The organism is Micromonospora sp. NPDC049497, assembly GCF_044465805.1.
GTDB lineage: Bacteria > Actinomycetota > Actinomycetes > Mycobacteriales > Micromonosporaceae > Micromonospora.
Genome location: NZ_JBITMC010000004.1, coordinates 297,424 through 353,683 on the forward strand (window position 1 = coordinate 297,424; position 56,260 = coordinate 353,683).

Here is a 56,260-nt window from a genome sequence, read left to right on the forward strand (position 1 = left end):
CCGCCGCCTCCGCGCCGAACCCTCGGCGTGCGGGTCGCGGAAACCGTCGAGGCGCTGCCCGGCGCGCGCCGGCTGCGCGAGCGCTGGTGGGCCTGGCAGCAGCGGCAGAAGCTCTACCAGCGCTACCCCAACACCGTGAAGATCGTGGCCTTCTTCGTCTGCTGGGCGATCGCGCTGTTCCTCGTGCTCGCCGTCTACGGGCTCCAGCAGATGGCCTGACCGGTGCCGGCGGCGGGCGGTCTCCGGTCAGGCGCGGACCGCGCCGACCACCGCCCAGCCGCCGGAGCGGAGCCGCAGCAGCAACGCGACCAGGCGGATCACCACGAAGAGCGTGAGCCCGGCCCAGATGCCGCCGAGCCCCAGGCCGAGCCCGTACGCCAGCCAGATCGCCGGCAGGAACCCGCCCAGGGCCGCGACGATCGTGAGGTTACGCAGGTAGCGCACGTCCCCGGCGCCGATCAGCACCCCGTCGAGGGCGAAGACCACACCGGCCAGCGGGAGCATCCCGACGAACCACGGCCACGCCACCATGGCCTGCTCGCGTACCTGCGGATCGGAGCTGAACCAACCGGGGACGACACCGGCGCCCGCGGCGACGAGGAGGGCGAACGCGGTGCCGCAGACGCCACCGAGCAGGCCGATCCGGCGGGCCAGGGCGCGCGCCCCGATGTCGTCGCCGGCGCCCAGCGCGGCGCCGACCAGCGCCTGGGCGGCGATGGCGAGAGCGTCGAGCACCAGGGCGGCGAAGAAGAACAGTTGCACGGCGATCTGGTGGGCGCCGACCGCGGCGGCGCCGAAGCGCGCGGCGACGGCGGTGGCGGAGAGGAAGCTGGCCTGGAAGGCGACGCCGCGGATCAGCAGGTCGCGGCTGAGCACGAGCTGCTGCCGGATCACCGTCGGGCGGGGGCGCAGGGCGACCCGCTCGGCGGCCAGCGCGCTGACGAAGAGCACGCCGGAGAGCGTCTGGGCGGTCACGTTGGCCACGGCCGAACCGACCAGGCCGAGCCCGGCCGGGTAGACCAGCAGCGGGCAGAGCAGCGCGGAGAGCAGGTTGGGCCCGAGGACGTACCACAGGGGCCGCCGCGTGTCCTGGACGCCGCGCAGCCAGCCGTTGCCGGCGGCGGCGAGCAGCAGCCCGGGGGCGCCCAGCGCCGCGACGCGCAGCCACTGCGCGGCGGCGTCGGCCACCGCACCGCCCTCTCCGGCGAGGGTACGCGCCAGCGCGCCACCGCCGAGCTGCATCCCCACCGCGACCAGCACCCCGATGCCGAGTGCCAGCCAGGACGCCTGGACGCCCTCGGCCACCGCCGCGGCCCGGTCACCGGCACCGAAGCGGCGGGCCGACCGCCCCGTGGTGCCGTACGCGACGATCGCGCCGAGCCACGCGACGAGGGTCAGCACCGTGCCACCGACGGCGAGCGCGGCGAGGGGAACCTGGCCGAGGTGGCCGACGACGGCCGTGTCGACCAGGACGTAGAGCGGCTCAGCGGCCAGCACCACGAGGGCCGGCAGGGCGAGTGCGGCGATCCGGCGCGGCGACGCGGGCCGGGTGGCGACGACGGTGGGCTGACTCATCGCCGCCGATCCTGGCACGCGCCAGGTAAGGGACGCAACAACTCGCAGTGCTTACCGGGTGGTGTCTCCCGGTGTGGGTCGCCGGACACGGTCGACGCCCGGCTCCGACGGCGTACGGGCCGTCCGGCCGGGCGTCAGCCGATCGACGTCAGCGTCACTGACGGGTGTCCATCGAGGTCTGCAGCGCGCGGCGCATCTGCTCGCGGGCCTCGTCGGTGCTCTCGGGCTTGGGCTTGCTCGGCATGGTGGTGATCCCTTCCAGGGTGTGGGTCACCGAACGGCGACACGCACGGAGTCGTCCTGCTGCTGTGCGCCCGCAGCGGTCCGGGATCACCGGAGCGGCCGATGGGCGGCGCTAGCCGGGGTCGGTCCGACCCTGGAGGGAGGCGACGCCGGGTGCGGCCCCACCGCCCGTGACCAGGCGCCACCAGGGGCGCCGGCCAGTTCCCAAGCTATCGTTCAGGTCCACATGCTTCGCCGTGCTTCCCGCCATTCGGACAGCCGGAACGCCGGCTCACCGGGCCAGGAAGTGCCAGCCCAGCCACCACCAGAAGCCCAGGAGTCCGATCCGGCCCACCGGCACCGAACCCACCTCGTAGCGCGTCACGTACGCACACACGTCGCCGAGGGTCGGGATCCGGGAGCCCTCCCGGCGCGCCGCCCACTCCACCGCGGCGAAGAGCACCAGCGACGCCAGGAAGCCGCCGATCGCCAGGGCCCGCATCATCGCCGCACCAGGCCCCAGAACGCGGACAGCCAGCCCAGCCAGGCCGCGGACCGGACCAGCCGGTCCTCCAGCAGGGGGTCGGCCAGCCGGGAGAAGGTGGGGAAGTCGTCCCCCGCCGCCATCACGAAGGTGGCGCCCTCAAAGACCACGAAGACCACCACCGGCAGGGCCCACCAGGCCGCTCCGGCCCCGAGCCGGTGCGGTGCGGGACGGCGCGGCACCCGATTGCTCAGACCGAGCCAGATCAGTACGCCCCCGGTGCCGAGCGTGTAGAGATTGGCTTCGGTCGAGAAGGACGCGAACCGGCCGCCGACCAACGAGAGGCAGACGAGCACCGGCACGGCCACGGCCGGCCGGTCCCAGGCGCGGGGCGCCTCGACGGTGAGGTCGTGGGGTTGCTCCATCCCATGATTCTCCCCGCGTTCACACACGGCGGGAAGGTGGACACCCCCCGGAGCTGTCCCTGATCTTCGGAGGGCTCAGGCGGGGCCGGGCGTGACGAGAGCGGCGCCGAGTTCGGCACGGATGCTCCCGACGACCTCCTCGACGGTGCCGTGCCCCGTGAAGCCGGCGGCGAACCGGTGGCCGCCACCGCCCAACGCGACCGCCACCCGGGACACGTCGACGGCGCCCTTGCTGCGCATGGACACCGCCCACCCGTCCGGCCCGGTCTGCTTGACCACGCAACTCACGTCCGCCTCGGCGGTGCACCGCACCGAGTCGATCAACGCCTCCAGCACGTACGGGCGCTGGTCGTGCCGGGTCAGGTCGTCGAGGGTCGCGTACGTCCAGACGAGACCGTGCCCACCGGCGGCGTCGGGCTCCAGCCGAGCCCGGCCCAGCACCTCGCCGAAGAGGCGGACGGCGCCGAACGGCCGGGTGTCGAAGATCCGTCGGGAGATGTCGCCGGGGCGGATGCCGGTGGCGAGCAGCCGCGCCGCCATCGCGTGGACCGCCGGGGTGGTCGCCTCGAAGCGGAAGGAACCGGTGTCGGTGCTGAGCGCCACGTACAGGCACTCCGCGATGCCGGCGTCCAGCGGCACCCCGAGGCGGGTGAGCAGCTCCTCGACGACCACCGATGTGGCCGCGGCGTGCGGGTCCACCAGGTTGACGCCGCCGAAGCGGGTGTTCGACGCGTGGTGGTCGAGCACCAGCGCGGTGCCGGCGGTCTCCAGCCGGTCGACCAGCTCACCGAGGCGCGACTCGCTCGCCGCGTCGAAGCAGACCACGAGGTCCGGATCGGGGTACGCCTCGGTCGCCGGCACCAGCAGGTCCAGACCGGGCAGGCCACGGAACGGCTCCGGCACCTCGGGCGGGCCGGGGAACGTCGCCCGCAGCTGCCGGACACCCCGGTGGCGCAGCCCCAGGCCGAAGGCGAGCATGCTGCCCAGCGCGTCCCCGTCGGGGTTCACGTGGCAGATCAACTGCACCCGGGCGTCCGGCGGCAGGTCCCGGACAGCGGCGACCGCGGCGGCCCACTCGGCCTCCGTCGGACCGGCCCCGGGCGGAATCGCCCCCGCCGGGGCCCGGTCGACCGTGAGGCCGGTCGAGCCGGCCGCGGAGCTGGTCACCGCCCGGTCCGGGGCGAGGTGTCGTCCTCGGCGTTCTCGTCGGTGTCCTCGGCGTCGGTGTCCTCGTCGACCTTGTACGGCTGGGGCTCGCCCGCGTACTCGGCCCGGGCGGCCAGCCGCTGCACCTCGGCGTCGGCGTTACGCGCCTGCGCGAGCAGATCGTCGATGTGCTTGACCTGGTCCTGCACGTCGTCCAGGACGAAGGTCAGGGTCGGCGAGTGCCGAAGCCCGAGCGCCTTGCCGACGGTGCTGCGCAGCATGCCCTTCGCGCTCTCCAGGGCCGCCGCCGTGCCCGCCTGGGCCGCCGCGTCGCCGAGCACCGTGTAGAAGACGGTGGCGTCGCGCAGGTCGGCGGTGATCCGGGCGTCGGTGATGGTGATCATGCCGAGCCGCGGATCCTTGATCTGGCTCCGCACCACCGACGCGACCAGTTCCCGCACCCGCTCCGCGTGCCGGCGTACCTTGGCCGGATCCGACATCTCGCCACCTCCACGGCGTCCCGCTCCCGGCCGCCGGACGACGCGGAACGTCACCGGCCGACCGGCCAACATCTCGAACACTACCTTCGCCGCCCGCGCCCCCGGACGTCACCGTCGGTGTCGCGGACCACGCCCCTACCAGTGACCACACGCCTCCGCAGCCGGTCGCGCCGTCACGCCCGGTGACGCCGGTCGGGACCGGCCCGGCCGGGGCGGCCCCGAGCGGCTAGTCGTCCTCGCCGTAGAGGCGCCGTCGCACCGAGAGCAGCTCGGCCTCGGGCCGACCGGCCACCAGGCGCTCACAGGAGTCGAGCACCTCGCGGACGTGCGCCGCCTCGGCGGCCACCGCCGCCACGGCGATCTCCGCCCGACCGTGCAGGTCGAGCGCACCCACCTCGGCGGCCGACACCTCGAAGCGACGCAGCGCCGCGACGATCGGCCGTACATATGATCTCTTGGCCTTGAGCGACCGGGAGTCGCCCGGCAGAAGCAGGTCGAAGACCGCGGTTCCGGTGAACATCACTCAGGACGTTACGGACAACGCCGGACATGATCAAGGGGTTTACGCCAGACCGGCGTAAACCCCTCGACCACTGTCGTCAGCCGCGGATCAGGCGCGAACCTTCTCCCGCATCTCGAAGGTCTCGATGATGTCGCCGACCTGGACGTTGTTGTAACCACCCAGGGTCAGACCACACTCGAAGCCCTCGCGGACCTCCGTGGCGTCGTCCTTGAACCGCTTGAGCGAGCTGACGGTGAGGTTGTCCGCCACCACCGCCCCGTCGCGCAGCAGGCGCGCCTTGGCGTTGCGCCGGATGACACCCGACCGGACGATGCAGCCGGAGATGTTGCCGATCTTGGACGAGCGGAACACGTCGCGGATCTCCGCGGTGCCCAGCTCGACCTCCTCGTACTCCGGCTTGAGCAGGCCCTTGAGCGCCGCCTCGATCTCCTCGATGGCCTGGTAGATGACCGTGTAGTACCGGATCTCCACGCCCTCGCGGTCGGCCATCTCGCGGACCTTGTTGGAGGCCCGCACGTTGAAGCCGATGATCGTGACCGGCTCCGACGAGGCGCTGGCGAGCATGACGTTGCTCTCCGTGATCGCGCCGACACCCCGGTCGAGGACCTTGAGCTGGACCTCCTCGGGAATGTCGAGGTTGAACAGCGCGTCCTCGAGCGCCTCCACGGAACCGGAGACGTCGCCCTTGAGCACCAGGTTGAGCGAGGTCTTCTCGCCCTCCTTGAGCTGCTCCATGAGCGTCTCGAGAGTCGCCCGGCCACGGGAGTTGGCGAATGCCGCCGCCCGCCGCCGCGCCTGCCGCTGCTCGGCGATCTGCCGCACCGTGCGGTCGTCCGCCGCGGCGAGGAAGGTGTCGCCGGCGCTCGGCACCGCGGTCAGACCCAGGACGAGGACCGGACGTGCCGGACCCGCCTCGGCGACCTGGTTGCCGTTCTCGTCGAGCATCGCCCGAACCCGGCCGTGCGCCCCACCGGCGACGATCGAGTCGCCCGCCCGCAGGGTGCCCTTCTGCACCAGCACCGTCGCCACCGCACCGCGGCCCTTGTCCAGGTGCGCCTCGATGGCCACACCCTGCGCCGGCCCGTCGATCGGAGCGGTCAGCTCCAGCGACGCGTCGGCGGTCAGCAGGACGGCCTCGAGAAGCTCCTCGATGCCGATGCCCGGCTTGGCTGCCACGTTGACGAACATGGTCTCGCCGCCGTACTCCTCGGCGACCAGGCCGTACTCGGTCAGTTGCTGGCGGACCTTGTCCGGGTTGGCCTCCGGCTTGTCGACCTTGTTGACCGCCACCACGATCGGCACGTCGGCCGCCTTGGCGTGGTTCAGCGCCTCGATCGTCTGCGGCATGACGCCGTCGTCCGCCGCGACCACCAGGATCACGACGTCCGTCACCTGGGCACCACGGGCACGCATGGCGGTGAACGCCTCGTGACCCGGGGTGTCGATGAAGGTCACCGCGCGGTCGTTGCCCTCGTGCGGGACGTGGACCTGGTAGGCACCGATGTGCTGGGTGATGCCACCCGCCTCGCCGGCCACGACGTTCGCCTTACGGATCGCGTCGAGCAGCTTGGTCTTACCGTGGTCGACGTGACCCATGACGGTCACGACCGGCGCACGGGTGACCAGGCGCTCCTCGGCGACCTCGGCGTCGAGGTCGATGTTGAACTGCGCGAGCAGCTCGCGGTCCTCGTCCTCCGGGCTGACGATCTGCACGTCGAAACCGAGGTGCTCACCCAGCAGCAGCAGGGTGTCGTCGGAGCACGACTGGGTCGCCGTCACCATCTCGCCCAGGTTGAACATCTCCTGGACCAGCGAACCCGGGTTGGCGTTGATCTTGTCGGCGAAGTCCGACAGCGAGGCGCCACGGGAGAGCCGGACGACCTGACCCTGACCCCGGGGAGCACCCGAGCTCATGGTCGGGGCCGACAGGTTGTCGAACTCCTGTCTGCGCTGCTTCTTGGACTTGCGACCGCGGGTCGGCCGGCCACCCGGACGCCCGAAGGCACCCGCGGCGCCGCCGCCACGGCCACGACCGCCGCCACCTGGACGACCACCGCCACCGGCCGGGGCACCCGGACGGAAACCGCCACCGGGAGCGCCGCCACCGCCGCCGCCACCGGGACCGCCACGGTAGCCACCGCCACCGCCGCCGCCACCGGGACCGCCGCGGAAGCCACCGCCACCACCAGCGCCCCCGCCACCGGGACCGCCGCGGAAGCCACCGCCGCCGCCGGCGGGACGACCAGCGCCGCCACCGGGACCGCCACGACCGCCACCGGGACCGCCGGGGCGACCCGTGGTCGGACGCTGGCTCGGCATGGAGGCCGGGCTGGGCCGCGGGGGCATGGAGGCCGGGCTCGGCCGCGGCGGCATGCCCGCCGGGCTGGGCCGGGGGCCACCGGCACCGGCGGCCGGCGGCCGCTGCTGGCCGCCCTGGATACCGAACGGGTTGTTACCGGCGCCGCGCGCCGGCGGACGACCGCCCGGGCGGGCACCCGGACCCGGGGTCGGCGCGCCGGGACGACCGGCGGCCGGCGTACCGGGACGCGAAGGAGCCGCGTTCGGGCCCGGACGCGGACCCGGACGGGGGCCACCCTCGGTGGGGGGCTCCCGACGGACGTTCTCACGCTGCTGCTGGCGAGCGGCCTGCGCGGCCTTGACCGCGGCCTCCTGCTCGGCCTTCAGCGCGGCGGCACGCGCCTCCGCGGCCGCCACCTCGATGTCGTGTGCGCTCGCCGGCTTGGCGACCGGGGCCGCCGGCTGCGGCGGGCCGGGAACCGGGCCCTTGGGCTTCGGACCGGGTGCCGGCGCGGCCGGCCGCCGCGGCGGCATCGGCTTGGCCGAGACCCGGGGTGCGCCCGGGGTCGGGGACGGGGACGGCGTCGGGGTCGGTGCCGGGCTCGAGGCCGCCGCCGGCGTGGCGGTCGGCGCCGAGGAACCACCGGCGGACGCGACGAAGGCGCCACGCAGCCGTCGGGCGACAGGCGCCTCGACGGTGCTGGACGCGGACTTGACGAACTCGCCCATCTCCTTGAGTTTGGCGAGAACGGTCTTGCTTTCGACCCCGAGCTCCTTGGCTAGCTCGTGTACGCGGGCCTTACCTGCCACTGCACTCCTCACTCCGAGGTCGTGCGGGCAGCACCCGCAGCGACCTCACTCCTGCACTTGAAGCCTGGTCATTTCAGGGACTTCATCGTGTGCTCATGTCGGTCGTCCTACCTTGCTAGCGACCCTCGTCCGCTCGGGTTGACCGGACGTAGTGGTTGGCGCTTCGACGTGCTCCGCCAGCTCCCGGTGGTCAGGGACCCCGGTCACGCGCAGCGCCCGCCCGAAGGCGCGCCGCCGCACTGCCTGCGCGAAGCAGGCCGGATCCGGGTGCATGTTCGCTCCCCGACCCGGCAGTATGCGGGCCGGATCAGGTCGGAGGCTGTGTCCAGCCTCGTCACCAACCGCGACTATCCGCAACAACTCGCTGGCCGGCGCACGTCGCCGGCAACCCACACAGGTGCGCACCGGCGCCACGCGTCGTACCACTGGGGGAAGTCTACCCCTAGCTGCCCGAGATCGCGCCGCCCGGCTCCGGGACGTGATCAGCTCCGCCCCGGTTGGCCGCACCCGCCTGCTCCGCGTCGGACCGGATGTCGATCCGCCAACCGGTCAGACGGGCGGCAAGGCGGGCATTCTGCCCCTCCCGGCCGATCGCCAGCGACAGCTGGAAGTCCGGAACGGTCACCCGTGCGGCCCGGCCGGCCAGGTCGACCACCTCGACCCGCAGGGCCTTGGCCGGCGAGAGCGCGTTGCCGACGAACGTCGCCGGGTCGTCCGACCAGTCGATAATGTCGATCTTCTCACCGTGCAGCTCGCTCATCACCGCCCGCACCCGCTGCCCCATGGGGCCGATGCAGGCGCCCTTGGCGTTCACACCGGGGGTGGTGGACCGGACCGCGATCTTCGTCCGGTGACCTGCCTCACGTGCGATGGCGCCGATCTCGACCGTTCCGTCGGCGATCTCCGGCACCTCCAGGGCGAAGAGCTTCTTCACCAGCGCCGGGTGCGACCGGGACAGCGTGATCTGCGGCCCGCGCATTCCCTTGGCGACGTGCACCACGACGCAGCGGATCCGCTCGCCGTGGGCGTACCGCTCGCCGGGCACCTGCTCCGACTGCGGCAGGACGCCCTCCAGCTTGCCCAGGTCGACGCTGACGATGCCCTTCTCCGCCCGCGCCTCGTGCGCCTGCACGACGCCGGTCACCAGGTCGCCGTCGCGGCCCACGTACTCGCCGAAGTGCACCTCGTCGGTGGCCTCCCGCAGACGCTGGAGGATCACCTGCTTGGCGGTCATGGCGGCGATCCGGCCGAAGTCGTGCGGGGTGTCGTCCCACTCCCGCACCACGGTGCCGTCGTCGTCCATCTCCTGCGCGTACACCAGGGCCGCGCCGGACTTACGGTCGATCTCCACCCGGGCGTGGGACTCCGCGCCCTCGGTGTGCCGGTAGGCGGTCAGCAACGCGGTCTCGATCGCCGCGAGGATCGTGTCGAACGGGATCTCCCGCTCGCGCTCCAGTGCGCGCAGCGCCGCGAGGTCGATGTTCACCTCTCCTCGTCCTCCACATCATCGTCGTCGTCAAAGTCGTCGGTGTCGCCGGCGTCGTCGGCCTCGTCCACCGCCTCGTCGAGGCGGGTGAACTCCACCTGCACCCGGCCGGGGCCGAGGTCGGAGTACGTGAACTCCGCGGGGCCGGCCTCGGTCTCCAGCGTCACCCGCTCGTCGTCGGCGGCCAGAATGCGGCCGGTGACCTGCCGGTCGGCGCCCTCCGCGGCGCGGGCGGTCACCTTGACCAGCCGGCCGGCGTTGCGCCGCCAGTGGCGGGGCAGGGTCAGCGGCCGATCCACGCCCGGCGAGCTGACCTCGAGCTGGTACTCGCCGGCCACGATGTCGCCGCCGGCCTCCTCGGCCTCGTCCAGCGCGGCGGAGACGGCCCGCGAGACGTCGGCGACCGCGTCCAGGTTGACGCCGCCGTCCGCGTCCACGATCACCCGCACCACGTGCCGGCGACCGGCCCGGGAGACGGAAAGGTCCTCGAGGTCGTACCCGGCCGCGGTGACCACGGGCTCGATGACCTCGCGCAGGCGGGCGCGCCGGGCGGCGAGGTCACCGCGCGGCGCGCGCTCCCCGCCGCGGGGACCCTCGGGACGCCGCGGTCGCCCGGTCGGCCCCGTCGGCCTGGTGGCCCGGCCACGCTGCGTCATCTGGCGCACCCTTCTCCTGCTCGCGGCGTCCGGTCGGGCGCCATGCCGGCACGCCACCGGAGCGATCGCGCCGGTGGCGTGCAGAGCGTAACGCGCCGGTCCGGCACCGGCCCGGGCGGCGCACCGACGCCGATGACCCCGGGACCGGCCAGGATGGTGTTGACTTGTCCGGTGGCGACGGGAAGAACGACAGAGCGCGACGGTGCAACCGGACATTCGCGGCGTAACCTGCTGCGAGCCGGTGCCCTGCTGGCACTCGGCGGCGCGACGACGTCGCTGACCGGCTGTGATCCTTTCGACCGCGACGGAGACGCGGCACCGGCGCCCGACCCCCTCGCGCCGCTGGTCGAGGAGGCGCTCGCGCTCGCCGCGGCCCACACCGACGCCGCCGCCGCGCACCCCACGCTGGCCGGCCGGCTCACCCCGATCGCCGAGGCGCACCGCGCGCACGCCGCCGAACTGGCGCGGCTGTCCCGCACCGCGCCGCCCTCGGCGTCCGCCCCGGCGTCGCCCGCGACCGAGGGTGCCCCGGCCGCCGCGCTGGCCGCCCTGCGGGATCGCGAGCGCGCCGGCCGGGAGAACGCGACGAAGGCCTGCGCGGAGGCACCGGCGGACCGCGCGGCACTGCTCGCGTCGATCGTCGCCGCCCGCGCCACGCACGTGGAGGTGCTGCGATGACCGCGCCGTCCGGTCCCGCCGAGGCGCTCGGTGCCGCGCTGGCCGCCGAGTACGCGGCCATCTGGGCCTACGGCCCGATCGGCGTACGCCTCACCGACGCTGCCCGGACCGCGGCGCGGGAGGCGGAGGCCGCGCACCGGCGTCGCCGTGACGCGCTGGTGGTGCAGCTCAGCACCTCCGGCGGCACCGTCCCGGCGGACCGCGCCGGGTACGCGCTGCCGTACCCGGTGACGGACCGGGCGAGCGCGCTGCGCCTGGCGGTGGAGGTGGAGGAGCGCACCGCCGCGTTCTGGCGGGCGGCGGTCGCGGCGACCACCGGCCCGGACCGGGACCGCGCCCTCGCCGCCCTGGTGGACTACGCGGTCCGGGCGACCCGGTGGCGGCGGATCGCGGGGGTCACCCCGTCGACCGTGGCGTTCCCCGGCCGTCCTACCTGAGGTCGCGTCACCCCCGGGCTGAGCGCTCCGGTTGCGGTCCGCATACCAGGTATGCATACTCCGTGAGGTGTCCATCCGTCACGGCCTGCTCGCCCTGCTCGAACGTGGCCAGATGTACGGCTACCAGCTGCGCGCCGCGTTCGAGGAGTCGACCGGATCCACCTGGCCGCTGAACATCGGGCAGGTCTACACCACCCTCGCCCGGCTGGAACGCGACGGGCTGGTCCGCTCGCTGCCGGAGAGCGAGGCGGGGCAGCGCCCGTACGAGATCACCGACGCCGGCCGGGCCGACCTGACCCTGTGGTTCGCCACCCCGATCAGCCGCACCGACCGTCCCCGGGACGAGCTGGCCATCAAGCTCGCGCTCGCCCTGACCACCCCCGGCGTCGACGTGCGGTCGGTGGTGCAGACCCAGCGCAGCGCCACCATGCGGACGCTCCAGGAGTTCACCCGACTGAAGTACGCCAGCGACCGGCCGGAGGACCTGCCCTGGCGTCTGGTGCTGGACGCGATGGTGTTCCAGGCCGAGGCGGAGGTCCGCTGGCTGGACCACTGCGAGAGCAGCCTGGTGCGGTACCGGCCGACCACGACCGGCTCCCCGGGCCCGCCCGGAACGGTCCGGGCGGCCGGAACCTCCGGGGCGGTGGAGCGGACGGACCAGGAGGCGCGCCGGTGACCACGGCCGACGACGCGGTCCTCGACGTCCGCGACGTGCACCGCACCCACGGCGCCGGTCCGGCGGCCGTGCACGCGCTGCGCGGGGTCAGCCTCACCGTCGCGCCCGGCGAGCTGGTCGCCGTCATGGGCCCCTCCGGATCGGGCAAGTCGACCCTGCTGGCCCTGGCCGGCGGCCTGGACAGCCCGAGCGCCGGCCAGGTGGTCGTGGACGGCCAGGTGCTCGGCGACCTGGACCGGCGCCGTCTCGCCCGGCTGCGCCGCCGTCGGGTCGGCTACATCTTCCAGGACCTCAACCTGATCGCCAGCCTCACCGCCGTGGAGAACGTCGCGCTCCCCCTCGAACTGGACGGGACCGGCGTACGACCGGCCCGCCGCCTCGCCCTGGACGCGCTGGCCGAGGTGGGCCTGCCCGACCTGGGCGACCGCTTCCCGGACCAGCTCTCCGGCGGCCAGCAGCAGCGGGTCGCCATCGCCCGGGCCCTGGTCGGCGAGCGCCGCCTGGTCCTCGCCGACGAGCCGACCGGTGCGCTGGACTCGCAGACCGGCGAGGCCGTGCTGCACCTGCTGCGCCGACGGGTCGACGCCGGGGCGGCCGGGGTGCTGGTCACCCACGAGGCCCGGCACGCCGCGTGGGCGGACCGGGTGGTGTTCCTGCGGGACGGGGTGCTGGTCGACTCGACCGCGCCCCTGGGCGACGTGGCGCAACTGCTCACCGGCAGCGGTCGGTGAGGCCGGACCGGCTCACCGGCACGGCCGGATCGTGGCGGGTCGCGCTCCGGGTGGCCCGGCGGGAGGCGCGGCGGGCGCGCGGGCGTACGGCGTTGATCCTGGTGATGATCGTCCTGCCGGTGCTGGGCCTGTCGTTCACCGCGGCGACCTGGGACATGTCGGAACTCACCCGGGCGGAACGGATCGACCGCCAACTCGGCGCCGCCGACGTGGAACTGCTGCCGGCCATGGCGGAGCCGATCGTGCAGACCGGGTGGGGTGACGGGTGGGGCCCCCGCGACGGCGAGAGCGCGGTGGCCGGCCCGGTCGATCCCGCGACGGCCGCCGGACTGCTCCCGGCCGGGTCCCGGGTGCTGCCCGTGCAGCGACAGACCTACTTCGAGGCCCTGGTCGGCGACCGTGTCGACGACACCGTGGCGGCCCGGGCCGTCGACCTGACCGACCCGCTCGGACGCGGGCTGGCCCGGTCCCTGCGCGGCCGGGCTCCGGTGGGCTCCGACGAGATCGCGGTCAACGACGTCGCGTCGGACCGGTTGAAGGTCCGCCTCGGGGGTCGGGTGACGTCCGGGGACGGCTCGCGCACCTGGACGGTCGTCGGGGTGGTCGAGTTCCCGGACCATCTGGGCCCGGTCGTGGCGCTGCCGCCGGAGGCACCGGCACGACCGGGAGGCGCCGAGACCACCCTGCTGGTCGACCTGCCCGGCGCCGTCGACGCCGACCTGGTCCGGCGGCTCAACGACCACGGCTTCGTGGTGCAGGCCCGGATTCCCGTGCCAGGTCCGCCGCCCGGGACGGAGGCCCGGTACGGGAACTTCCCCTCGGCGGTGGACCTGGAGGGCATGAGCACCGCCGTGCTCGTCGGCGGGCTCGGGCTGCTGGAGGTCGTGCTGCTCGTCGGGCCCGCCTTCGCGGTGGGCGTACGCCGGCGGCGTCGGGACCTGGCGCTGGTCGCGGTGGCCGGTGGGGACGCCGTCCACCTGCGCCGGATCGTCCTGGCCGACGGGCTGGTGCTGGGTGCGGTCGGCGCCGCCGTGGGCGTGCTGCTCGGCGTCGCCACGGCCGTGGCGTTCCGTCCGCTGAGCGAGCGGTACCTGTTCCAGGCGCGCTTCGGCGGGTACCGCTTCATGCCGGAGGCGCTGCTGCTGATCGCCGCCGTCGCGGTCCTGGCCGGCGTGCTCGCCGCGCTGGTGCCGGCGTGGACGGCCGCCCGGCAGGACGTGGTGGCGGGACTGGCCGGGCGGCGCACCCCGGCGGCGTACCGGCATCGGTGGCCGGTGCTCGGCGCGGCGCTCGTCGCGGTCGGTGCCGGCATCGCCGCCGTCGGCGCGAACCGGACGTCGCCGACGGTGGTCCTCGCCGGCCTGGTCCTCGGTGAACTCGGACTGGTCTGCGCCACCCCGGCGCTGGTGGGGCTGATCGCCCGCCTCGGCCACGCCCTGCCGGTGGCGCTCCGGATCGCCCTGCGCGACGCCAGCCGCAACCGGTCCTCGGCCGCCCCGGCCATCTCGGCGGTGATGGCGGCGGTGGCCGCGAGCGTCGCCCTCGGCGCCTACATCGCCAGCGAGGACGCCCGCGACGCGCGGATGTACGAACCGAGCCTGCCGGCCGGGAGCGTGCTCGTGGGCCGGACGGACCCGAGGGACCCGACCGGCCCGCCCGACCACGACCGGGTCGTCGAGGCGGCCCGGCAACACCTCGGCAGCGCGGTGACTCCCGTACCTGTGGTGGAGGCCAGGTGCGCGACCGGCGCGGCGTGCCAGGTGCTGCCGGTCCTGCCGCCGGACCGGGTCTGCCCGTGGTTTCCGGGGGCCGAGCTGAGCGAGGGCGACCGCCGACGGGCCCGGGCGGACGAGCGCTGCCGGGGCGGCCCGGACGACGTCTACGGGGCCTACTTCGAGGTGACCGTGGACGACGGCGGATCCCTGCCGATCCTCGTCGGAGCGGATCCGTCCGCGACGGCGGCCGCCACGGCCGTGCTGCGGGCCGGAGGGGCGGTGGTGACCGATCCGCGCTACGTGGTCGACGGTCGGTTGACGGTCGGCGTGGACCGCACGGCCGACCCCGAGGTGACGACCACCGACACCACCACCGTCACCGGGTACGCGTTGGACGTGGACCTCGTGGTGCCACGCCTCGTGCTCTCCCGTCCGGCCGCCGACCAGCTGGGCCTGACCCCGCGGCACACGGGGTGGGCGTTCACCGCCGACGGCGTGACCGACCCGGAGCGACGGAACCGGTTCGCCACCGCGCTCCGGCCGGTCGGCGGGGTGCATGTGACGGTCGAGGGCGGCGACCCGCAGACCCCCGTCCGCCCCTTCCTGCTCCTGCTGGCCGTGGCGGCCGGGGTGATCGCCGTGGGCGCCACCGGCGCGGCCACCGGCCTCGCGGCGGCCGAGGGCCGCGCCGACCTGTCCACCCTCGCGGCGGTCGGTGCCGGACCGGGCGTACGCCGGGTCCTCTCCCTCTGCCAGGCCGGGGTGATCGCCGTGGTCGGCTCGCTGCTCGGGGTCCTCGCCGGCCTGGGAACGGCCCTGATCATCCTGACCGCCGTCAACCGCCACCACGCCGGCACCTGGCCGGTCGAGCCCGCGTTCCCGCTGGTGGTCCCGTGGAGCACGCTCGGCGTCCTGGTCGTGGTGCCGCTGGTCGCCATGTTCGGCGCCGGCCTGTTCACCCGTTCCCGGCTGCCGGTCGAGCGCCGTCTCGACTGAGGTCGGGAGATGACCGGTCCGGGGGTGCCGCGCGGGGCGGCCAGCCGGCACACTGACTCCGTGTCCGTACTGGGAACCCTCACCCGCCGCGTCGGTCACCACCGCTGGTTCGGTGCCGCCGCCCGCCTGCTCGTCCCCGCCGACCGGATGGTCGGCCGGCTCACCCGGGGTCGGGTGGTCGCCCTGGGGCTCATTCCCTCGCTGGTCATCACGACGGCCGGCCGCCGCTCCGGGCTGCCGCGCAGCAACCCCCTGCTGTACGTGCCGGACGGCGACGCGTACGTGGTGATCGGCTCGAACTGGGGCCAGACGCACCAGCCCGGGTGGGCCATGAACCTGCTCGCCGACCCGACCGCCGAGGTGGACGTCAAGGGGCGCCGGCTCCCGGTACGCGCCGAGGTGGCCACCGGCGCCGAACGGGAACGGCTGTGGCAGCTCCTGGTCAGCGAGTGGCCCGCCTACCGCACGTACGTCGAGCGGGCCGGCGGCCGGGAGATCCGCATCTTCCGGCTGGTGCCGACCGGGCGCGGCGTGCCGGCCGGACCGGACGGCCGCGGCTAGGGTCTGTGTCGAAGTCCTCGGTCGAGCCGGCGTGAGGTGAGCGGCGTGGACGTGCGGGACGGGGCCGACGAGGCGTACCTCGACGATCCACGGTGGACGGTGGCGGAACGGGTCGCCAACGCCGCACAGCGGCGTTTCCCCGCCGACGTGCTGGCCGTGGCGGTGCACGGCCCGCTGGCCCACGGCGACGACGACGGCGGTGGCGACGGTGAGGTCGGGCTGCTGGTGGTGACCTACCGGCCGGGCGGCGGACCGCCCGCGTCGACCCGGCGGGTCGACGGTGTCCTGGTCGACCTGACCGTGACGGCCGCGGACGACTACCTCCGGCAGGCACAGGTGATCACGGCACTGTGGCCGCTGACCGCCGACCGGTACGTCACCACCCGGGCCCTGCACGACCCGACCGGCTGGCTGCGGACGCTGCGTGACGAGCACCTCGGCCGGCTGGCCCGGGCGCGACCGGCCGAGTTCAGCACCGCCGCCCGCCGGGCCTGGTACCGGGGCAGCGCGGCGCACGCCCGGGCCGCCCGGCTGGCCGAGTGGTACGAGACGGACCAGGCGCTGCTGATGCTCGGCGAGGCACGGCTGGCCGCGGCGACGGTGCACGGCCTGCTCAGCCGCACCTACTTCCGCGACCCCGGTGACGCGGTACGGCGTACCGGGCTGGCCGGCGCGGACATGACCGAGGTGGGCGCGGTGCTGGCCCGCCAGGCCGAGGAGCTGGCCGCCCGGGGCCGCCCGGTGGACGGCACCGTCGACGACCTGCTCGACGGCTGACCGGCGCCTACAGCCCGCCCTGGACGCCGATCAGGGCGCCGATCCCGTACGTGGCGGCGGCGGCCAGCGCGCCGAGCAGCAGCTGACGCAGGCCGCCGAGCAGCCAGGACCGGGCGGTGAAGCGGGCGACGACGGCACCGGCGACGAACAGGCCCACCCCGCCGACGGCCAGCGCCAGCCACAGGCTGGTCGCGCCGAACAGGTACGTCAGCAGCGGCACCAGGGCACCGACGGAGAAGAACAGGAACGACGAGATCGCGGCCGCCCACGGGCTGGGCTGGTCGTCGGGGTCGACGCCCAGTTCCTCCCGGACGTGGACCCGCAGGGCCTCCTCCGGGTTGCGCCGCACCGCCTGGGCGACCTGCATGGCGAGGTCCTGCGGGAGGCCCCGTGCCACCCACGCCTCGGCCAGCTCACGCGCCTCCGCCTCCGGGTGCCGCTCCAGCTCCCGCCGCTCCTTGGCCACCTCGGCGGCGACCTGCTCGTTGGCCGACCGGACGCTCGTGTACTCCCCCAGGCCCATCGAGATCGCGCCGGCCACCAGGCCCGCGGTGCCGGTGAGCACGATGCTGCGGGGCGAGACACCGCCGCCGCCCACGCCCGCGATCAGGGCGATGTTGGTGACCAGACCGTCCATCGCGCCGAACACCGCCGGACGCAGCCAGCCCCCGGACACGTCCGCGTGGTGCGCCTCCCGCAGCGCCGCCGGGGTGTCGGTCACGGCAGGGTCAGAATCTCGTGGCCGTCCTCGGTCACCACGATCGTGTGCTCGAACTGCGCGGTCCACTTCCGGTCCTTGGTCACCACGGTCCACCCGTCGTCCCACATGTCGTACTGGTAGGTGCCGAGGGTGATCATCGGCTCGATGGTGAACGTCATGCCCGGTTCCATGACGTCGGTGGGCCGCGGGCTGTCGTAGTGCGGCACGAAGAGCCCGCTGTGGAAGGCCTCCCCGATGCCGTGCCCGGTGAAGTCCCGGACCACGCCGTAGCCGAAGCGCTTCGCGTACGACTCGATCACGCGGCCGATCACGTTGATCTGGCGACCGGGCGCGACCGCCCGGATGCCGCGCATCATCGCCTCGTGGGTGCGCTCGACCAGCAGCCGCGCCTCCTCGCTCACCTCGCCCACGCAGAAGGTGGCGTCGGTGTCGCCGTGCACCCCGTCGAGGTAGGCCGTGACGTCCACGTTGATGATGTCGCCGTCCTGCAGCACGGTGGAGTCCGGGATGCCGTGGCAGATCACCTCGTTGAGGCTGGTGCAGCAGGACTTGGGGAAGCCCTTGTAGCCCAGCGTCGACGGGTACGCGCCGTGGTCGCAGAGGAACTCGTGCACCACCCGGTCGATCTCGTCGGTGGTCACACCCGGCTTGCAGTACTCCCCGGCGAGCTGGGTGGCGCGCGCCGCGAGCCGCCCCGCCACGCGCATCTTCTCGATGGTCTCCGCCGTCTGCACGTGCGAGCCACGCCACTCACGGGGACGTGACTTGCCCACGTACTCCGGTCGCGGGATGTGGGCGGGCACAGGCCGCAACGGGGAGAGCGTGCCTGGGGTCAGCGGCGCACGGACGGTCATGACACAAGCCTATCGCCGGCCATCCGGGTGACCGGCGCCACCGCCCGCCGCCGGCGGTTGTTGCCCCGCCAGGTCCGCTGTGCCATGGTGTCTCCGTGGATCAAGGGGGCGCACCTCCCGTCTTCTCCGCCAGCGCGGAGCTCGACGGCGATCACCTCCGTGTCGTGGTGACCGGCGAGGTGGACATGGCCACCGCCGACACGATGTTGCAGACCGCCCTGCGGGAGCCGGCCCGGCGGGTCACGCTCGACCTGCGCGCGGTCACCTTCTTCGACTCGGCCGCCATCCACGCCGTCGTACGGCTCGCCCAGCAGTTCCCCGGCACGCTCGACGTGCTGCCGTCACGCCAGGTCGGTCGGGTGCTGGAGATCTCCGGCCTGGGCGACCAGGCCTGGCTCCGCGCCGTCTGACCGGTCCGCGCGCGCCGGCCCGGCCGACCGCCGCCGGGGTCCGGCTCAGTCGCGCAGCCGCCGGCGCAACGTCACGTCCGTCCCCTGCTCGGTGCGACGGACCGACAGTTCCCCCAACGCCCGGATCAGCGAGAGCCCGCGCCCCCGGAAGCCGGTGCCGGTGGACTCCCGCCACCGGCCGGTGTCCCGCACCGTGGCCACCACGGTCCGGTCCTCGATGGTCACCTCGACGGTGATCGTCGGCTCGACCGGGTCGACCGGGTGCTCGATGGCGTTGGCGGCGGCCTCGGAGACCGCCACGGTGAGGTCGAACAGGTCGGTCTCGCCGACGGCGTGCGCCACGAGGAAGCCCTCCAGCCGCTTGCGCAGCACGCTCAGCCGGGTCGGGTCGGCGGGCAGCCGCAGCGCGAACCGGTTGAGTTCGGCGGCCTCCAGGGCGAGCACCGCCACGTCGTCGCGCAGGGGCCGCCCGGCGACGCGTTCCACGACCGCGTCGACCAGATCCGCCACGTGGTCGCCGTAGCCCGCCGCGTCGGACCGCAACTGCGCCAGCGCCTCGTCGATGCCCTGCTGCCGGTCCTCGATCAGGCCGTCGGTGAAGAGCAACAGCCGGCTTCCCGGTGTCAGCTCCCCCTCGACCGTCCGGTAGGTGGCGTCCGGGATCGCCCCGACCGGCGGGCCGAGGGCTCGGTCGTGCAGGAACGCCACGTCGTCTCCTCGGATCAGAAGTGGGGACGGGTGGCCGGCGCTGGCATACCGCAGCCGGCCGGTACGGGGGCTGAAGCAGAGGCACACGACCGTGGCGAAGGACCGACCCTCGGTGGACCCGACGAGCCGGTTGAGCCGGGTCAGTGACGCGCCGGGGTCGAAGCCCTCCAGGATGTACGCCCGCAGCGCGTTGCGGAGCTGACCCATCGCGGCGGCGGCCCGGACGCCCTTGCCGACCACGTCGCCGATCACCAGCACCAGCTCGTCGTCGGCGAGCGCCACGACGTCGTACCAGTCGCCGCCCACCTCCACGTCGGCACTGCCCGGCAGGTAGCGGCTGGCCACCACCGCGCCGGGCAGCTGCGGCAGCGAGCGGGGCAGCAGGCTGTGCTGGAGCGTGGTGGCGATGCGGTGCTCGGCCTCATAGAGCTGGGCGTTCTCCAGCCGTACGCCGACCAGTCGGGCCAGTTGGGTGAGGGCCGCCTCGTCGGTGTCCGCGCCGTCACACTCCGATCGCCAGACCCGCAGCTCGCCGAGCTGCTCCCCGGCGGTGCCGGTCAGCGGCAGCACCAGAGACGGCTCGATGGAGGTGATCCCGCCGCCGTCGGCCTCGTACCGCGCTCCGGTGGAGTCGACCACGACCCGGGCCGCCTCGGCCAGGTTCAGCGCGTGCCGCGCGGCGACCTGGAGCACGTCGGCGGTGGAGCGGGCGGTGTTGACCGCGACCGCCGCGTCGGCCAGCGCGCGCAGCCGGCGGATGATCTGGCCACGCAGCTGGCCCAGCTCGACGTTCGCGCGGACCCGGGCGATCAGCTCCTGGCCGGAGAAGGGCTTGGTGAGGTAGTCGTCCGCGCCCGCGGAGAGGCCGGCGACCGCCTCGGCCGAGCCGGCCCGGGCGGAGAGCAGCACGATCGGCACGTGCCGGGTCCGCGGGTCCGTGCGCAGCGCCGCGACCAGGCCGAATCCGTCCAGCCGGGGCATCATCACGTCGGTCAGCACCAGGTCGAAGGGGCTCTCGACGGCGAGCCGCAGCGCCTCCAGCCCGTCGGCGGCCGTCACGACCTCCCAGGACGGGGCGAGCAGCCGGGTGACGTGCGCGCGCAGGTCGACGTTGTCGTCGGCGACGAGGATCCGCCCGGACGGGGCGGACGTCGCACCGAGGGTCTCGGGACGTCCGGCGCCGTCGGCTCCGGCGGCCCCTTCGGCACCGGCGTCGGTCCGCTCGTCGTCGGTCCAGAACGCGGTCTCCGCGACGTACAGGTCGGCCTGCGCCAGCTCGTGCCCGCCCGCGGAGGAGACGTCGCTCACCCGGTCGGCCGGCAGGTGCGCGGAGCCGAACGGCAGGGTCACCGTGAAGGTGCTGCCCTCGTCGACCCGGCTGGTCACGTCGGCCCGACCGCCGTGCATCTCGACCAGCTCCCGCACCAACGCCAGGCCGATCCCGGTGCCCTCGTGCGTCCGCGAGCGCACCCCGGGCACCCGGTGGAAGCGTTCGAAGACGTGCGGCAGCTCCTCCGCGACGATGCCCACGCCGGTGTCGGTGACCTCCAGCCGGGCCAACCCGTCGATCACCCGCACGCGCACCCGGATCTCCCCGTCGAAGGTGAACTTCACCGCGTTCGACACCAGGTTGAGGACGATCTTCTCCCACATGTCGCGGTCCACGTGGACCGGCGCGGGCAGCGGCGGGCAGTCCACCGTCAGTCGCAGGCCGGCCCGCTCGATGGCGGACCGGAACGTGCTGGCCAGCCGGGCGGTGTAGCCGGCCAGGTCGGTCGGCTGGTAACGGGCGGCGAGCCGGCCGGACTCCAGGCGGGAGAAGTCGAGGACCGTGTTGACCAGCTTCAGCAGCCGCAGCGCGTTGCGGTGCATCATGGTCAGCCGATCCGTGTACGCCATGGGCAGCACCGGATCGGCGAGCAGGTCCTCCAGCGGGCCGAGCACCAGGGTCAGCGGGGTCCGGAACTCGTGGCTGATGTTGGCGAAGAAGTTGGTCTTCGCCCGGTCCAGCGCGGCCAGTTCCGCGGCCCGGGCCCGCTCCTGCTCGTACGCCAACTGCTTGCCGACGGCCCGGGAGAGCTGCGCGGCGGCCAGGTCGAAGAAGTTGCGGTAGTCGTCGGTGAGCGCGAGCCGGCGGGAGACACCCATCACCAGCGTGCCCACCGTCTCGTTGGCGGCCGTGATCGGCAGCACGAGGGCCCGCTCGTCGGCGTCCGGGGGGACGGCGTCGACCAGGTCGGTCGCGGCGACGGTGGCGGTCGCGCCGTCGACCGCGATCTCGGTGAGCAGCACCGGCGACGGCACGACGACGGTGCCCGGGCCGAGGCCGCTGGAACCGGCGAGGCCGAAGCCGCCGTCGGCGTCCCGCAGGTAGATCAACGCGAAGGGCACGTCCGCCCGGTGCCGGTCGAACACCTGCGCCGCGGACCGGCCCAGCTCGGCGGTGCTGCCCACCTCCGCGAGCTCGCCGCCCAGCTCGGCCAGGGCGCGCAGCCGGCGCTCGCCGAGCACCCGCCCGGTGGTCTCGGAGACGATGCAGAAGACGCCGTTGACGCTGCCGTCGAGGTCCCGGACGGGGTCGTACGAGACGTCGAAGTAGACGTCCTCGAGGAAGCCGTACCGGTCGATGACGAACGGGTGGTCCTCGCCGTGGTACGGCTCCCCGGTGCGGCGGACACCCTCCAGTACCGGCCCCAGCACGTCCCAGGTCTCCACCCAGTGCTCCCGCGCGGGCTGCCCGATCACCGCGGGATGCTTGGTGCCGATCGTGGGGAGGTAGGCGTCGTTGTAGAAGGTGAGATGGTCCGGGCCCCAGAACATCGCGATCTGCGACCGCGAGGCGAGCATCGTGCTGATTGCGTGGCACAGCGCCGAGGGCCAGGAGTCCGGGGTGCCGAGCGAGGTGGTCGACCAGTCGAAGGCCCGCAGCCGCCCGCCCATCTCGCCGCCACCGGCGAAGGCCGCGGCGAGCAGCGGCGGCAGATCCCGGTCACCGGCGCCGAGAGAGGGTCCTCCCCGCTCCGCGCCCTGCTGGGCCGAGCTCATGCAGCCTCCCGCTCCGGCCATGTCCACCCCGGCTCGATCGTCACCCGGGCACGTCCCGCCGAGATCGATCGGGCGTGACCGCCTTCTACCCGGACGGACCAGCAACGTAACGCATATGGCGCGGGATGCGCTGCTTACCTCCGCCTCATCGGGACGTCACCCACCCGCAACCTGCCGGCCGGTCGACCACCCCGGCGTCTGTGCGGACCGGATACGCGCGATCGACCGGATGACAGTGTGATGTGGAGCACAGGGCCCTGCTGGGGCCTACGCCCGCCCCACCTCCGACCGGTGACCGGCCGGTCGCCGGTCGGTCCACTCCCGGGCGGCGTCCACCAGGGCCGCGATCGGCCTCGGGTCCGGCTCGTTCTCCGGGTGCCACTGCACCCCGAGGAGGAAGGGCCGGTCCGGGTCCTCCAGCGCCTCCACCACCCCGTCGTCGGACCAGCCGGTCACGGTGAACCGGCCGGGGTCGGCGATCGCCTGGTGGTGGTACGAGTTGACCCGGTCCGCCCCGGCCATCACCCGCCCCGCCAGGCTGCCCGCGGCGAAGCGCACCGGGTGCTCCCCGTACTCGCCAGGGGCCGGGCGGTGCCGGTCGTGCCCGACCAGGTCGGGCAGGTGCTGGTGCAGGGCGCCGCCGGTGGCGACCGCGAGCAGCTGCATCCCCCGGCAGACGCCGAGCACCGGCAGGTCGGTGGCGAGAGCACCGGTGACCAGCGTCAGCTCACCGGCGTCCCGGACCGGGCGGCTCTCGGTGCGGGGGGCGGGAAGCTGGCCGTACCGTGCAGGGTCGACGTCGGCGCCGCCGGCCAGCAACAGCCCGTCGACGACCTCCAGCACGCCGGGGTCCCGGTCGTCGGGCGGCAGCACCACGGCCCGCCCGCCCGCCGCGGTCACCGCCCGGACGTACGCCTCCGGAACCAGCACCGCCGGCACGTCCCGCCACGCCGCCCAGCTTGCCGGCTCGACGTACGCGGTGATGCCGATGACCGGCCTTTTCATAGCGCTGGCACCGTTCGCGACTGCGGGGCTCGCAGGCCCGGCTCACTCCTCGCGCTCATAGGGGCGTGACGTACGCGCCGGTGATGCCCCCATCCACCACGAACTGCGCGGCCGTCATGAACGACGAGTCGTCGCTGGCCAGGAAGGCGACCGCGGCGGCGATCTCCTCCGGCTCCCCGAACCGCCCCATCGGCACGTGCACCAGCCGGCGCGCGGCCCGCTCCGGATCGGCCGCGAAGAGTTCCAGCAGCAGGGGCGTGGCGACCGGGCCGGGGCAGAGCGCGTTGACCCGGATGCCCTCCCGGGCGAACTGCACCCCCAGCTCCCGGGTCATCGCCAGCACCCCGCCCTTGCTGGCGGTGTACGCGATCTGCGAGGTTGCCGCCCCCATCAGGGCCACGAACGACGCGGTGTTGATGATCGAGCCCCTCCCCTGCCGCCGCATGTGCGGGATGACGTACTTGCAGCAGAGGTAGACGCTGGTGGTGTTGACCCGCAGGACGCGCTCCCAGGCGTCCAGGCCCGTCTCCAGGATGGAGTCGTCGTCGGGGGGCGAGATGCCGGCGTTGTTGAAGGCGACATCCACCCGCCCGTGCCGGGCGACGACCCCGTCGAAGAGGTCCCGCACGGCCGCCTCGTCGGCGACGTCGGTCGCGACGAACTCGCCGCCCACCTCGTCGGCGGCCCGCCTGCCCGCCCCGGTGTCGATGTCGACGCAGACCACCCGCGCCCCCTCGGCCGCGAACCGCCGTACGGTCGCCAGCCCGATCCCGCTGCCCGCACCGGTCACCACGGCGACCCGGTCCTCCAGACGTCCCTGCACGATGCTCACTCCTCCGTGGCGATGAAGACGTTCTTGACGTCGGTGAAGGCGTGCAGCGCGTCCGGCCCCAGTTCGCGGCCGAGCCCGGAGCGCTTCATCCCGCCGAACGGAGTCCAGTACCGCACCGAGGAGTGCGAGTTGACGCTGAGGTTGCCGGACTCGACCGCCCGCGCCACCCGGATCGCCCGGCCCACGTCCCGGGTCCAGATCGAGCCGGACAGCCCGTACTCCGTGTCGTTGGCGAGCCGGACCGCCTCGGCCTCGTCGTCGAACGGCAGCACCGAGACGACCGGGCCGAAGACCTCCTCCCGCCAGTGCCGGTCCGCGGGCGAGTCGGCGAGGAGGACCGTCGGGGCGTACCAGAAGCCGGAGCCGTCCGGGCAGGAGCCGGTGAACGCGACGGTCGCGTCGTCGACGTAGCCGGCGACCCGGTCGCGCTGGCCCGCCGAGATCAGCGGGCCCATCTCGGCGGTCTCGGCGGCCGGGTCCTCCACCCGCAGGGCGCGCACGGCCGGTTCGAGCAGCTCCAGGAAGCGGTCGTACACCGGTCGCTGGACCAGGATCCGGGAGCGGGCGCAGCAGTCCTGGCCGGCGTTGTCGAACACGGCGTACGGCGCGGTGGCCGCCGCCTTCGCCAGGTCCGCGTCGGCGAAGACGAGGTTGGCGCTCTTGCCGCCCAGCTCCAGCGTCACCCGCTTGACCTGTGCGGCGCAGCCGGCCATGATCCGGGTGCCGACCTCGGTGGAACCGGTGAAGCACACCTTGCGGACGGCGGGATGGGTGACGAACCGCTCGCCCACCACACTTCCCGCGCCGGGCAGCACGGTGAACACGTCCTCCGGGAGGCCGGCCTCGCGGGCCAGCTCGGCCAGCCGCAGGGCGGTGAGCGGAGTCAGCTCGGCGGGCTTGAGCACGACCGTGTTGCCCGCCGCCAGGGCGGGAGCGAAGCCCCAGGCCGCGATCGGCATCGGGAAGTTCCACGGCACGATCACCCCGACCACGCCGAGCGGCTCGTGGAAGGTGACGTCGAGGCCCCCCGGCACAGGGATCTGCCGGCCGGTCAGCCGCTCCGGCGCACCCGCGTAGTAGTCGAGCACGTCGCGGACGTTGCCCGCCTCCCAGCGCGCGTTGCCGACGGTGTGCCCGGAGTTGCGCACCTCCAGCGCCGCCAACTCCTCGACGTGGTCGTCGACCACGGCCGCGAACCGCCGCAGCAACCGGGCCCGGTCCCCCGGCGCGACGTTCCGCCACGACTCGTACGCCCGCGCCGCCCGCGCGATGGCCGCGTCGGTCTCCCCGAGCGAGGTCGCCGCAACGCGCGCGACAACCTCCCCCGTGGCCGGGTTCACCACGTCCGTCACGCGCGGGGGGTTAGAGGCGTTCGAAGCCACGGAAGAGTTCCCAGTCGGTCACGGCCGCGTCGAAGGCGGCGAGTTCCACGCGGGCGGCGTTGGCGTAGTGGGCGGCCACCTCGGGGCCGAACGCCTCCTGCGCCACCTGAGAGGACTCCCAGAGGGTGAGGGCGTCGCGGAGGGTTCCCGGGACCCGCTCGGCCGTGGCGTCGTCGTACGCGTTGCCGGTGCACTCGTCGCCCAGCTCCAGCTCCCGCTCGACGCCGTGCACCGCCCCCGCGACCAGGCCCGCGATGGCCAGGTACGGGTTGACGTCGGCGCCGGGCACCCGGTTCTCCACCCGCATACCCTGCCCGTGACCGACCAGCCGCAGCGCGCAGGTGCGGTTGTCGGTGCCCCAGCGCAGCGCGGTCGGGGCGAACGAGCCCGGCTGGTACCGCTTGTAGGAGTTGACGTTCGGGGCGAAGAGCAGGCTGAACTCGCGCATCGTGGCGAGCAGCCCGGCCAGCACCCGCTGCCCGGTCACGCTCAGGTGCGCCGGCCCGTCGCCGAGCATCGCCGAGGAGCCGGCGGCGTCCCGCAGCGAGAAGTGGATGTGGCAGGAGTTGCCCTCCCGCGCGTTCGGCTTGGCCATGAAGGTGATGGACACGCCCTCCTGGGCGGCGATCTCCTTCGACCCGTTCTTGTAGATGACGTGGTGGTCGGCGCAGGTCACCGCCTCGTCGTACCGGAAGGCGATCTCGTGCTGGCCGAGATTGCACTCCCCCTTGGCGCTCTCCGGCGTCAGCCCGGCACCGGCCATCTCGGTGCGGATCCGGCGCAGCAGCGGCTCGACCCGGGCGGTGCCCAGCAGCGAGTAGTCCACGTTGTACTGGTTGGCCGGGGTCAGGTCCCGGTAGCCACTGCGCCAGGCGTCCTCGTACGAGTCGCGGAAGAGCACGAACTCCAGCTCGGTGCCCGCGTACGCGGTCAGGCCGTGCGCGGCGAGCCGGTCCAGCTGGCGGCGGAGGACCTGCCGGGGCGAGGCGACCACCGGACCGGAGCCGTCCAGCCACTCCAGGTCGGCCAGGAGCAGGGCCGTGCCCGGCTGCCACGGCACCCGGCGCAGCGTGCCGAGGTCCGGCACCATCGCGAAGTCGCCGTAGCCGCGTTCCCAACTCGACATGTCGTACCCGTCGACCGTGTTCATGTCGACGTCGACGGCGAGCAGGTAGTTGCAGCCCTCGCTGCCGTGGGCGACGACCTGATCCAGGAAGTAGGGGGCGTGGAAGCGTTTGCCCTGCATCCGCCCCTGCATGTCGACCAGGGCGAGCACCACGGTGTCGATCTCGCCCTCGGCGACGGCGACCCGCAACTGTTCCAGCGTCAACGGCGTTCTGCTCATCAGCGGGTCTCCATCACCAAGGTCTACTCGCTCCCGCGATCACCGTCAATGCCCGTCACCGGTCGTCCCCCACGGAGGAGTTCCCATGCGCCGACACGCCGTCCTCGCCGTCGTCACCGCCCTCGCGCTCGGCCTGGGCACCGCCCACGCCCAGGCGACCGACCGACCACCCACGCCGGCCCGGGTGGACGCGCAGCCACCGCCCGCGCCGGGTCGCGTCGCCCCGGCGGAGGCCGGCGGGTACGACTTCGGCCGGCCGCAGGTCGTCGCCACCGGTCTGGAGGTGCCCTGGGGGCTGGACTTCCTACCGGACGGCAGCGCGCTGGTCGCCGAGCGGAACCAGGGCAGCGTCCTGCGGATCCGGCCCGGCCGCCCGCCCCGCGAGGTGGCCCGGATCCCCGGTGTCGTCGCCGGCGGGGAGGCCGGTCTGCTGGGCCTGGCCGTCTCCCCCACCTTCGGTCGGGACAGACTGGTCTACGTCTGCTTCACCACCACCTCGGACCTGCGGGTCGTCCGGTTCCGGCTGGGCCGGCCGTCGTCCGCCCAGGTGATCCTCAGCGGCGTCACCCGGGCCACCGCCCACGACGGGGGTCGCCTCGCGTTCGGCCCCGACGGCATGCTCTACGTCGGCACCGGTGACGCCCTGGTGCCGGGTCTGGCACAGGACCTGACCAGCCGCAACGGCAAGATCCTGCGGATCCGCCCGGACGGTGGCGTGCCGGCGGACAACCCGTTCCCCGGGTCGCCGGTCTACAGCTACGGCCACCGCAACGTGCAGGGGCTCGCCTGGGACGCGCGGGGCCGGTTGTTCGCCACCGAGCTGGGGGCGGGCCGGTGGGACGAGGTGAACCGGATCGTCCCCGGCGGCAACTACGGCTGGCCGGTCGTGGAGGGGATCGGCACCGACCCCCGTTTCCGGAACCCGGTGGTGGTCTGGTCGCCGGCCGAGGCGTCCCCGAGTGGCGCGACCTTCGCCGCCGGCATCCTCTACGTCGCCGCCCTGCGGGGCACCCGGCTGTGGGCCGTACCCGTCGACGACGCCGGTCGGGTGGGCGTACCGACCGCCGAGCTGGTCGGGGCGTTCGGCCGGCTCCGGACGGTCGAGCTGGCACCGGACGGATCGCTGTGGGTGGCCACCAGCAACCGCGACGGCCGCACCCCGCCGGGGCCGGACGACGACCGTGTCCTGCGCTTCACGCCCGGCGGGCGGACGCCGCAGCCTCCGGTGTTGCCGGCGCCCGCCGCACGCTGAGCCCGGCCGCCGGCCCCGCGCGGTGCGGGGCCGGCGGCGGGCGCGGGTCAGGCCGGCTCGTCGGCGCGCGCGGCCTCCGCCGAGCGGGGGCTCGGCAGGTCGACGGTACGCACCGGCCCGGTGAACCACTTCCGCGCCGACAGCCACCACCACAGCCCCACGCCGAGCAGCACCCCGCCCACCGCGATCGGCGCGTAGTTGACCGCCGACCACGTGAAGTCCGGGTTGCCGGGCACCCCGGCGGGGACGATCGGCAGGACGAAGTAGACCGAGATCACCGCGATCTCGATCACCGCGATCCAGCCGAGCAGCTTGTACCGGCGGCCCAGCGTCCACGGCCCCGGCTCGAAGCGGTCGCCGATCCGCGGCCGCAGCGCGATCGGGATGAAGAACGACAGGTACAGGCCGATCACCGCCACGGAGACCACCGCGTAGAAGGCGACCGGGATGCCGGCCGCGTTCGGGAAGAGCGCCGGCAGGGTGAGCACCAGCCCGGCGACGGTGGCGCCGATGATCGCGTTGACCGGCGTGCCGTTGCGGTCCACCTTCGACCACAGCCGCCAGCCGGGCACCGCCCGGTCCCGACTGAAGGCGTACGCCATGCGCGACATCGACGTCACGCAGCTAATTGCATTGCCGGGCAAAGCCCTGCGGCCGCATCCTTGACCTCGTGACCAGGCCCGATCGCGACGGGCCACCGGCCGGGCGCTCGGCAACGCCCGGCACCGCGGCGGCGCGGGGCACGTCACCTCTCTCTCACCCGAATCCGACGGGTCCCCGCGCCGCCACACCTCGCAGGGCTCAGGCGAACAGCAGGCCCAGCACCCACACGCCGGCGATGACCGCGCCGGCGAAGAACTCGACCAGCATGGCCAGGCCGGCGGCGGCGACCGCCTGCTTCGTGGCCGGCCAGGCCAGCCGGGAGTCACCGAGACGCAGGCGCTCCGCCGCCCACACCCCGGCGACGAAGCCGAGCACCAGCCCCACCACCGGGACGACGAAGAACCCGACCAGCCCCAGCAGCCCGCCGGCCAGGAGCGACGAGGTGGGGACCCCCGTGCGCTTGAGGTTCCGCCCCGGCCAGGCGTACTTGACGACGGTGCCGCCGGCGGCGACCACGGTGGCGGCGGCGAGCACCGCCCAGCGGCCGGGGCCCGCGCCGCCGAAGACCGCCCAGACCAGCACCCCGCCCCAGCAGAGCGGAAGCGCGGGCAGGCCGGGGACCACCACACCGGCCAGCCCGGCGAGGATGGCCAGCGCGGCGACCACCGAGACCACCGCCTGCGAATCGGTCACGCTCATCCCGGTGCCTCCGCCGCGCGCAGTCGGGCCGTGATGTCGGCGGCCGGGGCCGGCGCACCGAACCAGCGCCCCTGGCCGGTGTCGCAGCGCAACGCGCGCAGCCGCTCCGCCTGTGTCCCCGTCTCCACCGCCTCGGCGGTGACCCACAGCTCCAGCGCGTGCGCCAGCCGGACCAACGCGTCCACGATCCGCTCGTCCCGGTGGTCGGTGGACGGATCCGGACCGTCACCGCGGATCCCCTCCACGAACGGCCCGGCCAGCTTCAGGCAGTGGATCGGCAACCGGCGCAGGTACGCCAGGTTCGAGTAGCCGGTGCCGAAGTCGTCGATCGCCAGCCGTACGCCGAGCGCGGCCAGCCGGTGCAGCGACCGCAGCGGTTCCCCGGCGGTGCCCATCACGGCGCTCTCGGTCAGCTCCAGCTGCAGCAGGTCGGCGGGGAGGCCACTGCACTCCAGCGCGTCGGCGACGACGTCCACGATGGCCGGGTCGTCGGCCTGGCGGGCGGCGAGGTTGACGCTGACGACCAGGCGGGCCTGCGGGAACTGCCGCCGCCACTCCTCGGCGTCGTGGCAGGCCCGCCGCAGCACCCACTCGCCGAGCCGGACGATGAGCCCGGTCTCCTCGGCCAGCCCGATGAACCGGTCCGGGCCGATCAGCCCCAGCTCGGGGTGCTGCCAGCGGACCAGCGCCTCGACGGCGAGCATGGTGCCGCCCAGCAAGGACACGATGGGCTGGTAGTGCAGCACGAACTCGCCCCGGTCCAGGGCCGCCGGGAGCCCGGCGACCAACGCCGACCGGGCGATGTCGCGGGCGCTGCGTTCCGGGTCGTACACCGCCCACCGGCCGCGGCCCTCCGCCTTGGCCCAGTAGAGGGTGGTGTCGGCGGCCTTCATCAGGTCGGAGGCGCTGGTCTCGCTCACCGGGCACTCGACGACGCCGACGCTGGCCGAGACGGTGAGCTGCTTGTCGCCGACCCGCACCGGGGCGGACACCGCGGCGAGGGCCGCCTCCGCGACGGCCACCACGTCGTCGATGCCCGCGCCGTCGTCGACCAGGATGACGAACTCGTCGCCGCCCATCCGCGCCACCAGGTGGCCGCTGGCGGCCACGCACTCGGCGAGCCGCTGGGCGATGACGACCAGCAGCCGGTCACCGAGGTCGTGGCCGAGGCTGTCGTTGACCGCCTTGAACCCGTCCAGGTCCAGGAAGCAGACCCCGACCCGGCGTGCGGGGCCGGCGGTGTCGAGGACCAGGCCCAGGGTCTCGAAGAACAGGGTGCGGTTGGGCAGCCCGGTGAGCGGGTCGTGCAGCGCCTGGAAGCGCAACCGCTGCTGGAGTTCGTACCGCTCGGTGATGTCCTCGATCATCGCCACCGTGAAGCGGGGCCGGCCGTCGTCGTAACGGACCAGCGACACCGCCAGGTCGGTCCAGACGACGGTGCCGTCCTTGCGGTAGTAGCGCTTCTCGACCCGCGCGCTGTCGTGCTTGCCCTCGATCAGCTCCTGGTACAGCTCCCACATGCCGAGCGCGTCGTCCGGGTGGAACAGGGCGGCGACGTTGATCCGGCGCAACTCCTCCATGGTGTAGCCGAGCATGTCGGCGAACGCCTGGTTGACGTCGATGACCTGCCCGTCGATGCCGGCGATGCCGATGCCGATGGCCGCGCCGCTGAAGACCGCCCGGAAGCGGGCCTCGCTGTCCCGCAGCGCCTGCTCGACCTCGTCCCGCGCCTGCCACGCCGACCGCGCGATGCGTTCCTGCTGCGCGAAGGTGCGGTCTCGCAGGGCACGGGCGTAGCCGGCGGCGAGACCGCCCTGCAGCGCCGCCACCCGCTCCGCCAGGGCGTCGTCGTGCACGCGGTCGGGCAGGACCCGGGTGAGGAAGCCGTCGCCGAGCGCGCACACCGACCAGTCCAGCATGGCGGGGTCGGTCAGGTGCGCCTGCACCAGGGCACGGCCGACCTCCTCCGCCGGCCCCGCCGAGAACGGCTCGGCGAGGAGCGCCCGGGCCAACCGGACGGTGTGCAGGTGCAGCAGCCGCTCGGTCTCGACCGCGCCGAGCGGCACGAAACCGAGTCGGCGTACGGCGCGGGCCCACTCGGCCGCGTACCCCTGGACGCCCGCCCGGCTGACCTCGTTTCCGCCGGGATCGGGGAGGGCGGCCATGGGATCAGCCGGCGGACTCGTCGTACCGGGCGACGCCGCCGAACGCGCCGAACCGCTCCGGGTTGTCGTCCACGTCCGACGGGGAGTCGGGACGCCACAGCGGCATGTGCACCACACCGGGCTCCAGGATCGTCCAGTCGCCGAAGAAGCTGGTGATCTCGGCCCGGGACCGCAGGGTGATCTCGGTGTCGGTACGCGCGGAGAGCCGCTGCGCGTCCAGCATCTCCTGCGGCTGGTCCTCGAAGGTGGAGTGCGAGACGACCAGGTAGCTGCCGGGCGCGGCGGCGGCCCGCAGGGTCGCCAGGATGTCGCCGGGCCGGTCCGCCGCCGGGATGAAGTGCACGACACCGGCGAGGAGGATGCCCATGGGCCGGTTGAAGTCGAGCAGGCCCAGCTGGCGGGCCTCGGCCAGGATGCGCTCGGGCTCCCGCAGGTCGGCGTGGATCACGCCGGTCAGGTCGTTGCCCGCCAGCAGCTCCCGGCTGTGGGCCACCGCCACCGGATCGATGTCGACGTAGATCACCCGCGCCTTGGGGTTGGCGTTCTGCGCGACCTCGTGGACGTTGCCGACGGTCGGGATGCCGGAGCCGATGTCGAGGAACTGGTCGATGCCGTCTTCCAGCAGCACCCGCACGGCCCGGCGCAGGAACTCGCGACCGGCCCGCATGGTGGCCGCCAGGTTCGGGGTCATGCCGGCGATCTGCTCGGCGAGCTGCCGGTCGATCTCGAAGTTGTGCGCACCGCCGAGGAAGTAGTCGTACACCCGGGCCGCGCTGGGCCGGGAGAGATCGATCTCGGCGGGAAGTCCGTCCGGCATCTGCACTTCTTTACCCCATGTCTCGCCGCGGTGCGGGAGGGAACCGGCGACGGCGCGTGCGGGCACGCGACGACCGACCGGCCGACCCGCGGATCGTGTGGTGGTCACCACTCTAGGCCCGCCGCGCAGCGCTGCGGGAGATCCCCTTCCTCCACTTTCCTACCCCCGCGGGCGGACGATGACACTCCGAGACCGGGCCGTCACCCATCGATGACGGCCCGCGGCGTTGGGTCGGCACACGGCGGTCGTCAGGAGGCGCTCTCCAACAGCAGCGAGATGCCCTGGCCGACCCCGACGCACATGGTCGCGAGGGCCCGCCGGCCACCGCGCCGGCGCAGCTCCAGCGCGGCGGTCAGCGCCAGCCGGGCGCCGCTCGCGCCGAGCGGGTGCCCCAGCGCGATCGCGCCGCCGTTGGCGTTGACGTGCTCCGCGTCCTCCGGCAGGCCCAGCTCGCGCAGCACCGCGACGGCCTGCGCCGCGAACGCCTCGTTCAGCTCGACCACGTCGACGTCGGCGACCGAGAGACCGCGCCGGTCGAGCAGCTTCCGGGTGGCCGGCACCGGTCCCATCCCCATGACCCGCGGGGGCACACCGGCCGCCGCCGCACCGCCGATCCGGGCCAGCGGCGTCAGGCCGTACCGCGCGACGGCCGCCTCGGAGGCGACCAGCAGCGCGACCGCGCCGTCGTTGACGCCGGAGGAGTTGCCGGCGGTCACCGTGCCCCCGGCGCGGAACGGGGTGGGCAGCGCGGCGAGCTTCTCCAGCGAGGTCTCCCGGGGGTGCTCGTCGACCTCGACGAGCGCCGTCCCGCGCCGCCCGGCCGGCACGGTCACCGGCACGATCTCCTCGGCGAGGCGGCCGTCGGCCTGTGCCTTCGCCGCGCGCTGCTGCGACCGGTACGCGAACCCGTCCTGCTCGGCCCGGCCGACGCCGTACTCGGCGGCGACGTTCTCGGCGGTCTCCGGCATCGAGTCGATGCCCCACCCCTTCTCCATGAGCGGGTTGACCAGCCGCCAGCCGATGGTGGTGTCGTACATCTCGGCGGCGCGGGAGAACGCGGTCGTCGCCTTGGGCACCACGAACGGCGCCCGGCTCATGCTCTCCACGCCACCGGCCACCATCAGGTCGGCCTCGCCGGCCACGATGGACCGGGCGGCGGAGGCGAGGGCGTCCAGGCCGGAGCCGCAGAGCCGGTTGACCGTGCTGCCCGGAACCTCCTCGGGCAGGCCACCGAGCAGCGCCGCCATGCGGGCGACGTTGCGGTTGTCCTCGCCGGCCTGGTTGGCGCAGCCCAGCACCACGTCGTCCACCCGGGCCCAGTCCACCGAGGGGTGGCGGGCGATCAGCTCACGGATCACGTGGGCGGCCAGGTCGTCGGGGCGTACGCCGGCCAGGGCGCCGCCGTACCGGCCGAACGGGGTGCGGACACCGGCCACCAGGTATGCCACGGTCATCGTCAGGTCCTTCGCGGGGGGTGGGAAGGGTGGGGTCGGAAGCGGCCACCGGGTCGCGGGGGACGCCCGGCCGCCAGGATATCCGCGCCGGCAGCCGATAGGTTGGCCACATGGCCGGGGCCCAGTTCAGCGCAGAGACCAGCGGCGGCGGAGCGTTCGTGCGACAACCCAACCGGTTCACCGGTCGGGTCACCCCGCACTCGACCTCCCCGCCCGGGGGCGGACCGGACGACGAGGGGCGCTGGCCGCTGGAGGCGGGCCGCTACCGGCTGATCTGGTGCCGGGCGTGCCCGTGGGCGCACCGGGCACGGATCGTGCGCACCCTGCTCGGCCTGGAGGACGTGATCTCGCTGGGCACCGTCGACCCGATCCGGGACGAGCGGGGCTGGCGGTTCAGCCTCGATCCGGACGCGTTCGACCCGGTGCTCGGCATCGGCTACCTCTCCGAGGCGTACCTGGCGACGGATCCCGACTACACCGGCCGGGTCACCGTGCCGGCACTTGTCGACACGGTCACCGGCCGGGTGGTCACGAACGACTACCCGCAGCTCACCCTCGACCTGTCCACCGAGTGGCGGCGGTTCCACTCCCCCGACGCGCCGGACCTCTACCCGGTCGAGCTGCGCCCGGAGATGGACGCGCTGATGACCGAGATCCACCGCGACGTCAACAACGGCGGCTACCGGTGCGGCTTCGCCACCTCCCAGGAGGCGTACGACGAGGCGTTCCGGGCGCTGTTCGCCCGGCTGGACGCGCTGTCCGAGCGGCTGTCCGGCCGCCGCTACCTGATGGGGGACACGATCACCGAGGCCGACGTCCGGCTCTTCACCACCCTGGTCCGCTTCGACGTGGCGTACCACGGGCACTTCAAGTGCAACCGGCACAAGCTGACCGAGCTGCCGGTGCTGTGGGCGTACGCGCGGGACCTGTTCCAGACGCCGGGGTTCGGGGAGACCGTCGACTTCGACCACATCAAGCGGCACTACTACGGCACGCACACAGAGATCAACCCGACCGGCGTCGTGCCGCTCGGCCCGGACCTGTCCGGCTGGACCACGCCGCACGGGCGTGGCTGACCGGCGCCGGTCAGCCACGACCACCACGCCACCGGCCGGCACGGGCGCGCCCCGGGTCGCCGCCGCGTCGGCCGCCGCCGGCAGCACCCTGGCCGGCGCGGTGGCGGTGACGGTCGCGGTGGTCGCCGGTCCGGGGCCGGGTCTGACCGGGTACGTGAGCGAGGCGGGCGTCACCGACAGCCCGTATGCGGCCGCGTACCGGATCGGGGTCTTCGCCCTGGCCGCCGGGGTGCTGCTGCTGGCCGCGGCCCTGCCCCCGGTGCTGCGGGTGGTGGCGGGGCTGCTCGCCGCCGGCAGCGTCCTCGCGCTGGTCTCCGGCGCCGTGGCATGCAGCGCGGGGTGTCCGCTGCCGCCCTACGAGCAGGCCACGACCGCGGACCTGGTGCACGGCGGGGCGAGCATCGCGGCGGTGGCCGCGCTCGTGCTCGCGATGGTGGGGATCGTCCTCACGCCCGGCGCTCCGGCGGCGCTGCGGCGGATCGCCGCCGTGGGGGCCGGTGTGGCGTTGCCGCTGTCCGCCGCCACAGCCCTGGCCCTGCTGGCCGTCGGCCGGGGCGGCCTGACCGCCGCCCTGGAGCGGCTGCTGCTCCTGGTCTGCGTGCTCTGGGGCGTCGCCACCGCCACAGCCGTCGCCCTCCGCCGGTAAGGAAGGGCCCCCGCTTAACGCCTGCGGTAGAGGAAGGGCCCCCGCTTAACACCGCCTGTAAGGAGCGTCACGACCGGCGCTCCTTCCACCTCTCCGGTCGCGAGGAGTAGTTTCGGTCGGCGATGACCAATGTCTGGCACCTCACCGTGCGCCTGTACGTCGACCTTCGACTGCAGGCCAGCGGCGTCTGTCCGGCGCAGCCGCTCTCCTGACGCTGCCCCGTTCCGACCCCCAGACACTGGACACGCTCTCATGCCTTCCGCCCTGCGCAAGATCCCCTTCTCCGTGCAAATCCTGCTCGGCCTCGTCCTCGGTGTGGCGCTCGGCTTCCTGGCCCGCGCCAACGACCTCAGCTGGCTGACCAGCACCCTCGACACCGTCGGTGGCCTCTTCGTCCAACTGCTCAAGCTGGCCGTGCCGCCGCTGGTCTTCACCGCGATCGTGGTCAGCGTGGTGAGCCTGCGCGGCGTCGCCAACGCCGCCCGGCTCGCGCTCAAGACCCTGGTGTGGTTCGGCGTCACCGCGCTGATCGCGGTGAGCATCGGCATCGGCCTCGGCCTGCTCACCGACCCGGGCCGGGGCGTCACCCTGGACACCGCCGGCGCCACCGCCCCGCAGAAGACCGGCTCCTGGACCGACTTCCTCACCGGCATCGTCCCGACCAACCCGGTCGGCGCGTTCGTCGAGGGCAACGTCCTCCAGATCGTCTTCCTCGCCCTGGTGGTCGGCGCCGCCGCGCTGCTGGTCGGGGAGGCCGCCGAGCCGTTCGTCGCGTTCAACCGCTCGGTTCTCGCCATCGTGCAGAAGGCGCTGTGGTGGGTGATCCGGCTCGCCCCGATCGGCACGCTCGGCCTGATCGGCAACGCCGTCGCCTCGTACGGCTGGGACCTGGTGGCCCCGCTCGCGAAGTTCACCACCGCCGTGTACGTCGGCTGCGCGATCGTGCTGTTCGTCGTCTACCCGCTGCTGCTCGTGCTGGCCGGCCGGCTCAACCCGCTGCGCTTCTTCGCCGGTGCCTGGCCGGCCATCGAGCTGGCGTTCGTCTCCCGCTCCTCGGTGGGCACCATGCCGGTGACCCAGCGCTCCGTCGAGCGCCTCGGCGTCCCCCGCGAGTACGCCTCCTTCGCGGTGCCGTTCGGCGCCACCACGAAGATGGACGGCTGCGCCGCCATCTACCCGGCCCTCGCCGCGATCTTCGTGGCGCAGGTCTTCGGGGTCGACCTGGGCGTCACCGACTACCTGCTCATCGCCTTCGTCTCGGTGGTCGGCTCGGCCGCCACCGCCGGCCTGACCGGGGCGATCGTCATGCTCACCCTGACCCTGAGCACGCTGGGTCTCCCGCTGGCCGGCGCCGGCCTGCTGCTGGCCATCGACCCGATCCTGGACATGGTCCGCACCGCCACGAACGTGGCCGGGCAGGCGCTCGTCCCGACCCTGGTCGCCGCCCGGGAGGGCACCCTCGACCGGGAGGCGTACGACGCGGCCGGCCGGCGGGACGTCACCGAACCCGTCCCGACCGACCGTCGGCCGAGCCGTGACGAGGACCTCGCCCCCGTACCGGCCTGACGATCCACGGCTGCGGCGGGGCCGGTGGGTCCCGCCGCGGCCGTGTCGAGAGGATGACGAGATGAGCACCCTGTTCACCCCCCTCGCGCTGCGCACCGTGACGCTGCCGAACCGCGTCGCCCTGGCCCCGATGTGCCAGTACTCGGCCGGGCCGGACGGACTGCCCACCGACTGGCACCTGGTGCACCTCGGCACCCGCGCCGTCGGCGGCGCCGGGCTGGTCCTGACCGAGGCGACCGCCGTCGTGCCCGAGGGACGGATCACCCCCCAGGACACCGGCCTGTGGTCCGACGCGCACGTGGACGCCTGGCGACCGGTGACCGCGTTCGTCGCCGCCCACGGGGCGGTGCCGGCGGTGCAGTTGGCGCACGCCGGGTTCAAGGCTTCGACGTACCGACCGTGGGCGCCCCGCCGGGGCGGCGTGCCCGACACCGAGGGCGGCTGGACGCCCGTCGGCCCCGGTGCCGCGCCGTTCGTGCCCGACTACCGCGTGCCGGCCGCCCTCGACGAGGCCGGCATCGCCGGCGTGGTGGAGTCGTTCGGTACGGCGGCCGCCCGGGCGGTCGACGCCGGCTTCGCGGCGGTGGAGATCCACGCCGCGCACGGCTACCTGCTGCACGAGTTCCTGTCCCCGCTGACCAACCACCGCGACGACGCCTGGGGCGGCGACCGGGCCGGACGCATGCGGCTCACCCTGGAGGTCGCCCGGGCGGTACGCGCGGCGGTCGGCGAGGACGTCCCGGTGCTGGCCCGGATCTCCGCCACCGACTGGGTCGACGGCGGCTGGACGGTGGAGGACAGCGTCGCGCTCGCCGCCGAGTTGGCCGGTGCCGGCGTGGACCTGGTGGACTGCTCCTCGGGCGGCGCGTCGGCAACGGCGAGTGTCCCCGTCGGCCCCGGCTACCAGGTGCCGCTCGCCGCCCGCGTACGCCGGGAGGCCGGCGTGGCCACCGGCGCGGTCGGCCTGATCGTGGAGCCGGAGCAGGCCGAGGCGATCGTCGCCGCCGGCGAGGCCGACCTGGTGCTGCTCGGCCGCGAACTGCTCCGCGACCCGTACTGGCCGCACCGCGCCGCCGCGAAGCTCGGTGCCGCCGCCACCTGGCCCGCCCCGTACACCCGGGCCCTGTGAGGCCGCTCGGCTCCCGCGTTAAGAAGGGCCCCCCGTACAACGCCAGGCGTTAACGGGGGGCCCTTCCTTACACGCATCAGCCGGCGAGGTGGGACCAGCTTCCCTCCAGGTCGCGCCAGGGGCCCTGGGCGGCGACGCGGCCGGACTGGAGCACCACCACGTGGTCGGCGCGGACCAGCGCCGCCCGTTTCGAGGTGGAGCCGACCACCGTCACCCCGTGCTCGCGCAGCGCCTGCCACAGCGCCAGCTCGGTGGTCACGTCCAGCGCCGAGGACACGTCGTCGGCGACCAGCAGCTCGGTACGCGGGGCGAGGGCCCGGGCCAGCGCCAGGCGCTGCAACTGACCGCCGGAGAGCCGGGTGCCCTTGTGCCCGATGAGCAGCCCGAGCCCGCCCCCGGTGGCCGCCAGGTCGTGGTCGAGCTGGGCGGTCGACACCGCCGCCGCCGCGTCCACCTGGTGGCCGAGGGTGACGTTGTCGGCGACCGTCCCGGAGAGCACCCGGGGCAGCTGCCCGACGTACCCCACCTGCTGCGGGCGCAGGAACAGCTCCGGCTCGGTGACCGGCTCGCCGTTCCAGGTGAGCAGGCCGGTGTGCGGGGCGATGCCGGCCAGGGCGCGCAGCAGCGACGACTTGCCCGACCCGACCGGCCCGACCACCAGCACCAACTGCCCCCGGGTCACCGTCAGGTCGACGTCCCGGACGGCCGTCATGCCGTCGGTGTGCCGTACGCCGAAGCCGGTCAGCTCCAGCCGCCGCAGCGGGTGCCGGGGCGGCACGGCCGGCGCGGGCGCGGTCCCGGCGCCGAGGTCCACGTCGGGCACCGCCGCCGAGTAGGCCGTCCTGCCGGTCATCGCGGCCGTGCGGTGGGTCCACACCCGGGCCGACGGGACCTGCGAGATCAGCGACGCCGTCGTCCACGCGAACCAGCGCGCCGCGGCCAGGGTGGCGACCGCGACCAGCGTGGCGCCGGCGGAGAGCCCACCGGAGAGCAGGAGCGCCCACGCGCCGATCGGGAGCAGGCCGCTGACCACCGACGGCGTGGATCGGGACCACACCTGGACGGAGATCTCCCGCCGCTGCCGGTCGCTGCGGACCACGTCGAGGGCCGCGAGGTGCGCCAGCACCGGTCGGGTGGCACCGGCCAGCTTGACGGTGCGGGCCGCGGACAGCGCGGAGACCAGGGCGGTGGCGAACGCGGCGCGGGCGGTGACGGTGGCCCGGGCGGAGCGTTCCAACCGTGGGCCGAACAGGGTCGCCACCAGGCCGGAGACCACCATCGTCCCGGCGAAGAACAGCGCCGGGACGATGCTGCCGGTGACCGCCGTCATCGCCACCGCCAGGAGGACCGCCGCGAACTGGTCCAGCACGTTGTCGGCGAGCTGCACCACCCGTTCGGTGTCGCCGCCCTGGGCCACGACCTCGGCCGGCGTGTACCGGCCGACCCGGCGCGGGCCGGTCTGCCCGTGCACCAGACGCAGGCTGATCCGCAGCATCTGCCGCACCCACCACTGGGGGAACCAGATGCTCGTGTACCAGGGCAGCGGCAGCGTGACCAGCAACCCGGCGACGATCCCGGCCGCCGGCAGCCACGGCTCGCCGACCCCGTCGACCAGGTCGGCCCACAACCAGGGCAGCAGCGGACCGTCCAGGCCGACGAGGACCATGACGAGGAACAGCGCGAGCGCGCACAGCCCGTACCGCGGGTCGTTGAAGACCAGCCGCGCGATCTCCCGCAGCGTCCGGCCGAGCGTCGCGGTCGGCGGCGGGCCGTCGTCGGTCCGGTCGGTCGCCGGCCCGGCCGGCGCGGCGTCCGCGACCGGCCCGGCCGGCGTCGCCACGTCGGGCTCACCGTCGGACGATCCCGGTACGGACGACCAGGGGTCGTGCAGAAGGTCCACGCCCACCACGGACCGGCCCGGTGCACCGGCGCCGGCCAGCGCGCCGGCGTGGCTGGTGGCCAGCAGCTCGGCGAACCGCTCCGACTCGCGCAGCGGCCCCGCCTCGACCACCGCGCCGTCGGCCATCACCACGACCTCGTCACAGTGCCGCACCGAGGAGAGACGGTGGGCGATGACGATGCCGATCCGGTCGCGCAGCAGGCGTTCGGTGGCCCGCTGCACCCGTGCCTCGGTCACCGGGTCGAGCCGCGCGGTGGCCTCGTCGAGGATCACCACGCGCGGGTCACGCACGAGGATCCGGGCGAACGCGACGAGCTGCTCCTGGCCCGCCGACAGCGCGTGCCCACCCTCGCCGAGCCGGGTCCGCAGACCGTCGGGCAGCTCGTCGACCCAGACGGTCAGGCCCAACTCGTCGAGAGCCCGGGCGGCGTGGTCGAGCAGGTCCGGGTCGAACAGCGCGACGTTCTCGGCGAGCGTGCCGGCGAGGATCTCGGTGCGTTGGGGCACCACGGCGATCCAGCGGCGCAGCTCCTCCACGTCGAGGTCGAGCAGGTCCCGCCCGGCGAGGAACACCGTCCCGCGGGGCAGGTCGACGGCCCGGGTGAGCACCTTGGTCAGGGTCGACTTGCCGGATCCGGTCCGGCCGACCAGCGCGTACGACAGCCCGCGGCGGAACGTCAGGTCGACGTCGCGCAGCGCGGCCCGCCGCACGCCGTCGGTGCTCGGGTAGTGGAAGGTCAACCCCCGCACCACCAGGTCGCCGTCGCTGGGCGGGACGCCGCCGGTGGGCTCCTGCGGCGAGTCCTGGAGCAGCTGCACCCGCCCCCAGGCGCCGAGCGCGTACTGGAGTTCGGGCACCATCCGGCTCACGTGCTCGACGGTCGCGCCGAACGCGAGCGCGAGCAGCCACACCGCGGTCAGCCGCGCGCCGTCGATGCGGCCGGCGGCCAGCGCCCACGCGCCGCCGAGCACGACCACCGCGATGCCGCCGCGGTTGACCGCGCCGGCGATCGTGGTCACCTTCGCCGACATCCGCCACACCACCAGGCCGCGGGAGAGCACGGCCGCCGCGCGTCGGGCGTAGAGGCGCAGGACGTACGGGCGGGCCAGGCTGGTGCGGACGTCGTCCTGGCCGTGGATCGCCTCCTCCATCACCGCGGCCAGGTCGGACCAGGCCTCCTCCTCGGCCATCCGGGCCGGGACGATGCGGGCGGTGGGCCGGCGCAGGCCGATCGCGAGCGTCACCGCGAGCACCAGCATCGCGACGCCCGCCGGCCACCAGACGGCGAGGGCGACGAAGACCGACAGCACACCGACCGCCAGCATCTGCGCGATGCGTACGCCCTGGGCGCGCACCGCCGACGCCACCTGGTAGACGTCGCCGTCGATGCGGTCGAGCAGCTCGCCGACCGGGGTGGTCTCCAGCGTCGGCAGGTCCTGGCCGAAGGCGACCCGGCACAGCCGTCGGCGGACGTCGGCGGACCAGTCGGCGGTCACCCCGGCCATGACCAGGCTGACCACGAGGTCGGTGGCCACGGCGGCGACCAGCGCCACCGCGAGCAGCGTGAAGAAGCCCACCGACCGGTGTACGAGGACCGGCCCGGCCAGCGCGGACGCCGCCGCCTGTCCTGCCCCGCCGAGCACGATCAGGCAGGCCACGAGGGTCATCCGGCGGGGCGAGGTGGCCCACATGTCACGGAGCAGACGCATGGTGACCCCTTACGGCACGACGGTGGCGGAACAACCAGCCTCGCCGTCACGGCCCGGCCGCTCAACGTATTTACGCGTCGATGCGACGCCTGTCGACGTGCTCCTCCACCCGCGACTCAGGTGCGGGCCGCCCGGCGGACGATGCCGAGCAGCGCCTCCTCCACGTCCGCGATGGGCCGGTCCGGCTGGAACACGAGCCAATCCACCACCACCCCCGTTGATCGACTCGGGTTCTGTGAAGTCGGGGTGTCCGGGTGCGATCGATGCCCCGGTTTCAGTGAAGTCGAGTGGATCTCCGCCCGGCTCCCTGGTCTCGGCGTCCGTTATCGGACCGGGTGTCCGTTCTGGGGTGTGACCGGGGGCATCCTGGCGGCGGAATCGTGGCCGGTCGGGGGTCGTTACATTGGTGGACGATCGAGCAGGACGCGCAGCCCTCGGGCGTGGGTCGCCCGGCCCGGGAATGATGGTGGCCGGCCGGTCGTTGAATCCCCTCGACGAACACGGGACCGCCGACATGCGGGTCCCCGGCCCCCCGGGAATGACGGCGGGTAGCCGGTCGTTACATCCCCCTGGCACCGCGGACGAGCAACCCCCTGCTCGACGAGCGTGTGCCGATCCCCCGACATCTTCTGAGCGCCGGATGGTGCCTCGCACCCCGTACGGCCGATCCCCCTCGGCCCAGGGTGCTGACCCCCGAAGGAGCTTCCCCATGAACACGATCATGCGTAAGAGCGTTCTCGGTATCGCTGGTATCGCCTTCGCCGGTGGCATCTTCGCCGGCCCCGCCACCGCCACCGCCCCGGCCGTGGAGTCGACCCCGGTCGCCGTGGTGCAGGCCGACAAGACCGACACCGGCAAGCTGATCCCGCACGGTGTGCAGGGCAAGCAGTCCCGCATCGACCTCACCGACGAGCAGGTCGGCAACGTCAAGGCGATCATCGCCGCGACGAAGAAGGCCGACATGGACGAGCGCGCCGCCGTGGTGTCGATCGCGACCGCGCTGCAGGAGTCGAAGCTGGAGAACCTGGGTCACCTGGGTGAGCGCAACGACCACGACTCGCAGGGCCTGTTCCAGCAGCGCCCGACCTCGGGTTGGGGCACCGTCGAGCAGATCACCGACCCCGAGTACTCGACGATGGCGTTCCTGAAGGGCCTCAAGCAGGTCGACGGCTGGAAGGACATGCCGCTGACCAAGGCCGCCCAGACCGTCCAGGTCTCGGCCTACCCCGACCACTACGCCCAGTGGGAGCAGCAGGCCGCCGACCTCGTCGCCAAGCACTGGAACAGCTGACCACTGCAACGGCTGACCCCGGAAACACACCGCTGGCCGGCACCCGAACACCGGGTGCCGGCCAGCGGCCTTTCCGCAGTCAGAACAGGACGGTGGCGAGGGTGCCGACGGGACGGAACCCGCAGCGCTCGTACACCCGCCGGGCGGGCCAGTTGAAGTCGTTGACGTAGAGGCTGACCGTCGGCGCGATCCGCTGGAGCGCGTCGCGCACCACGGCGGCCATCGCCGCGGTGGCCATCCCCCGCCCCCGCCACTCCGGGGCCACCCAGACTCCCTGCACCTGGGCGGTCCGCCGGGTGACCACCGCCAGCTCCGCCTTGAACACGACCTGACCGTCGACGAACCGGGCGTACGCCCGACCGGCCCGGACCAGGTCGGTGACCCGCCGCCGGTAGCTGCGCCCGCCGTCCTCGGCCAGCGGCGACACCCCGACCTCCTCGGTGTACATCGCGACGGCCGCCGGGAAGAGCCGGTCGACCTCCCCGCCGCGCACCCGGCGCACCTCCGGGTCGGGCGTGACGCCGGGCATGGTGTCCGTCGCCAGCAACGGCTGGTTGGGGCGTACGTCCCGGGCGGGCCCCCAGGTCGCGGAGAGGCGGTCCCAGAGGCCGAGCACGGCGTCGGCCCGGCCGACGATCGACGAGCAGAGCCGTTCCTCGCTGGCGAGCAGGTCGGCGAAGGCGGCGACGGCCGGTTCCGAGGCGAGCACCGGGGTGAGGTTGCCGCCCAGCCAGCAGAGCGACTCGACGTTGCGCCGGGTGCCGTAGCCCAGCACCCGCCCCTCGGCACGCCACCAGGCGAGGCCACGCGCGGCGATCCGCTCGGCGACCTGCGCGCCCGCGAACGGGTCCAGGTCGAGCAGACGCTCGACCGCGCGGCGCTCCGATTCCCCCAGTTGCCGTACCGGCACCGTCAGCACGACTACCAGCCTGCCAGACGGGCGGGGTGCGCGCCGGTCGACCTGACGACCGGCTCAGCCGTCTTCGCGGCGGGCCGCCGCCGGCGCACCAACCGGGCGGGGACAGCCGACGGCCAGCCCGTACGTACGGTTCGAATCCCGCGCCCCGGCGGGTGTGCGCGTGGTCAGACGCTCCGGCGGGCGACGAGGAGGAGGTACTCCCACCGCATCACCCCGGCCTTCAGATGCCGCCCGGCCAGCTCGGCGAGGTCACGGTCGAGGGCGGCGGCCCGTTCCGCATCAGCGGCGATCGCCCGGTACACGGCGACCGTCGGCCCGTAGTGGGTCTTGAAGTAGTCGCGGAACGCCTCGGGGCTGGCGAACTGATCCACCACGACGGTCTCGCGGCGCGTGACGACGTCGGTGACCCGGTCGGAGAGCAGCGCCCGGACATGGTCCTCGCGGCCCCACAGCGGCGCGGGCTGCGCACCTGGCGGCGGTGAAGCGTACGGCTTCATGGCCGCGAACATCTGCCCGATGAATCCCTCCGGTGTCCAGTTGAGCAGGCCGACCGTGCCGCCGGGACGGCAGACGCGGACCAGCTCGTCGGCGCTGGCCTGGTGCCGGGGAGCGAACATCACGCCCACGCAGGACAGGACCCGGTCGAACTCGCCGTCGGCGTAGGGCAGCGCCTCGGCGTCGGCCTGCTCCCACCGCAGCTGCGCGCCGCGCCCGGCGGCGCGTTCCTCCCCGGCCGCCAACAGTTCGGGCGTCAGGTCCGAGGCCACCACCCGCGCTCCGGCGAGCGCCGCCGGGATGGCGGCGTTGCCGCTGCCGGCGGCCACGTCCAGGACCCGGTCACCCGGCTGCACACCGGCCGCCCGGACCAGGATCGCGCCCAGCTCCGGGATGATCTCCTCGGCCACCGTCGGATAGCTTCCCAGCGCCCACATCTGCCGGAGCCGGGCCTTCACGGCACGGTCCATCTCCATGGCCTCGGTCTGTGCCGTCATCACGTCTCCTCCGCGTCGTCCTCCGTTGCCTCCGACGGTAGGAAAAGGCGACGGGCACACCTAGTACGAGATGTGTACCGCTGCGGCCTGGATCCTCGTCAGGGTGGCGGCGGGGGCATAACGTGCAGACCATGGGCGCCTCGTACCACCAGTTCTGCCCGGTTGCGAAGGCCATGGAACTACTCGACGAACGGTGGACGCTGCTGGTCGTGCGGGAGTTGGTGAGCGGCTCGGAGCGCTTCAACGAGCTGCGCCGGGGCCTGCCCCGGATGTCACCCACCCTGCTGTCCCGGCGGCTGCACCAACTCGTCCGGGCGGGCGTGGTGGAACGGCACGTCGACGGCACCGACGTGCGGTACGTCCCGACCGCCGCCGGTCGGGAGCTGCGGCCGGTGCTCGAGGCGCTCGGCGCGTGGGGTGTCCGATGGATCGGTGAGCTGGGCGACGAGGACCTCGACCCGAAGCTGCTGCTGTGGGACATGCACCGCAATGTCGACCACCGAGCCGTGCCCGCCGGCCGGACGGTCGTCCACTTCCGCTTCCGGGGCGTGCCGGCCAACGCCCGGGACTGGTGGCTCGTCATCACCGGCGCCGACGCCGACGTCTGCGACGTGGACCCGGGGCACGCCGTCGCCGTGACGGTGACCGCGAGCCTGCGCGGTCTGGTGGAGGTGTGGCGGGGTGACCGGACCTGGTCGGAGGCGTTGCGTGGGGGTGCGGTGGAGGTGTCCGGCCCGGAGGCGCTCCGGCGTGCCCTGCCCCGGTGGTTCACGCTCTCCGGGTTCGCCACGGTGCCCCGACCGGCACCACCGGCCTGATCCCCGCTGCCCGCGGCAGGAGGGGCTGTCCCGTACGGAACAGCCCCTCCTGCCGCGGAACGTGCGCCGGGTGGGTCAGTGCACGGTGACGGTGGCGCCGGGAAGCATGTCCCGCAGCTCCTCGGGGATCTCGGCGCCCATCTCGTCGGCGATCCGCAGCGCCTCCTCGATCAGCGTCTCGACGATCTGCGCCTCGGGGACGGTCTTGACGACCTGGCCCTTGACGAAGATCTGGCCCTTGCCGTTGCCGGAGGCGACGCCGAGGTCGGCCTCGCGGGCCTCGCCCGGGCCGTTCACGACGCAGCCCATGACGGCGACGCGCAGCGGCACCGGCAGCCCCTCGAGGCCGGCGGTGACCTCCTCGGCGAGCTTGTACACGTCCACCTGGGCCCGGCCGCAGGACGGGCAGGAGACGATCTCCAGGCCGCGCTCCCGCAGGCCCAGCGACTCCAGGATCTGGTTGCCGACCTTGATCTCCTCCACCGGAGGGGCGGAGAGGGACACGCGGATGGTGTCGCCGATCCCCTCGGCCAGCAGCGCGCCGAACGCGACCGCCGACTTGATGGTGCCCTGGAAGGCGGGGCCCGCCTCGGTGACGCCCAGGTGCAGCGGGTAGTCGCACTGCGCGGCGAGCTGGCGGTACGCCCGGATCATCACGACCGGGTCGTTGTGCTTCACGGAGATCTTGATGTCGCGGAAGCCGTGCTCCTCGAACAGCGAGCACTCCCACAGCGCCGACTCGACCAGCGCCTCGGCGGTGGCCTTGCCGTACTTGGCGAGCAGCCGCTTGTCCAGCGAGCCGGCGTTGACGCCGATGCGGATCGGCACGCCCGCGTCGCCGGCGGCCTTGGCGATCTCCTTGACCTTGTCGTCGAACTGCCGGATGTTGCCCGGGTTGACCCGGACGGCGGCGCAGCCCGCGTCGATGGCGGCGAAGACGTACTTCGGCTGGAAGTGGATGTCGGCGATGACCGGGATCTGCGACTTCTTCGCGATCGCCGGCAGCGCCTCCACGTCGTCCTGGCTGGGTACGGCGACCCGGACGATCTGGCAGCCGGACGCGGTCAGCTCGGCGATCTGCTGGAGCGTCGCGTTGACGTCGGAGGTGAGGGTCGTGGTCATGGACTGCACGGAGACCGGCGCGCCGCCGCCGACCGGCACCGAGCCGACCATGATCTGGCGGCTCGCCCGGCGCGGCGCGAGCGGCGGGGGCGGTACGGCGGGGATACCGAGACTGACAGCGGTCACTTCAGGCACTCACCTTGAGAAGAGCGTGATGGGGTTGACGACGTCCGCGGTGATGGTCAGCAGCGTGAACGCGCCACCGATCAGGATCACCGCGTACGTGAAGGGCATGAGCTTGAGGTAGTCGACGCGCCCCGGGTCGGGGCGGCGCAGCCGGGCGTAGAGCCAGGAGCGGGCCCGCTCGAACCAGGCGATGGCGATGTGACCGCCGTCCAGTGGGAGCAGCGGCAGCAGGTTGAACACGCCGATGAAGAAGTTCAGCGATACGAAGAGCATGAAGAACAGCAGCCAGGCCTCGTTCTCGACGGCCTCGCCGCCGAGCCGGCTGGCGCCGACCACGCTGATCGGGGTGTCGATGTCACGCTCGCCGCCGGTGATGGCGGTCCACAGGGCGGGGACCTTCTCCGGGATGCGCTTCAGCGCCTCGTACGTGTTGACCGCCATGTCACCGGTGAAGTCGGCGGTGGCGCCGACGGCGGCGACCGGGCCGTACTCGATCCGGGTGGGGGTGCTGGGAACCAGGCCGACGCCGAGCGCGGCGACCGCCGTGACGGCGCCCTTGGGGTCGTCCAGCGGCGGGCGCTGGGTCTGCGCGAGCACCGTGCTGGTCGTGGCCGACTGGCCGTCGCGGACGTACGCGATCTTGGCGGTGTCGCCCGGCTTGAGCGAGCGCAGCGTGGTGAGCAGCTCGCCGTAGTTGGCGATCGGCGTGCCGTTGATCGAGGTGATCCGGTCGCCGGCGCGCAGCTGCGCCTGGGCGGCCGGGCTGGCCGCGTCGGCGGCGGTGCACTCGCGCACCGCGTTCTCCGGGACCACGCACTCCGAGAGCTGGATGACCGCCGGCTCCTGGCGGATCTCCGCCTCGGTGCTGGGGAAGTTCGGATTCGGCAGGCCGGCGGTGATCGCGATGATCCACAGGGCGCCCACGGCGAGGATGAAGTGGGTCACCGAGCCCGCGGACATCACGATCGTCCGCTTCCAGACCGGGTAGCGCCACATCGCCCGGGGCTCGTCGGCCGGGTCGACGTCGTCGTCCTGCGGCGTCATCCCGACGATCTTGCAGAAGCCGCCGAGCGGGATGCCCTTGACGCCGTACTCGGTCTCGCCCCGCCGGAACGACCACAGGGTCGGGCCGAAGCCGACGAAGTAGCGGGTGACCTTCATGCCGAAGGCCTTCGCGGTGAGCATGTGCCCCGCCTCGTGCAGGCTCACCGAGATGAGGATCGCGAGGGCGAAGAGCGTCACCCCGAGCAGGTATGCCATCAAGCTCCTTCCACCGAACCCGCGATGATCTCCTGAGCGTGCGCGCGCGCCCACGACTCCGCCGCGAGCACGTCCTCGACGGTACCTGGTTCGGCGAAGTCGGGAGCGTCCTCCACCACGCGCTGGAGGGTGTCGACGATGCCCAGGAAGGGCAGCCGGCCCGCCACGAACGCCGCCACGCACTCCTCGTTCGCCGCGTTGTAGATCGCCGGCCGGCACCGGCCCGCCTCGCCGGCCGCCTTGGCCAGCGCGACGGCCGGGAACGCCTCGTCGTCCAGGGGCGCGAACTCCCAGGTGTGGGCCTTTGTCCAGTCCACCGCCGAGGCGGCGTCGGCCACCCGGTCCGGCCAGCCGATGCCGAGCGCGATCGGCAGGCGCATGTCCGGTGGGCTGGCCTGGGCGATGGTGGAGCCGTCGACGAACTCGACCATCGAGTGGATCACCGACTGCGGGTGCACCATCACGGTGATGTCGGCGTACGGCACGTCGAACAGTTCGTGCGCCTCGATCACCTCCAGCGCCTTGTTGACCATGGTCGCGGAGTTGATCGTGACGACCGGGCCCATGTTCCACGTCGGGTGCGCGAGCGCCTGCTCGGGTGTGACCCGGGTCAACTCGTCCCGCCGCTTCCCCCGGAACGGCCCGCCGCTGGCGGTGACCACCAACCGCCGCACCTCGGCCCGCGAGCCCGAACGCAGGCACTGGGCCAGCGCCGAGTGCTCCGAGTCCACCGGGACGATCTGCCCCGGCCGCGTCACCGCCGCCCTGACCAGGGGGCCGCCCGCGACGAGGGACTCCTTGTTGGCGAGCGCGAGCGTACGACCGGCGCGCAGCGCCGCCAGCGTCGGCGCGAGCCCGAGCGAGCCGACCACCCCGTTGAGGACGACGTCACAGGGCCACTGCGCCAACTCGGTCATCGCGTCCGGCCCGGCCACGATCTTGGGAAGCTTGAAGTCGCCGGTGGCCCAGCCGCGCCGGCTCGCCTCCGCGTAGAAGGCGAGCTGCAGGTCCTGCGCGGCGGACGCCTTCGCCACGCCGACCGCCTCCACGCCGAGTTCGAGGGCCTGGGCGGCGAGCAGCTCGACGTTGCCGCCGCCGGCGCCGAGCGCCACCACCCGGAACCGGTCCGGGTTGCGGCGCACGATGTCGATGGCCTGCGTACCGATCGAGCCGGTGGAACCGAGCAGGACGAGGTCCCGGGGAGAAGTCACGCGGCCATTCTTCCCCAGCGTCCTGAACGCCCGCCGGGAGCCTCAGTCCTCGGTGTGTGGTGCTTCCGGCGCTGCTTCCGCGCCCGACATGATCGACTCGACATCCGTGACGTCGGGGTGTCCGGGTGAGGTCGTCAGCCCGACATCAATGACGACGAGTGGATCATGCCCGAGGGGGCGCGTCCAGGGCGAACGTCTCCACCTCCGTGCCGCCGTACCAGTCGGTGCGCCGGCCGACGTGCGTCATCCCGAGCCGCCGGCACACCGCCATCGACGCCTCGTTGCCGGGCGCGACCACCGCGTACACCCGTGAATCGCCGGCGGCGAACGCCCGGTCGAGAACCGCACGCGCCGCCTCGGTGGCGTACCCGTGTCCCCAGGAGTCCGGGTGCAGGTGCCACCCGACCTCGATGTCCTCCGTGAATGTCACGCCGTCGCCGCCCGGCAGGGGCTTCACCAGCACGCTCCCCACGACCGGCCCGTCGTCGCGCACCTCGACCGCCCAGATGCCATACCGGCCGGCGTACGGCGCGTACCGCTCGCGCCACGAGCTCAGCCGCTCGGCGGCCTCGGCCGGGTCGGTCAGCCGCCCCTTGCCGCCGCCCAGCCAGCGCATGACCTCGGGCCGCGAGTAGATGTCGAAGATCCGCTCCAGGTCGGCGGGAGTGTCGGTCCAGTCACGGATCACGAGGCGTTCGGTGGTGACTACGGTCATGGCGGGCGATCTTAATGAGTGGCCGGCGACGGGAGGGGGAACAGGAACGCGGTGGGCAGCGGATGGCAGCGGACGAAGCGGATCACCAGTGCCGCGTTCCGTCCGGTACGCGGACGGGACCTGTCGCTGCACGCCGCCGCGATCACCTTCTACGCGGCGATCGCCGTGGTGCCGGTGGCGCTGCTGGCGATCTGGCTGACCGCGCTGGTGGCGGGCGGGGACCGGGTCCGCCGGCTCACGTCGTACGCGGTGGACACGCTGCCGGACGCGATCGGTGCGCCGCACGCGGTGGCCGCGCTGGTCGAGGCGGGAGTGGGGTTGACCCCGCTGCTGGCGCTGGCGTCGCTGCTGCCGGCGTCGCTCTACGGCGAGGGGCTGCGCCGGGCGTTCGTCTCGGTGGCCCTGCCGCGCAGCGACGAGTCGCTGGTGGGCTGGCGGGGCCGGTTGCTGCTGCTCCCGCTCCTGGCACCCGCCCCGGCGCTGCTGTTCTCGATCCTGCTGGCGCTGCCCACCACGACCGGGCTGGTTCGTCAGGGCGGCTGGATCGGCGCGCTCGGGGTGGTGCTGTCGTTCCTGGGGGTGTGGCTGGTGCTCACCCCGGTGCTGCTGTGGGTGTTCCGGGTGGTCGGGCCGGCCTCGCCGGACTGGCTGTCGACCCTGGGCGTGGGGTCGTTCACGGCCGCGAACCTGTCCGGCTTCCTGCACGGCTTCGTGCTGTTCGCGTCGCTGCCGATCGACCTGGGGGTGCCGTTCGGCGGCTTCACCGAGATCGGGGCGGGGGTGGCGGTGCTGCTCTGGCTGTACCTGTTCCACGTGATCGTCCTGGCCGGCTACTCCGCCACCCTGGCCCTGTCCCGCTGGCGCGCCGCCCGCGCCACTCCCGCCCCGCCCTCCGCCACCGAAGGTTGATCAAGAGGTTTGCGTCAGAGGCAGCATGCCGGCTGACGCAAACCTCTTGATCAACCGGCTAAGAGGGACACTATCCAGTGAGCGCGGGGTGGCGGGGGGCCGGCTGGGGTTCGGTGGTCTCGCGGATGCCGTACCGGCGGTAGACGCGGCCCAGCGGCCCCGGCGCCCACCAGTTCCACCGGCCGAGCAGCCGCATCGTCGCCGGGACCAGCAGCGCCCGGACCAGCGTCGCGTCCACCACGATGGCCACGATCATGCCGACGCCGATCAGCTTGATGTACGACATCGAGCCGGTGGCGAAGCCGGCCACCACGATGATCAGCAGCAGCGCGGCGGCGGTGATGATCCGGCCGGTGGCCTGGAGGCCGGCGGTCACCGCGGCGGTGTTGTCGCCGGTGCGGTCCCACTCCTCGCGGACCCGGGACAGCAGGAACACCTCGTAGTCGGTGGCCAGACCGAACAGCAGGGCCAGCATGAGGATCGGGTTGCTGGGTTCGATGAAGCCGGTCGCGGTGAAGCCGAGCAGGTCGGCGAAGTTCCCGTCCTGGAAGATCCAGACCACCACGCCGAACGACGCGCCGATCGAGATCACGTTCATCAGCACCGCCTTGACCGGCAGCACCACCGAACCGAACGCGAGGAAGAGCAGCACCAGCGTCGCGGCGGCCATCAGCAGGGCCATCCAGGGCAACCGGTCGCCGAGGCTGTCCAGCAGGTCCCGGTCGGCGGCGGGCCGACCCCCGACGAGCACCTCAGACCCGTCCGGTGCGGGCAGCGCGCGCACCGCGCGGACGATGTCCTGGGCCACGTCCCCGGTCGGCTCGCCCGGATAGCCCACGGTCAGCAGCGTCGAGGCGTCGCGGCTGGCCACCACCTGCACGCCGGTGACGCCCGGGACCGCGGCGATCCGGTCGGCGAACCCCTGGGCCCGCGTCGGGTCGGCACCGGACACCAGGACGTCGATCGGGGCGACGGTGGCGCCGGGGAACTCGTCGGCGATCCGCTCGGAGACCACCCGGGGCGCGGCGTCCGCCGGCAGAACCCGCTCGTCGAAGCCACCGAACTCCATCCGCAGCGACGGCACCGCCAGCAGCCCGAGCAGGAGCACGACCCCGACCAGGTAGCGCACCGGACGCCGCATCACGCTCCGCGCGATCCGGGCCCAGGCGCCGCCGGTCTCCCCCGCCGCCGGCCGCCCGCTCCGCGCACCACGCCGCCACGGCATCGGTACGCGGACAGCGTCGATCCTCCTGCCGAGCACCGCGAGCAGGGCCGGCAGCACGGTGAGCGCCGCGAGCATGGCGACCAGCACGGCGGCCATCCCGCCCAGCCCCATCGAGCGCAGGAACGCCTGCGGGAAGATCAGCAGGCTGCCCATGGCGAGCGCGATGGTGAGGCCGGAGACCAGGACGGTACGACCGGCGGTGGCCATGGTCCGCCGGATCGCGGCGGCGGTGTCGTGGCCGGCGGCCAGCTCTTCGCGGAAGCGGCTGACCACGAACAGGGCGTAGTCGACGGCCATGCCGAGCCCGATCAGCGTGATGATGTTGATGGCGAAGATCGACACGTCGGTGACGAGGTTGACCAGGCGGACGGCGACCAACGCGCCGAGGATCGCCAACCCGCCGACCAGCAGCGGGGTCGCTGCCGCGACGAGGCCCCCGAAGATCAGCACGAGCAGCACCAGCAGCACCGGCATGGAGAGGATCTCCGCCCGAGTGATGTCCTCGGTGGTGCGGGTGTTCGCCTCGTGGAGGAACGCCACCGTGCCGCCGACCTCGGTCCGCAGACCGGGCGCGTCGAGTGCCGGGCGCAACGCCTCGTACGCCTCGGCCTTGCCGTCCTCGTCGGAGGCGCGGAGCTGGACCGCCGCGTAGGTGGCCCGGCGGTCGGCCGAGACCAGACCGGGGGCCGGCGTGTCGTACCAGGTGACGACGCTGGTCACCTCGGCCCGCCCGCGCAGCCCGGCGACGGTCGCGGCGACCGGGTCCCGGAAGGCCGGCTGGTCCACGGTCGTCGCGTCGCTGGACCAGAGCACGACCAGGTCCGCGCCCTGCGGACCCAGCTCGGCGGTGATCCGCTCGGCGGCACGGCTGGACTCGCTCGCCGGGTCGTCGAAACCGCCCCCGGTCAGCTGACCGAAGACGCCGGCCCCCCAGGTCGCCCCGACCGCGACCAGCACCAGGGCGGCGGCCAGCACCGCCCAGCGGAACCGCACCACCACCCGTCCCCACCAGGCGAACATTCGCTTCCCCCTCCACCGACGGCTAAGCTGTAACCATCGCTCATTTAAGTGAACGCCGTTAACTATTGCAACGGCGTTCGCTCCAGTCAAGGGGGTTCGCCGGATGACCGCACCGTCCCGCCGGGAGCGCCTGCGTACGGCGACCGTCGCCGAGATCAAGGGTGGCGCCCGGCGGCTGCTGGTCGACGGCGGCGTGGAGGCGGTTTCGCTGCGCGCCATCGCCCGCGACATGGGCATGACCGCCCCGGCCATCTACCGGTACTTCCCCAGCCTGGAGGCCCTGGTCGGCGCGCTAGCCGGCGACCTGTACGAGGAGTTGACCGCCCTCCTGAAGGCGGCCCGGGACGGCGCCGGCGAGGACGAGGTGGCCCAACTGCTCGCCATGTCGCGCGCCTTCCGGGCCTGGTCGGTGGCACATCCCGCCGAGTTCGGGCTGATCTTCGGTGCGCCGGTGCCCGGCGTGACCACCTTCGTCGCCGACTGCACCGACGCCGACCACCCCGGCGCCCGCTTCGGCGCGGTTTTCGTGCAGCCGCTGGTCGAGCTGTGGCACCGCTCCCCGTTCCCCACTCCCCCGGCCGAGGTCCTCGAACGACACCTGGGCGGCCGGCTGGAACCGCTGCGCCAGAGCCACGGTGCGGTGCCGATGGAGGTGGCCTGGGCGTTCCTGTCCGGCTGGACCCGCATCTACGGCCTCATCGCCATGGAGGTCTTCGACCAGATCAGCTGGGCGATGAACGACCCCGAACACCTCTTCGAACTGGAACTCACCACCTTCGCCACCCAACTCAACCCCACCTGACCCCCAGGCTCCAACCCGGTGATCATGAAGTTGACGGGTGGAGCAGAGATCGAACACCCGCCAACTTCATGATCGAGCGGTCCGTCGGGGGGTGACCCAGGGGCGGGGAGGGGTTAGGTTCGGCGGCATGGGTGAGCAGGGGCTGCCGGAGCGGGTGGACGTCGTCGTCGTCGGTGCGGGGCACAACGGGCTGGTGTCCGCGATCATGCTCGCGCGCGCCGGGTTGGACGTGCTGGTGCTGGAGGCGGCCGACGTGATCGGCGGAGCGACGCGCACCGAGAACCCGTTCCCGAAGGTGCCCGAGCTGCGCCACTCCACCGGTTCCTACCTGCTCGGCCTCATGCCGCCCGAACTGCTCGCCACGCTCGACGTGACGATCCCGGTGCTGCGGCGAGACCCGCACTACTTCCTGCCCACCCCGGGCGGCCCCGGGTCGCCGTACCTGCTGATGGGCAGCGACCACGCCACGACCCGGCGCCAGCTCGCGGAGTTCTTCTCCCCCGCCGACGTGGCCGCCGACGACGCGCTCCAGGCCGAGCTGGCCGCCCTCCGCGAGGACCTCGCGCCCGCCTGGCTGTCGGAGCCGCTGCCGGTGGAGGAGACCGCCGAGCGGTACGTGCGACCCGCGCTGCGGCAGGTCTTCGTCGACCTGGTCCGCGGGTCGGTCGCCGACCACCTGGCCCGCTTCGAGTTCCGCTCCGAACTGCTGGTCAGCATGTACGCGGTCACCGACGGCCTCTCCGGCCTCAACGCCGGCCCCGACGACCCGGGCACCGGGCACAACTTCCTGGTGCACAACATGTGCCGCCTGCCCGGCGCCGACGGCACCTGGATGATCGCCAGGGGCGGCATGGGCACGGTGTCGGGCACCTTCGCCGACGCCGCCCGGGCCGCCGGCGCGCGGATCCTCAGCGGTACGCCGGTTGAGGCGATCACCCTGGACGGCGGCGCGGCCGGCGGCGTGGTGCTGGCCGACGGCCGGCAGGTGTCCGCCGAGGTGGTGCTCGGGGCCTGCGACCCGTACCGGCTGATGGAGCTGCTGCCCGACGGCGCGCTGCCGGCCCCCCTGGGCGAACGGATGGCGGCGGTCCGCCGCCCCGGCACCACGCTGAAGCTCAACCTGGCGCTGACCGGCCTGCCGCGCTTCTCCTGCCTGCCCGCCGACGCCCCGAGCCCCTTCGGCTCGACGATCCACCTGCTGCCCGGCTCGGCGTCCCTGGTCGGCTCGGGCGGCGGCTCGCCGATGGCGGCACTGCGCGCGATGTGGGCCGACGTGCAGGCCGGGCGGCTGCCCGAGGAGCCGACGATCGAGTGGTACCTGCACACCACCGTCGACCCGTCGCTGTCCGACCCCGCCGGGCACCACTCGTCGGCGCTGTTCGTGCAGTCCGTGCCGTACGCGCCGGCCGGCACGACGTGGGACGAGGCCCTGCCCGGGTACGTGGACAAGCTGATCGCCATCTGCGAGCGGTACGCCCCGGGCACCGGCGACCTGATCGCCGACGCGGTGCCGCTGCCCCCGCCCGGTATCGAGGCGCACTTCGGCATCACCGGCGGGCACATCCACCACGTCGACAACACCGTCTCGTTCACCGACCGCATGCCGTACGCGACCGGGGTCGACGGCGTGTACGCGGGCAGCGCCGGCTGCCACCCGGCGGGCAGCGTGATCGGCGCCGCCGGTCACAACGCCGCCCGGCGCATCCTCGCCGACCTGGGCCGGTAAGGAAGGGCCCCTTATTAGTGAGCGTTTGAGAAGTGGGTTGGTTCGGCGGCGTGTCGTGTTGGAGGTAAGGGAAGGCCCTCGGTAGGTCCGGTGGTGTCGAGCCAACCGT

The 56,260-nt window shown here is 73.7% G+C and carries 49 protein-coding genes (1 of these 49 cut by a window edge); 19 read left to right on the forward strand and 30 right to left on the reverse strand.

The features are described 5' to 3' along the window. A protein-coding gene (locus ACIBR0_RS09100) for a hypothetical protein (protein ID WP_357037391.1) crosses the window boundary here: on the forward strand, window positions 1-219 show its 3' portion. Its footprint begins 102 nt before the window's first position; only the last 219 of its 321 coding nucleotides appear in the window; its start codon lies off the left edge, out of view; it ends in the stop codon at window positions 217-219. Between the two features lie 27 nt (window positions 220-246). Here the strand turns inward: ACIBR0_RS09100 and ACIBR0_RS09105 are convergent, their stop codons facing one another. From ACIBR0_RS09105 to rimP, 10 genes are all read right to left on the reverse strand, one after another. Then, entirely contained in the window at window positions 247-1,575 is a 1,329-nt protein-coding gene (locus ACIBR0_RS09105; protein ID WP_396713726.1) for an MATE family efflux transporter, read from the reverse strand. A 514-nt stretch (window positions 1,576-2,089) separates the two neighbouring features. Further along, a complete protein-coding gene (locus ACIBR0_RS09110) occupies window positions 2,090-2,299 on the reverse strand; it encodes a DUF6186 family protein (protein ID WP_357037797.1) in 210 nt (69 codons plus the stop codon). After that, a complete protein-coding gene (locus tag ACIBR0_RS09115; RefSeq protein ID WP_357037788.1) occupies window positions 2,299-2,706 on the reverse strand; it encodes a hypothetical protein in 408 nt (135 codons plus the stop codon). Before ACIBR0_RS09115 ends, ACIBR0_RS09110 begins: the two co-directional genes overlap by 1 nt. Before the next feature lie 75 nt (window positions 2,707-2,781). Next, entirely contained in the window at window positions 2,782-3,813 is a 1,032-nt protein-coding gene (locus ACIBR0_RS09120) for a bifunctional oligoribonuclease/PAP phosphatase NrnA (protein WP_396713833.1), read from the reverse strand. A gap of 56 nt (window positions 3,814-3,869) precedes the next feature. Continuing rightward, window positions 3,870-4,352 (reverse strand): 30S ribosome-binding factor RbfA, encoded by a 483-nt coding sequence (gene rbfA / locus ACIBR0_RS09125; RefSeq protein WP_396713728.1) that lies wholly within the window; start codon window positions 4,350-4,352, stop codon window positions 3,870-3,872. Between the two features lie 226 nt (window positions 4,353-4,578). Continuing rightward, the gene (locus ACIBR0_RS09130) at window positions 4,579-4,872 is read right to left on the reverse strand and encodes a DUF503 domain-containing protein (RefSeq protein WP_396713730.1); all 294 of its coding nucleotides are present in this window, start codon (window positions 4,870-4,872) and stop codon (window positions 4,579-4,581) included. Window positions 4,873-4,962: 90 nt separating this feature from the next. Beyond that, entirely contained in the window at window positions 4,963-7,983 is a 3,021-nt protein-coding gene (gene infB / locus ACIBR0_RS09135; RefSeq protein WP_396713732.1) for a translation initiation factor IF-2, read from the reverse strand. Window positions 7,984-8,076: 93 nt separating this feature from the next. Then, window positions 8,077-8,409 (reverse strand): YlxR family protein, encoded by a 333-nt coding sequence (locus ACIBR0_RS09140; RefSeq protein ID WP_396713734.1) that lies wholly within the window; start codon window positions 8,407-8,409, stop codon window positions 8,077-8,079. Window positions 8,410-8,425: 16 nt separating this feature from the next. After that, window positions 8,426-9,469 (reverse strand): transcription termination factor NusA, encoded by a 1,044-nt coding sequence (gene nusA, locus ACIBR0_RS09145; protein ID WP_396713736.1) that lies wholly within the window; start codon window positions 9,467-9,469, stop codon window positions 8,426-8,428. Next, a complete protein-coding gene (gene rimP / locus ACIBR0_RS09150) occupies window positions 9,466-10,125 on the reverse strand; it encodes a ribosome maturation factor RimP (RefSeq protein WP_396713738.1) in 660 nt (219 codons plus the stop codon). Before rimP ends, nusA begins: the two co-directional genes overlap by 4 nt. A 228-nt stretch (window positions 10,126-10,353) precedes the next feature. Here rimP and ACIBR0_RS09155 point away from each other — a divergent pair, with 228 nt between their 5' ends. The 7 genes from ACIBR0_RS09155 to ACIBR0_RS09185 all read left to right on the forward strand — a co-directional run bounded on the left by ACIBR0_RS09155 (window position 10,354) and on the right by ACIBR0_RS09185 (window position 16,696). Next, the gene (locus ACIBR0_RS09155) at window positions 10,354-10,803 is read left to right on the forward strand and encodes a hypothetical protein (RefSeq protein WP_396713835.1); all 450 of its coding nucleotides are present in this window, start codon (window positions 10,354-10,356) and stop codon (window positions 10,801-10,803) included. Then, a complete protein-coding gene (locus ACIBR0_RS09160; RefSeq protein ID WP_396713740.1) occupies window positions 10,800-11,240 on the forward strand; it encodes a ferritin-like domain-containing protein in 441 nt (146 codons plus the stop codon). The genes ACIBR0_RS09155 and ACIBR0_RS09160 overlap by 4 nt, the downstream gene beginning before the upstream one ends. Window positions 11,241-11,307: 67 nt before the next feature. Then, on the forward strand, window positions 11,308-11,916 hold the full coding sequence (locus ACIBR0_RS09165) for a PadR family transcriptional regulator (RefSeq protein WP_396713742.1): 609 nt from the start codon (window positions 11,308-11,310) through the stop codon (window positions 11,914-11,916). Continuing rightward, entirely contained in the window at window positions 11,913-12,647 is a 735-nt protein-coding gene (locus tag ACIBR0_RS09170; protein ID WP_396713744.1) for an ABC transporter ATP-binding protein, read from the forward strand. Before ACIBR0_RS09165 ends, ACIBR0_RS09170 begins: the two co-directional genes overlap by 4 nt. After that, the gene (locus tag ACIBR0_RS09175; RefSeq protein ID WP_396713745.1) at window positions 12,644-15,358 is read left to right on the forward strand and encodes an FtsX-like permease family protein; all 2,715 of its coding nucleotides are present in this window, start codon (window positions 12,644-12,646) and stop codon (window positions 15,356-15,358) included. Before ACIBR0_RS09170 ends, ACIBR0_RS09175 begins: the two co-directional genes overlap by 4 nt. A gap of 60 nt (window positions 15,359-15,418) precedes the next feature. After that, window positions 15,419-15,919, forward strand: coding sequence for a nitroreductase/quinone reductase family protein (locus ACIBR0_RS09180; protein WP_396713747.1), 501 nt, complete (start codon window positions 15,419-15,421; stop codon window positions 15,917-15,919). Between the two features lie 51 nt (window positions 15,920-15,970). After that, the gene (locus ACIBR0_RS09185; RefSeq protein ID WP_396713836.1) at window positions 15,971-16,696 is read left to right on the forward strand and encodes a nucleotidyltransferase domain-containing protein; all 726 of its coding nucleotides are present in this window, start codon (window positions 15,971-15,973) and stop codon (window positions 16,694-16,696) included. Between the two features lie 7 nt (window positions 16,697-16,703). On the opposite strand, the gene ACIBR0_RS09190 is transcribed toward ACIBR0_RS09185, so the two are convergent. Together ACIBR0_RS09190 and map are read right to left on the reverse strand one after the other, a co-directional pair. Beyond that, window positions 16,704-17,417, reverse strand: a complete 714-nt coding sequence (locus tag ACIBR0_RS09190; protein WP_396713749.1) for a VIT1/CCC1 transporter family protein — start codon at window positions 17,415-17,417, stop codon at window positions 16,704-16,706. Further along, complete coding sequence (gene map / locus ACIBR0_RS09195) at window positions 17,414-18,271, reverse strand: type I methionyl aminopeptidase (protein ID WP_396713751.1); 858 nt, start codon at window positions 18,269-18,271, stop codon at window positions 17,414-17,416. The genes ACIBR0_RS09190 and map overlap by 4 nt, the downstream gene beginning before the upstream one ends. Window positions 18,272-18,366: 95 nt before the next feature. Between map and ACIBR0_RS09200 the strand changes: the two genes are divergently transcribed. Next, window positions 18,367-18,681 (forward strand): STAS domain-containing protein, encoded by a 315-nt coding sequence (locus ACIBR0_RS09200; RefSeq protein WP_357033862.1) that lies wholly within the window; start codon window positions 18,367-18,369, stop codon window positions 18,679-18,681. 45 nt (window positions 18,682-18,726) lie between these two features. Here the strand turns inward: ACIBR0_RS09200 and ACIBR0_RS09205 are convergent, their stop codons facing one another. The 5 genes from ACIBR0_RS09205 to ACIBR0_RS09225 all read right to left on the reverse strand — a co-directional run bounded on the left by ACIBR0_RS09205 (window position 18,727) and on the right by ACIBR0_RS09225 (window position 26,998). After that, entirely contained in the window at window positions 18,727-22,434 is a 3,708-nt protein-coding gene (locus ACIBR0_RS09205) for a SpoIIE family protein phosphatase (RefSeq protein WP_396713753.1), read from the reverse strand. A gap of 267 nt (window positions 22,435-22,701) precedes the next feature. Next, window positions 22,702-23,439 carry a gamma-glutamyl-gamma-aminobutyrate hydrolase family protein gene (locus tag ACIBR0_RS09210; protein ID WP_396713755.1) on the reverse strand — a complete coding sequence of 246 codons (738 nt, stop codon included), beginning with the start codon at window positions 23,437-23,439 and terminating at the stop codon, window positions 22,702-22,704. 55 nt (window positions 23,440-23,494) lie between these two features. Beyond that, window positions 23,495-24,262, reverse strand: a complete 768-nt coding sequence (locus ACIBR0_RS09215; RefSeq protein WP_396713757.1) for a 3-oxoacyl-ACP reductase — start codon at window positions 24,260-24,262, stop codon at window positions 23,495-23,497. 5 nt (window positions 24,263-24,267) lie between these two features. After that, window positions 24,268-25,623 carry an aldehyde dehydrogenase family protein gene (locus ACIBR0_RS09220; protein ID WP_396713759.1) on the reverse strand — a complete coding sequence of 452 codons (1,356 nt, stop codon included), beginning with the start codon at window positions 25,621-25,623 and terminating at the stop codon, window positions 24,268-24,270. A gap of 10 nt (window positions 25,624-25,633) precedes the next feature. Then, window positions 25,634-26,998: a glutamine synthetase family protein gene (locus ACIBR0_RS09225; RefSeq protein ID WP_396713761.1), complete on the reverse strand. Its 1,365-nt coding sequence runs from the start codon at window positions 26,996-26,998 to the stop codon at window positions 25,634-25,636. An 85-nt stretch (window positions 26,999-27,083) separates the two neighbouring features. On the opposite strand from ACIBR0_RS09225, the gene ACIBR0_RS09230 reads away from it, so the two are divergent. Then, entirely contained in the window at window positions 27,084-28,250 is a 1,167-nt protein-coding gene (locus tag ACIBR0_RS09230; RefSeq protein ID WP_396713763.1) for a PQQ-dependent sugar dehydrogenase, read from the forward strand. Window positions 28,251-28,297: 47 nt separating this feature from the next. Here the strand turns inward: ACIBR0_RS09230 and ACIBR0_RS09235 are convergent, their stop codons facing one another. The 5 genes from ACIBR0_RS09235 to pcaF form a co-directional block, all read right to left on the reverse strand. After that, window positions 28,298-29,041, reverse strand: coding sequence for an amino acid permease (locus tag ACIBR0_RS09235; protein ID WP_396713765.1), 744 nt, complete (start codon window positions 29,039-29,041; stop codon window positions 28,298-28,300). A 10-nt stretch (window positions 29,042-29,051) separates the two neighbouring features. Then, window positions 29,052-29,552, reverse strand: coding sequence for a DUF456 domain-containing protein (locus ACIBR0_RS09240; protein WP_357036289.1), 501 nt, complete (start codon window positions 29,550-29,552; stop codon window positions 29,052-29,054). Continuing rightward, window positions 29,549-31,717, reverse strand: coding sequence for a putative bifunctional diguanylate cyclase/phosphodiesterase (locus ACIBR0_RS09245; RefSeq protein ID WP_396713768.1), 2,169 nt, complete (start codon window positions 31,715-31,717; stop codon window positions 29,549-29,551). Before ACIBR0_RS09245 ends, ACIBR0_RS09240 begins: the two co-directional genes overlap by 4 nt. A gap of 4 nt (window positions 31,718-31,721) precedes the next feature. Continuing rightward, entirely contained in the window at window positions 31,722-32,540 is an 819-nt protein-coding gene (locus ACIBR0_RS09250; protein ID WP_357036295.1) for an SAM-dependent methyltransferase, read from the reverse strand. 242 nt (window positions 32,541-32,782) lie between these two features. Continuing rightward, window positions 32,783-33,988, reverse strand: coding sequence for a 3-oxoadipyl-CoA thiolase (gene pcaF, locus ACIBR0_RS09255; protein ID WP_396713770.1), 1,206 nt, complete (start codon window positions 33,986-33,988; stop codon window positions 32,783-32,785). 110 nt (window positions 33,989-34,098) lie between these two features. Here pcaF and ACIBR0_RS09260 point away from each other — a divergent pair, with 110 nt between their 5' ends. The 4 genes from ACIBR0_RS09260 to ACIBR0_RS09275 all read left to right on the forward strand — a co-directional run bounded on the left by ACIBR0_RS09260 (window position 34,099) and on the right by ACIBR0_RS09275 (window position 38,405). Then, the gene (locus ACIBR0_RS09260; protein WP_396713772.1) at window positions 34,099-35,064 is read left to right on the forward strand and encodes a glutathione S-transferase family protein; all 966 of its coding nucleotides are present in this window, start codon (window positions 34,099-34,101) and stop codon (window positions 35,062-35,064) included. Next, window positions 35,057-35,710 carry a DUF998 domain-containing protein gene (locus tag ACIBR0_RS09265; RefSeq protein ID WP_396713774.1) on the forward strand — a complete coding sequence of 218 codons (654 nt, stop codon included), beginning with the start codon at window positions 35,057-35,059 and terminating at the stop codon, window positions 35,708-35,710. The genes ACIBR0_RS09260 and ACIBR0_RS09265 overlap by 8 nt, the downstream gene beginning before the upstream one ends. Before the next feature lie 264 nt (window positions 35,711-35,974). Continuing rightward, window positions 35,975-37,276, forward strand: a complete 1,302-nt coding sequence (locus tag ACIBR0_RS09270) for a dicarboxylate/amino acid:cation symporter (protein WP_396713837.1) — start codon at window positions 35,975-35,977, stop codon at window positions 37,274-37,276. Window positions 37,277-37,337: 61 nt separating this feature from the next. Further along, window positions 37,338-38,405, forward strand: a complete 1,068-nt coding sequence (locus ACIBR0_RS09275) for an NADH:flavin oxidoreductase/NADH oxidase (RefSeq protein ID WP_396713776.1) — start codon at window positions 37,338-37,340, stop codon at window positions 38,403-38,405. Between the two features lie 76 nt (window positions 38,406-38,481). Here ACIBR0_RS09275 and ACIBR0_RS09280 read toward each other — a convergent pair whose 3' ends face one another. After that, window positions 38,482-42,015: an ATP-binding cassette domain-containing protein gene (locus ACIBR0_RS09280; protein WP_396713778.1), complete on the reverse strand. Its 3,534-nt coding sequence runs from the start codon at window positions 42,013-42,015 to the stop codon at window positions 38,482-38,484. Window positions 42,016-42,724: 709 nt separating this feature from the next. Here ACIBR0_RS09280 and ACIBR0_RS09285 point away from each other — a divergent pair. Beyond that, complete coding sequence (locus tag ACIBR0_RS09285) at window positions 42,725-43,306, forward strand: hypothetical protein (protein ID WP_396713780.1); 582 nt, start codon at window positions 42,725-42,727, stop codon at window positions 43,304-43,306. Window positions 43,307-43,385: 79 nt separating this feature from the next. On the opposite strand, the gene ACIBR0_RS09290 is transcribed toward ACIBR0_RS09285, so the two are convergent. Continuing rightward, window positions 43,386-44,225: a GNAT family N-acetyltransferase gene (locus ACIBR0_RS09290; RefSeq protein ID WP_396713782.1), complete on the reverse strand. Its 840-nt coding sequence runs from the start codon at window positions 44,223-44,225 to the stop codon at window positions 43,386-43,388. A 164-nt stretch (window positions 44,226-44,389) separates the two neighbouring features. After that, entirely contained in the window at window positions 44,390-45,217 is an 828-nt protein-coding gene (locus ACIBR0_RS09295) for a class I SAM-dependent methyltransferase (protein WP_396713784.1), read from the reverse strand. 131 nt (window positions 45,218-45,348) lie between these two features. On the opposite strand from ACIBR0_RS09295, the gene ACIBR0_RS09300 reads away from it, so the two are divergent. After that, the gene (locus ACIBR0_RS09300; protein ID WP_396713786.1) at window positions 45,349-46,035 is read left to right on the forward strand and encodes a winged helix-turn-helix transcriptional regulator; all 687 of its coding nucleotides are present in this window, start codon (window positions 45,349-45,351) and stop codon (window positions 46,033-46,035) included. Between the two features lie 75 nt (window positions 46,036-46,110). Here the strand turns inward: ACIBR0_RS09300 and ispG are convergent, their stop codons facing one another. The 4 genes from ispG to ACIBR0_RS09320 all read right to left on the reverse strand — a co-directional run bounded on the left by ispG (window position 46,111) and on the right by ACIBR0_RS09320 (window position 50,469). Continuing rightward, on the reverse strand, window positions 46,111-47,283 hold the full coding sequence (gene ispG / locus ACIBR0_RS09305) for a flavodoxin-dependent (E)-4-hydroxy-3-methylbut-2-enyl-diphosphate synthase (protein ID WP_357030345.1): 1,173 nt from the start codon (window positions 47,281-47,283) through the stop codon (window positions 46,111-46,113). 9 nt (window positions 47,284-47,292) lie between these two features. Further along, complete coding sequence (locus tag ACIBR0_RS09310) at window positions 47,293-48,543, reverse strand: M50 family metallopeptidase (protein ID WP_396713788.1); 1,251 nt, start codon at window positions 48,541-48,543, stop codon at window positions 47,293-47,295. Then, window positions 48,543-49,754, reverse strand: coding sequence for a 1-deoxy-D-xylulose-5-phosphate reductoisomerase (dxr, locus tag ACIBR0_RS09315; RefSeq protein ID WP_396713790.1), 1,212 nt, complete (start codon window positions 49,752-49,754; stop codon window positions 48,543-48,545). Before dxr ends, ACIBR0_RS09310 begins: the two co-directional genes overlap by 1 nt. A 163-nt stretch (window positions 49,755-49,917) precedes the next feature. Then, window positions 49,918-50,469, reverse strand: a complete 552-nt coding sequence (locus ACIBR0_RS09320; RefSeq protein ID WP_396713792.1) for a GNAT family N-acetyltransferase — start codon at window positions 50,467-50,469, stop codon at window positions 49,918-49,920. Window positions 50,470-50,520: 51 nt separating this feature from the next. Between ACIBR0_RS09320 and ACIBR0_RS09325 the strand changes: the two genes are divergently transcribed. Continuing rightward, the gene (locus ACIBR0_RS09325; RefSeq protein ID WP_357030353.1) at window positions 50,521-51,378 is read left to right on the forward strand and encodes a YhjD/YihY/BrkB family envelope integrity protein; all 858 of its coding nucleotides are present in this window, start codon (window positions 50,521-50,523) and stop codon (window positions 51,376-51,378) included. A gap of 70 nt (window positions 51,379-51,448) precedes the next feature. On the opposite strand, the gene ACIBR0_RS09330 is transcribed toward ACIBR0_RS09325, so the two are convergent. Then, window positions 51,449-53,623 (reverse strand): MMPL family transporter, encoded by a 2,175-nt coding sequence (locus ACIBR0_RS09330; protein ID WP_396713795.1) that lies wholly within the window; start codon window positions 53,621-53,623, stop codon window positions 51,449-51,451. A gap of 103 nt (window positions 53,624-53,726) precedes the next feature. Here ACIBR0_RS09330 and ACIBR0_RS09335 point away from each other — a divergent pair, with 103 nt between their 5' ends. Next, on the forward strand, window positions 53,727-54,425 hold the full coding sequence (locus ACIBR0_RS09335) for a TetR/AcrR family transcriptional regulator (RefSeq protein WP_396713797.1): 699 nt from the start codon (window positions 53,727-53,729) through the stop codon (window positions 54,423-54,425). 127 nt (window positions 54,426-54,552) lie between these two features. Then, window positions 54,553-56,151 (forward strand): phytoene desaturase family protein, encoded by a 1,599-nt coding sequence (locus ACIBR0_RS09340; RefSeq protein ID WP_396713799.1) that lies wholly within the window; start codon window positions 54,553-54,555, stop codon window positions 56,149-56,151. Window positions 56,152-56,260: the final 109 nt, after the last annotated feature.

What these genes read in the sequence shown, in the direction of transcription:
- map (WP_396713751.1), bottom strand. Translation starts at nt 18,271, where the DNA reads ATGACCGTCCGTGCGCCGCTGACCCCAGGCACGCTCTCCCCGTTGCGG.
- ACIBR0_RS09285 (WP_396713780.1), top strand. Translation starts at nt 42,725, where the DNA reads ATGAACACGATCATGCGTAAGAGCGTTCTCGGTATCGCTGGTATCGCC.
- ACIBR0_RS09110 (WP_357037797.1), bottom strand. Translation starts at nt 2,299, where the DNA reads ATGCGGGCCCTGGCGATCGGCGGCTTCCTGGCGTCGCTGGTGCTCTTC.
- ACIBR0_RS09105 (WP_396713726.1), bottom strand. Translation starts at nt 1,575, where the DNA reads ATGAGTCAGCCCACCGTCGTCGCCACCCGGCCCGCGTCGCCGCGCCGG.
- ACIBR0_RS09230 (WP_396713763.1), top strand. Translation starts at nt 27,084, where the DNA reads ATGCGCCGACACGCCGTCCTCGCCGTCGTCACCGCCCTCGCGCTCGGC.
- rbfA (WP_396713728.1), bottom strand. Translation starts at nt 4,352, where the DNA reads ATGTCGGATCCGGCCAAGGTACGCCGGCACGCGGAGCGGGTGCGGGAA.
- ACIBR0_RS09330 (WP_396713795.1), bottom strand. Translation starts at nt 53,623, where the DNA reads ATGTTCGCCTGGTGGGGACGGGTGGTGGTGCGGTTCCGCTGGGCGGTG.
- ACIBR0_RS09115 (WP_357037788.1), bottom strand. Translation starts at nt 2,706, where the DNA reads ATGGAGCAACCCCACGACCTCACCGTCGAGGCGCCCCGCGCCTGGGAC.
- ACIBR0_RS09335 (WP_396713797.1), top strand. Translation starts at nt 53,727, where the DNA reads ATGACCGCACCGTCCCGCCGGGAGCGCCTGCGTACGGCGACCGTCGCC.
- ACIBR0_RS09225 (WP_396713761.1), bottom strand. Translation starts at nt 26,998, where the DNA reads ATGAGCAGAACGCCGTTGACGCTGGAACAGTTGCGGGTCGCCGTCGCC.
- ACIBR0_RS09340 (WP_396713799.1), top strand. Translation starts at nt 54,553, where the DNA reads ATGGGTGAGCAGGGGCTGCCGGAGCGGGTGGACGTCGTCGTCGTCGGT.
- ACIBR0_RS09275 (WP_396713776.1), top strand. Translation starts at nt 37,338, where the DNA reads ATGAGCACCCTGTTCACCCCCCTCGCGCTGCGCACCGTGACGCTGCCG.
- ACIBR0_RS09210 (WP_396713755.1), bottom strand. Translation starts at nt 23,439, where the DNA reads ATGAAAAGGCCGGTCATCGGCATCACCGCGTACGTCGAGCCGGCAAGC.
- pcaF (WP_396713770.1), bottom strand. Translation starts at nt 33,988, where the DNA reads ATGACCGTGGCATACCTGGTGGCCGGTGTCCGCACCCCGTTCGGCCGG.
- ACIBR0_RS09310 (WP_396713788.1), bottom strand. Translation starts at nt 48,543, where the DNA reads ATGGCATACCTGCTCGGGGTGACGCTCTTCGCCCTCGCGATCCTCATC.
- ACIBR0_RS09295 (WP_396713784.1), bottom strand. Translation starts at nt 45,217, where the DNA reads ATGACGGCACAGACCGAGGCCATGGAGATGGACCGTGCCGTGAAGGCC.
- rimP (WP_396713738.1), bottom strand. Translation starts at nt 10,125, where the DNA reads ATGACGCAGCGTGGCCGGGCCACCAGGCCGACGGGGCCGACCGGGCGA.
- ACIBR0_RS09300 (WP_396713786.1), top strand. Translation starts at nt 45,349, where the DNA reads ATGGGCGCCTCGTACCACCAGTTCTGCCCGGTTGCGAAGGCCATGGAA.
- ACIBR0_RS09245 (WP_396713768.1), bottom strand. Translation starts at nt 31,717, where the DNA reads ATGGCCGCCCTCCCCGATCCCGGCGGAAACGAGGTCAGCCGGGCGGGC.
- ACIBR0_RS09160 (WP_396713740.1), top strand. Translation starts at nt 10,800, where the DNA reads ATGACCGCGCCGTCCGGTCCCGCCGAGGCGCTCGGTGCCGCGCTGGCC.
- ACIBR0_RS09205 (WP_396713753.1), bottom strand. Translation starts at nt 22,434, where the DNA reads ATGAGCTCGGCCCAGCAGGGCGCGGAGCGGGGAGGACCCTCTCTCGGC.
- ACIBR0_RS09130 (WP_396713730.1), bottom strand. Translation starts at nt 4,872, where the DNA reads ATGTTCACCGGAACCGCGGTCTTCGACCTGCTTCTGCCGGGCGACTCC.
- ACIBR0_RS09260 (WP_396713772.1), top strand. Translation starts at nt 34,099, where the DNA reads ATGGCCGGGGCCCAGTTCAGCGCAGAGACCAGCGGCGGCGGAGCGTTC.
- ACIBR0_RS09320 (WP_396713792.1), bottom strand. Translation starts at nt 50,469, where the DNA reads ATGACCGTAGTCACCACCGAACGCCTCGTGATCCGTGACTGGACCGAC.
- ACIBR0_RS09240 (WP_357036289.1), bottom strand. Translation starts at nt 29,552, where the DNA reads ATGAGCGTGACCGATTCGCAGGCGGTGGTCTCGGTGGTCGCCGCGCTG.
- ACIBR0_RS09280 (WP_396713778.1), bottom strand. Translation starts at nt 42,015, where the DNA reads ATGCGTCTGCTCCGTGACATGTGGGCCACCTCGCCCCGCCGGATGACC.